Annotated in this window: 42 protein-coding genes and 2 pseudogenes (1 of these 44 cut by a window edge); 33 read left to right on the top strand and 11 right to left on the bottom strand. The window is 58.8% G+C overall.

Features of this window, described 5'->3' with window-relative positions; genetic code table 11:
* Positions 1 to 414 precede the first annotated feature (414 nt).
* Positions 415 to 813, bottom strand: a complete 399-nt coding sequence (locus tag LOY35_RS17860) for a RidA family protein (protein WP_258625280.1) — start codon at positions 811 to 813, stop codon at positions 415 to 417.
* 135 nt (positions 814 to 948) lie between these two features.
* Here LOY35_RS17860 and LOY35_RS17855 point away from each other — a divergent pair, with 135 nt between their 5' ends.
* From LOY35_RS17855 to LOY35_RS17805, 9 genes are all read left to right on the top strand, one after another.
* Positions 949 to 1,875 carry a LysR family transcriptional regulator gene (locus LOY35_RS17855; RefSeq protein ID WP_258625279.1) on the top strand — a complete coding sequence of 309 codons (927 nt, stop codon included), beginning with the start codon at positions 949 to 951 and terminating at the stop codon, positions 1,873 to 1,875.
* A gap of 56 nt (positions 1,876 to 1,931) precedes the next feature.
* Positions 1,932 to 2,672 carry a CPBP family intramembrane glutamic endopeptidase gene (locus LOY35_RS17850; protein WP_258625277.1) on the top strand — a complete coding sequence of 247 codons (741 nt, stop codon included), beginning with the start codon at positions 1,932 to 1,934 and terminating at the stop codon, positions 2,670 to 2,672.
* A 117-nt stretch (positions 2,673 to 2,789) separates the two neighbouring features.
* Positions 2,790 to 4,184, top strand: coding sequence for a TolC family outer membrane protein (locus LOY35_RS17845; RefSeq protein WP_258625276.1), 1,395 nt, complete (start codon positions 2,790 to 2,792; stop codon positions 4,182 to 4,184).
* 167 nt (positions 4,185 to 4,351) lie between these two features.
* On the top strand, positions 4,352 to 6,496 hold the full coding sequence (locus LOY35_RS17840; protein ID WP_258625274.1) for a type I secretion system permease/ATPase: 2,145 nt from the start codon (positions 4,352 to 4,354) through the stop codon (positions 6,494 to 6,496).
* 5 nt (positions 6,497 to 6,501) lie between these two features.
* Complete coding sequence (locus tag LOY35_RS17835; RefSeq protein ID WP_258625272.1) at positions 6,502 to 7,926, top strand: HlyD family type I secretion periplasmic adaptor subunit; 1,425 nt, start codon at positions 6,502 to 6,504, stop codon at positions 7,924 to 7,926.
* A gap of 8 nt (positions 7,927 to 7,934) precedes the next feature.
* On the top strand, positions 7,935 to 8,459 hold the full coding sequence (locus tag LOY35_RS17830; protein ID WP_258625270.1) for a DUF5625 family protein: 525 nt from the start codon (positions 7,935 to 7,937) through the stop codon (positions 8,457 to 8,459).
* Between the two features lie 1,151 nt (positions 8,460 to 9,610).
* Entirely contained in the window at positions 9,611 to 10,282 is a 672-nt protein-coding gene (locus tag LOY35_RS17825; RefSeq protein WP_258625267.1) for a hypothetical protein, read from the top strand.
* A gap of 12 nt (positions 10,283 to 10,294) precedes the next feature.
* The gene (locus LOY35_RS28420) at positions 10,295 to 20,734 is read left to right on the top strand and encodes a putative Ig domain-containing protein (protein ID WP_309475887.1); all 10,440 of its coding nucleotides are present in this window, start codon (positions 10,295 to 10,297) and stop codon (positions 20,732 to 20,734) included.
* Between the two features lie 158 nt (positions 20,735 to 20,892).
* On the top strand, positions 20,893 to 21,282 hold the full coding sequence (locus tag LOY35_RS17805) for a GFA family protein (protein WP_258625264.1): 390 nt from the start codon (positions 20,893 to 20,895) through the stop codon (positions 21,280 to 21,282).
* A gap of 5 nt (positions 21,283 to 21,287) precedes the next feature.
* Here LOY35_RS17805 and LOY35_RS17800 read toward each other — a convergent pair whose 3' ends face one another.
* The 6 genes from LOY35_RS17800 to LOY35_RS17775 all read right to left on the bottom strand — a co-directional run bounded on the left by LOY35_RS17800 (position 21,288) and on the right by LOY35_RS17775 (position 28,516).
* Positions 21,288 to 22,748, bottom strand: a complete 1,461-nt coding sequence (locus LOY35_RS17800) for an aldehyde dehydrogenase family protein (protein ID WP_258625262.1) — start codon at positions 22,746 to 22,748, stop codon at positions 21,288 to 21,290.
* 287 nt (positions 22,749 to 23,035) lie between these two features.
* Positions 23,036 to 23,230 carry a twin-arginine translocase TatA/TatE family subunit gene (gene tatA / locus LOY35_RS17795; RefSeq protein WP_258625261.1) on the bottom strand — a complete coding sequence of 65 codons (195 nt, stop codon included), beginning with the start codon at positions 23,228 to 23,230 and terminating at the stop codon, positions 23,036 to 23,038.
* A gap of 161 nt (positions 23,231 to 23,391) precedes the next feature.
* Positions 23,392 to 24,105, bottom strand: coding sequence for a cupin domain-containing protein (locus tag LOY35_RS17790; RefSeq protein ID WP_258625259.1), 714 nt, complete (start codon positions 24,103 to 24,105; stop codon positions 23,392 to 23,394).
* A gap of 54 nt (positions 24,106 to 24,159) precedes the next feature.
* Positions 24,160 to 25,017 (bottom strand): GNAT family N-acetyltransferase, encoded by an 858-nt coding sequence (locus tag LOY35_RS17785; protein WP_258625256.1) that lies wholly within the window; start codon positions 25,015 to 25,017, stop codon positions 24,160 to 24,162.
* A gap of 383 nt (positions 25,018 to 25,400) precedes the next feature.
* Positions 25,401 to 26,741 carry an OprD family porin gene (locus LOY35_RS17780; RefSeq protein WP_258625254.1) on the bottom strand — a complete coding sequence of 447 codons (1,341 nt, stop codon included), beginning with the start codon at positions 26,739 to 26,741 and terminating at the stop codon, positions 25,401 to 25,403.
* Positions 26,742 to 27,190: 449 nt separating this feature from the next.
* On the bottom strand, positions 27,191 to 28,516 hold the full coding sequence (locus LOY35_RS17775) for an FAD-binding oxidoreductase (protein WP_258625253.1): 1,326 nt from the start codon (positions 28,514 to 28,516) through the stop codon (positions 27,191 to 27,193).
* A gap of 514 nt (positions 28,517 to 29,030) precedes the next feature.
* Between LOY35_RS17775 and LOY35_RS17770 the strand changes: the two genes are divergently transcribed.
* From LOY35_RS17770 to LOY35_RS17685, 18 genes and pseudogenes are all read left to right on the top strand, one after another.
* Positions 29,031 to 30,020 (top strand): ornithine cyclodeaminase family protein, encoded by a 990-nt coding sequence (locus LOY35_RS17770; RefSeq protein WP_258625251.1) that lies wholly within the window; start codon positions 29,031 to 29,033, stop codon positions 30,018 to 30,020.
* Between the two features lie 36 nt (positions 30,021 to 30,056).
* Complete coding sequence (locus LOY35_RS17765) at positions 30,057 to 31,028, top strand: threonine/serine dehydratase (RefSeq protein ID WP_258625249.1); 972 nt, start codon at positions 30,057 to 30,059, stop codon at positions 31,026 to 31,028.
* Between the two features lie 283 nt (positions 31,029 to 31,311).
* Complete coding sequence (locus tag LOY35_RS17760; RefSeq protein WP_258625248.1) at positions 31,312 to 32,016, top strand: haloacid dehalogenase type II; 705 nt, start codon at positions 31,312 to 31,314, stop codon at positions 32,014 to 32,016.
* Positions 32,016 to 33,092 (top strand): phosphotransferase, encoded by a 1,077-nt coding sequence (locus LOY35_RS17755; protein WP_258625246.1) that lies wholly within the window; start codon positions 32,016 to 32,018, stop codon positions 33,090 to 33,092. Before LOY35_RS17760 ends, LOY35_RS17755 begins: the two co-directional genes overlap by 1 nt.
* Positions 33,076 to 34,428 (top strand): aspartate aminotransferase family protein, encoded by a 1,353-nt coding sequence (locus LOY35_RS17750; RefSeq protein WP_258625245.1) that lies wholly within the window; start codon positions 33,076 to 33,078, stop codon positions 34,426 to 34,428. Before LOY35_RS17755 ends, LOY35_RS17750 begins: the two co-directional genes overlap by 17 nt.
* Positions 34,429 to 34,454: 26 nt before the next feature.
* Positions 34,455 to 34,958 carry an Lrp/AsnC family transcriptional regulator gene (locus LOY35_RS17745; RefSeq protein ID WP_258625243.1) on the top strand — a complete coding sequence of 168 codons (504 nt, stop codon included), beginning with the start codon at positions 34,455 to 34,457 and terminating at the stop codon, positions 34,956 to 34,958.
* A gap of 22 nt (positions 34,959 to 34,980) precedes the next feature.
* Positions 34,981 to 35,058, top strand: a pseudogene (locus LOY35_RS17740) (haloacid dehalogenase type II); the annotation flags it as partial.
* A 371-nt stretch (positions 35,059 to 35,429) separates the two neighbouring features.
* Complete coding sequence (locus LOY35_RS17735; protein WP_258625241.1) at positions 35,430 to 36,098, top strand: haloacid dehalogenase type II; 669 nt, start codon at positions 35,430 to 35,432, stop codon at positions 36,096 to 36,098.
* Between the two features lie 31 nt (positions 36,099 to 36,129).
* Positions 36,130 to 37,404 carry an FAD-binding oxidoreductase gene (locus LOY35_RS17730; protein ID WP_258625238.1) on the top strand — a complete coding sequence of 425 codons (1,275 nt, stop codon included), beginning with the start codon at positions 36,130 to 36,132 and terminating at the stop codon, positions 37,402 to 37,404.
* 144 nt (positions 37,405 to 37,548) lie between these two features.
* Positions 37,549 to 39,204: an ABC transporter substrate-binding protein gene (locus LOY35_RS17725; RefSeq protein ID WP_258625237.1), complete on the top strand. Its 1,656-nt coding sequence runs from the start codon at positions 37,549 to 37,551 to the stop codon at positions 39,202 to 39,204.
* Between the two features lie 82 nt (positions 39,205 to 39,286).
* Entirely contained in the window at positions 39,287 to 40,240 is a 954-nt protein-coding gene (locus tag LOY35_RS17720; RefSeq protein WP_258625235.1) for an ABC transporter permease, read from the top strand.
* Positions 40,237 to 41,142: an ABC transporter permease gene (locus tag LOY35_RS17715; protein WP_258625233.1), complete on the top strand. Its 906-nt coding sequence runs from the start codon at positions 40,237 to 40,239 to the stop codon at positions 41,140 to 41,142. Before LOY35_RS17720 ends, LOY35_RS17715 begins: the two co-directional genes overlap by 4 nt.
* Position 41,143: 1 nt before the next feature.
* Entirely contained in the window at positions 41,144 to 42,976 is a 1,833-nt protein-coding gene (locus tag LOY35_RS17710; protein ID WP_258625232.1) for an ABC transporter ATP-binding protein, read from the top strand.
* Positions 42,973 to 43,101, top strand: coding sequence for a hypothetical protein (locus LOY35_RS17705; RefSeq protein WP_258625231.1), 129 nt, complete (start codon positions 42,973 to 42,975; stop codon positions 43,099 to 43,101). The genes LOY35_RS17710 and LOY35_RS17705 overlap by 4 nt, the downstream gene beginning before the upstream one ends.
* A gap of 79 nt (positions 43,102 to 43,180) precedes the next feature.
* The gene (gene argE / locus LOY35_RS17700; protein ID WP_258625230.1) at positions 43,181 to 44,338 is read left to right on the top strand and encodes an acetylornithine deacetylase; all 1,158 of its coding nucleotides are present in this window, start codon (positions 43,181 to 43,183) and stop codon (positions 44,336 to 44,338) included.
* 1,462 nt (positions 44,339 to 45,800) lie between these two features.
* Positions 45,801 to 46,586 (top strand): annotated as a pseudogene (locus LOY35_RS28630) (methyl-accepting chemotaxis protein); the annotation flags it as partial.
* Positions 46,587 to 46,788: 202 nt separating this feature from the next.
* Positions 46,789 to 48,246 (top strand): NAD-dependent succinate-semialdehyde dehydrogenase, encoded by a 1,458-nt coding sequence (locus LOY35_RS17690; protein WP_258625225.1) that lies wholly within the window; start codon positions 46,789 to 46,791, stop codon positions 48,244 to 48,246.
* A gap of 53 nt (positions 48,247 to 48,299) precedes the next feature.
* Positions 48,300 to 49,379: a tartrate dehydrogenase gene (locus LOY35_RS17685; RefSeq protein WP_258625224.1), complete on the top strand. Its 1,080-nt coding sequence runs from the start codon at positions 48,300 to 48,302 to the stop codon at positions 49,377 to 49,379.
* A 102-nt stretch (positions 49,380 to 49,481) separates the two neighbouring features.
* On the opposite strand, the gene LOY35_RS17680 is transcribed toward LOY35_RS17685, so the two are convergent.
* Positions 49,482 to 50,408 carry a glyoxylate/hydroxypyruvate reductase A gene (locus tag LOY35_RS17680; protein ID WP_258625223.1) on the bottom strand — a complete coding sequence of 309 codons (927 nt, stop codon included), beginning with the start codon at positions 50,406 to 50,408 and terminating at the stop codon, positions 49,482 to 49,484.
* A 279-nt stretch (positions 50,409 to 50,687) separates the two neighbouring features.
* Between LOY35_RS17680 and gabT the strand changes: the two genes are divergently transcribed.
* The 3 genes from gabT (at position 50,688) to LOY35_RS17665 (ending at position 53,262) form a co-directional block, all read left to right on the top strand.
* Complete coding sequence (gene gabT / locus LOY35_RS17675) at positions 50,688 to 51,983, top strand: 4-aminobutyrate--2-oxoglutarate transaminase (protein ID WP_258625222.1); 1,296 nt, start codon at positions 50,688 to 50,690, stop codon at positions 51,981 to 51,983.
* A gap of 92 nt (positions 51,984 to 52,075) precedes the next feature.
* On the top strand, positions 52,076 to 52,732 hold the full coding sequence (locus LOY35_RS17670; protein WP_258625221.1) for an HAD family hydrolase: 657 nt from the start codon (positions 52,076 to 52,078) through the stop codon (positions 52,730 to 52,732).
* A 41-nt stretch (positions 52,733 to 52,773) separates the two neighbouring features.
* Positions 52,774 to 53,262: an Lrp/AsnC family transcriptional regulator gene (locus LOY35_RS17665; RefSeq protein ID WP_144172315.1), complete on the top strand. Its 489-nt coding sequence runs from the start codon at positions 52,774 to 52,776 to the stop codon at positions 53,260 to 53,262.
* A 74-nt stretch (positions 53,263 to 53,336) separates the two neighbouring features.
* Here LOY35_RS17665 and LOY35_RS17660 read toward each other — a convergent pair whose 3' ends face one another.
* Entirely contained in the window at positions 53,337 to 54,293 is a 957-nt protein-coding gene (locus LOY35_RS17660) for an alpha/beta fold hydrolase (protein WP_258625219.1), read from the bottom strand.
* Positions 54,294 to 54,572: 279 nt separating this feature from the next.
* Here LOY35_RS17660 and LOY35_RS17655 point away from each other — a divergent pair, with 279 nt between their 5' ends.
* Positions 54,573 to 55,322, top strand: coding sequence for an ABC transporter substrate-binding protein (locus LOY35_RS17655; RefSeq protein ID WP_258625218.1), 750 nt, complete (start codon positions 54,573 to 54,575; stop codon positions 55,320 to 55,322).
* A 61-nt stretch (positions 55,323 to 55,383) separates the two neighbouring features.
* Here LOY35_RS17655 and LOY35_RS17650 read toward each other — a convergent pair whose 3' ends face one another.
* The gene (locus LOY35_RS17650) at positions 55,384 to 56,184 is read right to left on the bottom strand and encodes a hypothetical protein (RefSeq protein ID WP_258625217.1); all 801 of its coding nucleotides are present in this window, start codon (positions 56,182 to 56,184) and stop codon (positions 55,384 to 55,386) included.
* A gap of 82 nt (positions 56,185 to 56,266) precedes the next feature.
* Here LOY35_RS17650 and LOY35_RS17645 point away from each other — a divergent pair, with 82 nt between their 5' ends.
* Positions 56,267 to 56,431, top strand: coding sequence for a DUF2986 domain-containing protein (locus LOY35_RS17645; protein ID WP_258625215.1), 165 nt, complete (start codon positions 56,267 to 56,269; stop codon positions 56,429 to 56,431).
* Positions 56,432 to 56,580: 149 nt separating this feature from the next.
* Here LOY35_RS17645 and LOY35_RS17640 read toward each other — a convergent pair whose 3' ends face one another.
* A complete protein-coding gene (locus LOY35_RS17640) occupies positions 56,581 to 57,402 on the bottom strand; it encodes a helix-turn-helix domain-containing protein (protein ID WP_258625211.1) in 822 nt (273 codons plus the stop codon).
* A gap of 95 nt (positions 57,403 to 57,497) precedes the next feature.
* Here LOY35_RS17640 and LOY35_RS17635 point away from each other — a divergent pair, with 95 nt between their 5' ends.
* Positions 57,498 to 57,671, top strand: the start of a protein-coding gene (locus LOY35_RS17635) for an MFS transporter (RefSeq protein ID WP_041021329.1). 1,038 nt of this gene lie beyond the right edge of the window; the window shows 174 of its 1,212 coding nt (coding positions 1-174); the start codon lies at positions 57,498 to 57,500; the stop codon falls past the right edge of the window.

Below are 57,671 nucleotides of genomic sequence, written 5' to 3'. Positions count from 1 at the left end.
GCCGGCACGTCCAGCCCCGATGCCAACTGACCCACCGCCATCGCGAGCAGGCTCGCTCCCACGCTGGATCTTCAGCGGGCCCGATATCCGCAGCACACCCAAAACCCTGTGGGAGCGGGCTTGCCCGCGAAGGCGCCGGCACATCCAGTCTCGATGCCAACTGACCCACCGCCATCGCGAGCAGGCTCGCTCCCACACTGGATCTTCAGCGGGCCCGATATCCGCAGCACACCCAAAACCCTGTAGGAGCGAGCCTGCTCGCGAAGGCGCCGGCACATCCAGCCCCGATGCCAACTGACCCACCGCCATCGCGAGCAGGCTCGCTCCCACCATGGATCTTCAGCGGGCCCGATATCCGCAGCACACCCAAAACCCTGTGGGAGCGAGCCTGCTCGCGATGACATCATCACTGACTCACTGCCCAGCTTCAGGCAACCTGGCAATCACCTTGATCTCGAACTCAAACCCATACAGCCACGTCACTCCCACCGCCGTCAGCGTCGGGTGCGGTGCGTTGCCCCAGAATTCAGGCACCACCTTCCAGATCGTCTCGAACTTCGATTCGGGGTCGACCATGAAAACGGTGACGTCCACCACATCGTCAAAGGTGCAATCGGCAGCGGCGAGAATCGCTTCCAGGTTGGTGAATGCACGCCGGACCTGAACCTCCAGGTCGGGCTCAGGTGAACCGTCGTCGGTGCTGCCGACTTGCCCCGATACGAACAAGAAACCATTGGAACGGATTGCCGGCGAATAACGATTACGCTCGTAAAGCGCCTGGCGTCCAGGTGGGAAAACTACATCACGTGTCATGGGAACCTCCATCGGGAATCAGTGGGAAATCAGCGATGAAGTCACTCTAGGGGCTTGTGTCCGGGCGATAAACGGGCAACCTTGGCGATCACTGTTTGTGAAATCCAAACAATCTGATCGATACGCGGAGCAGCAATGGATCGTTTTGATGCGATGCAGGCATTCGCCCGGGTGGTGGAGGCGGGCAGTTTCACCAAGGCCGCCGAGACCCTGCACATGAGCAAGACCACCGTGACCCAGCTGGTGCAGCAGTTGGAGGCGCGCCTGCGGGTCAAGCTGCTCAACCGCACGACACGCAAGGTCAACGTCACCGCCCAGGGCGCCGTCTATTACCAACGGGTGTTGCGCTTGCTCGCCGACATGGACGATGCCGAAACCAGTCTGTCCGATGCCCAGGCCCTGCCCAGGGGCCGCTTGCGGGTAGACGTCCCGAGCCCGCTGGCCGCCCTGATCCTGATGCCGGCGCTGCCGACGTTCCATGCGCGATACCCGGACATCCAGATCGACATGGGCGTCAGCGATCGCATCGTGGACATCATCGATGAAAACGTCGATTGCGTGGTGCGCGGCGGTGAACTGACGGACCAGTCGCTGATCGCCCGGCGCATCGGTGACCTTGAGCTGGGCGTCTTCGCGGCGCCAAGCTACCTGGCACGCGTCGGCACCCCCGCGCATCCACGAGATCTCGAAGACTCCCTGCATCGTATCGTCGGCTTCCTCTGGGCCCGCACCGGCAAAGCCGTGCCCTATGCCATGCACAACGCCAATGAACACCTGCACATCAACGGGCGCTACGCCCTGGCCGTCGACGACGGCAACGCCTACCTCGCGGCGGGCCTGGCGGGGCTGGGGGTGCTGTGGCTACCCACGTACATGTCCAGGCCCCACGAAGCCAACGGCGAGCTGGTGCCGCTTTTCGAAACGTGGCGCATCGACCCGATGCCGCTCTACCTGGCTTACCCGCCGAACCGGCATATCAGTGCCAGGTTGAGGGTGTTCATCGAATGGATGGTGGAATTGATGGCGCAGCACGCGCCAGTCGCGGATCGTCGTGGACTGTAAACTGTGAGGACACTCCATCACCGTTGCCCACTGACTTCAATGCAAGGGAATGCCGAATGATCGCCGAAGGGTTCGCCGTACTGCTGGACTATTCACTTTATCTGTTACCGGGCCTCGTCCTCCTGGGGCTCTGGTTCGGCTTGACGCCGAAGAGCCAGACCGGATTGCGCATCGCGATTCTGATCCTGGCGTTCGTGCTGATGCGCGACGCAATGACGCCGTTGCGCATGTGGTTCCTCAACGACGACATGCAGATCGGCTTCCTGGCCAATCCGTTCGTGCTGGCTTCGCTGGGAGGGGCGTCGCTGGCGTTGGTCGCGCTGATCGCTCGTGTGTCTCCGGATTTATGGCAGCTTGTCGTGGTGTTCAAGGGCAGCCGACTGGCTGGATTGAGCCTGGGCATCGTCGCTGGGTGCTTGATCGGTTTGCCACTGCGGCTTTACCAAGATGTCGAAGTGGGCGTCATTCCAGGCTACTGGGGTTGGCTGGCGGGCATGACGGTACTGGCCTATGGCGCCAACGCGCTGGAAGAAGTGTTGTTCCGCGGCCTGCTGCAGGGCTATCTGGAGCGACATGTCAGCGCCCTGCGGGCGGCGTTGACCACTACCGTGGCATTTTCGGCATGCCACACCTTTCTGGCGCTGAGCGTCACCCAACTCGGTGGGCCCGTCCTGCTCTTCACCCTGATCGAAGGGTTAGCGTGTGGGCTCATCTGCATGCGTTATGGGGTCGTGGCGTCGACTGCCGCGCATGGGACTGCGATCTTGCTGATTGCAGTGCCGATGGTGGGGCATTGATGAGTTAAATCAAGCACTGGAACTTGACCTCTCTCACCATCTACCTTAGTTTCGGCGCCCTCATCGGAAAGGCGGGTGAATTGCTCGCAGCTTTCGCGCCATCAAAAGGATTTGTTCATGCGTCGCGCTCAAGGCGTGCTGTTGTTCGCCTGTCTGTTCCCTTCTTTTGTGTTTTGTTCGCCAATAGCTGAGCGGGCTGAGTTGATGGCCGTCTACCGTCAAGCGGTCGCTCATAACTCCGACCTGGCGGCCGCCCGTGCCGATTTTGCCGCGCAGCAGGAAATGGTGCCTCAGGCGCGGGCCAATCTGTTACCGGTAATCAGCACGGGGGCTACGTTTGAGGCTACTCGTCTTACGCGTGATGAGCCGGAGCTTGCACGTGGACGCAGTGGCACGACCTTCCAGGCCAATCTGAAGCAACCTTTATTCAACGCTGCGTTCTGGTATGAACTAAAGGCGGCTAAAGCCGGCACTGCACAAGCAGCGCTGGAACTGTCGGCAAAAGAGCAGGCACTTATCCTGAAAACGGCGGAGGCGTACTTCGAGACACTGCGCGCCACCGATGCGCTGGCAGCGTCAGAATCCGAGGAAGCGGCCCTCAAACAGCAGATGGATCAAGCGCAAGCACGCCTCAAGGGCGGTCTGTCGAGCATCACCGATGTGCTGGACGCTCAGTCCGCATACGATAACGCTCAAGCAAATCGGCAGCTCGCGGAGCGCAAGGTTGAAGACGCCTTCGAGCAACTGGTCAATCTGACTAACCAGCAGTACGCAAGTATCGAAGGCATGCAACATCAGCTGCCGGTGCTGGCGCCGATTCCAAATGATACGAAGTCGTGGGTAGAAGGTGCTGTGCAGCAGAACCTCAAGTTGTTGGCGAGCAACTATGCCGTGGAGGCGGCTGGAGAACGTTTAAGTCAGCGTCAATCCGGACATGCTCCAACCCTCGACGCCGTGGCCTCTTACCGCAAGGGCGATAACGACAGTTTCGGCTACAGCAACCCTAGCGATTTTGGTCAGGATGGATACCGCAAGTATGTCTCTCAAAGCAGCGTAGCGCTGGAATTGACCGTCCCGATTTATAGTGGCGGCCGTGTCAGTTCACAGGCACACGAGGCTTACCAGAGACTGGCTCAAAGTGAAGAGCTGAGGGAAAGTCAGCGTCGAGAGGTGGTGCTGGATACTCGCAATTATTTCCGTGCCGTCAACTCGGACATCCAGCAGATAAAGGCGCGCAGGCAAACAATCCTGTCGAGTCAACAATCGTTGAAAGCATCGAAGGTTGGCGCCGATATAGGGACACGTAACACGGTGGATGTACTTAACGCACAACGCCAACTGTTTAAAGCCGTACGTGACTATAACGACGCGCGTTATGACTACATCCTGAACAATCTGCGTTTGAAACAGGCCGCTGGCACGCTGAGCGCCAACGACCTTCAAAAGCTTGCCGAGTACCTCAAGGCGGACTACGAACCCAAGCATGATTTCCTTCCGCCCGAGCTGATGTAAGGCCCTGACGCGGGACTTCAGGGCCGCTTTCGGATGTCGACACCGCTCGAGAAATAGAATAATGTTACGCCGCCATCATTCTCGCCTGACGCCTTCGAGCCAAGCGGAACACCAGGTGCCCAAGGAAGCCAAGGGCGTGCCAATGATTTTTTCGCATGGAAGCGTTTATGCAAGAACAAGGGACTACCCCAGGGCCGTCTGCGACTGCGCTGGATACGGGACTGGCCTGCCTGGCCATGTTGGCGCGTTTTCATAACGTTGCCGTCTCCCCGGAACAGCTCGCCCACGAATACGTTGCCGAGGGGCAGCTATTCGGCAAAGCCGAGATACTCCTGGCTACTCGCCAACTGGACCTCAAAGCCAAAGCTATCCGCACAACGTTCGAACGGCTGGGGCAAACCCCTTTGCCCGCGATTGCCTGCGCTACCGACGGCGGGTTCTTTATCATCGCCCGCGTGGATCAGGAAAAAATCCTGATCCACGATCCTCGAGCTCAGCGCCCAGAGATGATCAGCGCGGAACAACTTCAGGCACGCTGGAGCGGCGAGCTGATTCTCGTACGGTCCCAAGCATCGTTGACGGCCGACCTGTCCAAGTTCGACTTCACCTGGTTTATCCCGGCCATCGTCAAATATCGCAAGTTGCTCGGTGAAGTACTGCTGGTTTCCTTTGTCCTGCAGATATTTTCCCTGCTGACTCCACTGTTCTTTCAAGTGGTCATGGACAAAGTGCTGGTACATCACGGGCTCACGACCCTGGATGTGATTGCCATAGGTCTGCTGGGCATCATGTTGTTCGAGACGGTGTTGAGTGGATTACGCAGCTATGTGTTCGCTCATACGGCCAGTCGCATCGATGTGGAACTGGGCTCCAGATTGTTCCGCCATCTGGTCACCCTCCCACTGTCATACTTCCAGGCGCGGCGTGTCGGCGACTCCGTCGCTCGGGTTCGTGAGCTTGAAAATATCCGCAGCTTCCTCACTGGCAACACCATCACTTTGCTGCTGGACGTCCTGTTCTCCGTGGTTTTCATTGCCGTAATGTTTTTCTACAGCGGCTGGCTGACCCTGGTCGTGTTGTTATCGCTGCCGTTGTACGTCGTGGTTTCGCTGTTCATCACGCCGCTGCTTCGAGCACGTTTGAACGAGAGCTTTGCCCGTGGCGCCGAGAACCAGGCCTTTCTGGTGGAGACGGTCAACGGTATCGACACGTTGAAATCCATGGCCGTCGAGCCCCAGATCACCCGCAAATGGGATAACCAGCTGGCGGCCTATGTCAGTGCGGGTTTCAAGACCCAGACCCTTTCGACTATCGCCAATGAAAGCGTCTCGCTGATCGGCAAGCTGGTGACCGTTGCAACCCTGTGGCTCGGCGCCCGGCTGGTGATCGACGGTCAACTGTCGGTGGGTCAATTGATCGCATTCAACATGCTGGCGGGCAGAGTCGCCCAGCCCATCATGCGTCTGGCTCAGCTATGGACCAACTTTCAACAGACCGGTGTGTCGGTCCAGCGCCTCGGTGACATCCTCAACACCCGGACCGAGATGTCCCAGGCCACCCGCAGTGCATTACCCGCACTCAAGGGGCGCGTGGAGTTTGATCAAGTACATTTCCGCTATCGCCCCGATGGTTCCGAAGTGTTGCGCGGTGTCAGCCTGGCGATCGGTGCCGGGGAGGTGATCGGTATCGTCGGGCGTTCCGGTTCAGGCAAAAGCACGTTGACTCGTCTCTTGCAGCGGCTCTTCGTCCCGGAGCGTGGCCGCGTACTTGTCGATGGGATGGACCTGGCGCTGGCCGATGTCTCTTCATTGCGTCGACAGATCGGCGTGGTGCTGCAGGACAACATGCTGTTCAACCGCAGCATCCGCGAAAACATTGCATTGACCGATCCGGGGGCACCTCTGGAGGCGGTTATGCACGCGGCGAAAATGGCCGGTGCGCATGATTTCATTCTTGAATTGCCCGAAGGCTACGACACGATAGTCGGTGAACATGGCGCTTCGCTCTCGGGCGGACAACGTCAACGAGTGGCGATTGCCCGAGCCCTGATCGGCAACCCGCGAATCCTGATTTTCGATGAAGCGACCAGTGCGCTGGACTACGAGTCAGAGCGGATCATCCAGCAGAACATGCAGGCTATCTGTAAGGGGCGAACGGTGATCATCATTGCTCACCGTCTCTCCGCTGTACGCGATGCCAACCGGATTGTGGTCATGGACCGCGGACAGATCGTCGAACAGGGCACTCACCACGAGCTCCTGGCCCATCAAGCGGGACACTACTCACGCCTGCACCGTTTGCAACAAGGATAGTTGCCATGAGCGAACCATCAGCGACACGTCAACTGTTGCGACGCTATCGCAGTGCCTGGCGTCAGGCGTGGCGTCAGCGCAAACAGCTGGACACCCCCATGCGTCTTGCCCACGAAGTCCAGTTCCTGCCTGCCGCGCTCGCGTTGCAGGATCAACCGACCCATCCGGCGCCGCGCTACATCCAATGGACCATCATGGGCTTTGCCGCATTGGCGCTGTTGTGGGCCTGTGTCGGTGAAGTCGAGGTGGTCGCCACGGCGCGAGGCAAGGTCGTCGCCAGCGGCAAGAGCAAGACCATACAACCGAGCGAAGTGGCGGTGGTGAAGACTATCCGGGTTTACGACGGCCAGTCGGTCAAGGCCGGAGACGTCCTTGTGGAATTGGACGCCAGTGCAACGGGGGCCGACGTCAATCGCTACCGGATCGATCTGTTGGCGGCGGAGGTCGACAGCGCCAGGGCCACCGCTTTGCTTGAGTCGATTCAAAGTGGCAAGGAGCCGGGCTCCCTCGCTAGTCACCTGCTCCAGGCGGATCCGCCACAAGTCATGGCTGCGCAGCGCTGGCTTCAAGGGCAATACCTGGAGTTGCGCAGCTCCCTGGATCAGGTCGATGCCGAAATCGAGCAACGCTTTGCGGAAATCCAGTCGGCTAAGGCGATGGTGGCATCCCTGCAACAGACGCTGCCGATCACCCGTCGCCTGGCCGATGATTATCGAGAGCTACTGGCCCAGCAATATGTCCCCCGACACGCATTCCTCGAAAAGCAGCAAGCCCTGCTGGACCAGGAACGGGACATGGCGGTGCAACAGGCCCGCGTAGTTGAACTCAATGCCAGCCGCAAGGAAGCCGAACGCCGCCGCCAAGGTATCCTCGCCCAAACCCGCCGGGCCATGCTCGATTTGCAGCAGCAATCGGAGCAGAAAGCGGCAGCCTTGACGCAAGAACTCAAAAAAGCCGAGCAACGCGACGATCTGATGAGCCTGACCGCACCGGTGGACGGCACCGTTCAGCAACTGGCGATTCATACCGTGGGTGGTGTGGTGACGGCGGCCCAGCCGCTGATGGTCATCGTGCCCAATGACCAGCCAATGGAAGTCGAAGCCATGCTGGAGAACAAGGATGTAGGGTTTGTTCGGCAAGGGCAGCTGGCTACGGTGAAAGTCGAGACGTTTACGTTTACCAAGTACGGGACGGTCGAAGGGGAAATCATCAGCGTTTCCAATGATGCGATCGAAGATGAGAAGCGTGGGTTGATCTATAGCAGCCGGGTTCGTCTGTTGAAGGACTTCATCATGGTGCGCAATGAGAAGGTGGCGTTGTCGCCGGGGATGTCGGTCACCGTCGAGGTCAAGACAGATCGGCGTAGAGTGATCGATTATTTCCTGAGTCCGTTGCAGCAGTATGCGGGTGAGAGTTTGCGGGAAAGGTAGTGTTGCAAATGGAAGAGGGATTTATTGCGAAGGGTTTTATCATCGCTAAGTATCTGCTGGCGCATATGTACTGCTCATTGGTTTGCCAGGATCCGGTAGCGGTCGTGACACCGGTTAGTATTGCTTCGCCAAATCAGCAGGTGGTGGCGAATTTTGTAGTTGAGCGGCGGGCCGGCCTTGACGTTTCGATTTTTTTTGTATGGCAATCAGGCGATTCGAAGAGGGCAGAGCAAAGAGAGCTTTGGCGCGGGCGGTACAATCAAAGGGGGATTTCTTTGCCCGTCCATATGCGTGTATTAAAGGGCAGTGAGGTGTTTTTTGATGATGTTGTTGTTACGACCGGAGTTAATGCTGGGCGATCTCTTAAATATGGTGGGCAACAAAAGGCTGTAGGAGTCAGGCCGGTTAGATCTCTCTTGTTGGATTCCGGAAGTTACTCTGTTGAGGTGAGTACTGTTAATGTTGTCGAGGCGTTCAACGGAGAGGAGTGTTATTTTGAATTTTATGCTTACGATATTCGAGAGCTTGATTGAAGTGGTTGGTTGGGGGCGAGGTTTCTGAACTATGGTTCGCGAGGCTGCGGATATCCATTGTTCGGTGATATGGTTAGAGGGAGTTGATTGTAATGTGTTGCGGATGATGTCAGCTTTGAAAAAGTTTATCTATCTTGGGTGGTTTGATCTTTTTTTGATTGCAGTTCTATATCAGCTGCTGAGGACGTCGAATGATGAGGTTTTGTGGGTAGTAACGGTTGCTGTGGCTGTTCTCAGATATTTTGTTTCGGTATGCGTTTTTCGACATTATTTTTACTTGTTTGGAAATGGGTACAAATTTCAGATGGTTTTTATTTTGTCGGCGGCATCTTATCTTTTGGTAAGCGATGCTGGTGACAGATTTGCTAGGGGCTTTTGTTGTTACTGATTGTAGCTTCGGCTTCTGAGGTTGTGCTTTCGTTTTTTTCAAGGAGCAGGTGTTAAGTGAGTGCTCAGAAGGTATTTGTATGCGGTCAGGATTTATGCCAGTGGCGGTGACAAGTGGACAGCTGCGATGACTCTCATAGAGGCTCTAGCACTTGCACAGATCAGCTGGTTGGGAGGGATACTAGCCTTTATTGGGTCGCTTATTAAAGAGTATGCTCTAAAAAGAGTGGGGTTGTGGATATCTGTCGTTTCGGTGATATCTCATGGTCTGTTTTTGATGCTTGTTTATGTTTTTGGATATGGCACCTCATAAACAGAGCTTGATTGTGGTTTTTTAATGGTTGCCAGAAGGAGTTGAGTAATGTCGTTTAGTAAAATAACGATGGATTATATAAAAGAATAGGTGGGCAGCTAAAGAAGTAGCTCGTACGCTTGGCGCTTCAGATGTCTCCGGTGAGATTGCCGGAAGGTGATTGATTATTTTCTGAGCCTGTGCAGCAGTATGCGGGTGACAGTTTGCGAGAACGCTAGGCGTTGGTGTAGTTCACAGAGATAGGCGGATTCCAATGGATGAGCTTAAGTTTTTTTCGAGGTTTAGATGCAAGTGCTGTGTACTTGGGGCTGATCTTGATCATGCTCTTGGCAATGAAGCTCAAGCTTGTCTGTGCATCGTACCTTGTTGTCGGGATGTGTAGCGGGCGAGAGTTTAGTTGGACGGTAGTATATGCTGTTCTGTTTGCTGTCTATGTCTCTTGAGGGATTAAATGAAAAAATTGGCTTTAATTGTTGGGGCGGTTTTTTTAATTGTCGCTTCTATCCTATTTTGGATTCATCAGAAAGGACAAGAAATTATCAGAGAGGGAGAGCTAGATACACGCTGGATTCGTCTTGAAATGTGGCCTGTACCGTATTTTAACCAAGTTGGCGATAGGCTTGCTCAAGAAGAAGAGAACTTCTTGCGTGTCATTAGTGACAAGTATGATAAGGAAGAGGTGTTGGGGTATTTATCTAGGAATAAGTGTAAGGATGTTTCGGATGCTTGCACAACAAACTTGCTCACATTGGTTGTTGTTCTTTTGGGTGAGCAGGAGTTTGATAGGGCGAAGGGCCTTTTAAATCAAGCGGCGCGGAATACGGAGGCTGGTAAAGTTTGTCCAATTAAACTTGAGTTGAGTATTTTAAAAAGCATTGTCGAAGTTATGAGGGGAGAGTCCATTTCTGGGGCTCGCGGTAGGGCTGAGCAAACAATAAAGGTGCTAGAAAGCTCCAGAGGAATTAATGCGAAGTTGCAGACTCCAGCATGTAATGAGTTGGTTAAGCAAAAGCCTGAGCTTTTTCATGCTTATGTCATGCAGGTTGCAGAGGTTATGTCTTTTGCTGGTGGCTCTTTGTCGGAGTCGGCTGCGTATCTTAGGAAAGTCAACAAGGTTAGATAAAAGGGAGTTTATATGTCAAGCGAATTTACTTCTGGCAAGGAACTGGCGGAGCAGTACCAAGACTTGGCTCCGTTATCTCAGTATTTAACTAAGCAAACCAGTGACCTTATTGAAAATCGAGGGGATTTAGAAGGTCCTCAATATGAGCAGCTGATGCGAGATACTCTGCAGACGGCTGCGCAGCTTGCTGGTAAATTTAGTGGGAATGGTTTCGCAGGAACTGCGGGGAAAATTATAGATAAACTTTTTGCACTCATTAATTTTGCCGAAGGACAGTTTCCTACCGAAGACGCCAGGAAGGCCCAGAATAGTGTTCTTGATAGTCTATTAGATATGTCGGACACCATGGACAGGTTTTTTGGTGGAGATGGCATCACTCCCGTTAGAGTCGATGGTCCACGCCTCGACGACCCGGCCATGAACGATGTAAACGATCTCAATGATTTACTCAAAAATTTAGGTGATTTAGCTAAAGATCTCGTTCCTCTGCCAAATATAGAAGAGACCGTTAGCGATTTTTCGTTGCGCTTTGAGAGTGCAACGGACCTGATACATAAGAAAGCAACGGATTACGATGAGCAGACAGATGAAGTTTTACAAGGACTTATCGCTAGCGGAGGAGGATGGAAACTTAGCTTTGATCCAGCTAAGTTAAACGTCAATCAGTATGTCAATGGATGGATAAATAACACCTTCACTGCCGCCGCAACTCAAATCCTCGCGGATGGCTACCGGCCGGGTAATGGTAATACGGTTAAGCAGGTTTTCGACTTCAGCCTCCGCAACGCAAGTCAGGGCCTCTCGTACGATCCCGGTAAATTTGGCGCCTTACTCAATTCAGGTAATGCCCAAGCTCGCTTGACGCTGCCAACTGATCCCTTGGTTCTTGATCTCAATGGCGATGGTGTCAGGCTGACCGACTACCTAAGTGCTCCAGTATTGTTTGATGTGGATAACGATGGCGGTAGCCTCGAGGAAACGGGCTGGGTGAGTTCGAACGACGGGATAGTCGTGTACGACCTCAATGGCAATGGCAAGATTGACCATATGGGCGAAACCCTATCCGAATACTTCGGCGGCACGACGGGCACTGCGGGTAACGCGGGCGAGAAGCGTTTCAAGAACGGCTTTGCTGCGCTGAAAAGCTTGGACAGCAATGGTGATGATGTTTTTGACGAGAAAGACGACGCTTGGTCGAGTGTTAAGGTGTGGGTAGATGCCAACGATGATGGCATGAACTGGGACGATGCCAACGGCAATGGCGCTGTCGACACGGGCGAGGCAAGTGAACTGAAGTCATTGGCGGCGCTTGGTATCACGCAGATCAGCCTGATTCATACGGAGCAGAGCGGCGAGGTGCGGGACGGCAACGAAGTATTGGCCCGAGGGACGTTCGTGCAGGACGGTTCGACCAAGGAAGCCATTGCCGCCAACTTCCTGGCCAATCCCAATGGCCATACCTTCACGGTGAGTGGCACGGGGTCTGTCGTGTCGACCCAGGGCGACGGACAAGTTGCTCCGGTCAGCGCCTATACCTCTTTATCAGAGGCGGGCGAAACCATCGATATTGCGCAAAAAGGCGTGAACAACGCTACGGGCGGCTCGGGTAACGATGTTTTGCTCGGTGATGCCGAGACCAATTGGTTGGCCGGGGGGCAGGGTAGCGACACATTCAATGCCGGCGCCGGCGACGATGTTCTGCTGATTGATGCTGACGACTCACCGCTCAATATTCATGGTGGTGCCGGGACCGATATTGTTCAGGTCATTGGCGATCGGGGCGTCAACCTCAATCTGGCCCAGGCCGAAGTAGAGATTGCCCAAGGAGGACGCGGAAATGACGTCTTCATCGGTGGTGGGGCGAGTACGTTCTATATGCGCGGGGGCGATGGCGACGACATCTTGAGGGGCGGAGCGGCCAATGATGCGTTGTCCGGCGAAAATGGTGATGACTTCATCATTGGCGGTGCTGGTAACGATGTGCTGAGAGGGCATCGTGGGAACGACCAGATACAGGGGGAATTTGGAAGTGATCTTATTGATGGTGGACTAGACGACGACAACCTGAGCGGTGGTGCTGGGGATGACGTTCTGATTGGAGGTGCTGGTGATGATATCCTCAACGGTGGAGAGGGTATCGATGTTGTCGAGCTGTCGGGTGAGTTTTCCGAATATCGCTTCACCAAGACCCAGGAGGGGGTTTGGATCAGTGATACGGTGGCGGGTCGAGACGGCACCGATTTCGTCAAGAACGTGGAAAAGGCCAACTTCAAGAGCTTGAAGTTGGTGGATATCCCCAGCAGTACCAGCGAGGGCCTGGAAAACCCATTACCTGCCAAGGACGTACTGAATAAAGATAAGGCGGGCGTTGCGTTTGGTCGCGCCAGTGCACATCTGATCGGCAAAGAGCAACTGCTGAGTAACGATATCGATTGGCAGAACGATGCATTGCACATCGCCGAACTCTTCGATGTGACAGGCGGAACGGCCATTTTGACTCAGGCGGGGGATGTACTGTTTACGCCAGACGCCGACTTTGTCGGCGTGATGAGCTTCAAATACAGCGTGGCCGATGCAAAGGGTAACGTAGCCGCTACCGTTATCGATACAGGAAGTGGCGAGAGCGCAACCATGCGCGCCGCTGTCTTTCTGAAAACCCCCGAATTACCTGATGATCCGTTGGTCACAGATCAGTGGTATCTGTCCCAGGCCAATATCCTGCCGGTCTGGAAAGACTATACCGGCAAAGGTGTCAAAATTGCTCAGATCGAGACTACCAGTTCTTTCGGTACGACCAAGGAAGTTCTCGATTACCGTCATGCCGACCTGAAGGACAACATCGACCAGAGCTGGTTGGCCAACGCAACGCCGGGACAGATGGCGGGCGAAGGCAGTGGCGGCAAGTTCAGCGATCACGCGACCCTTGTGGCAGGAGTGATGGTTGCTGCTCGCAATGGCGAGGGCAGCGTAGGTGTTGCTTATGATGCGACTATTGCAGGGTACTGGATCAATAAGGATGACCTCAGTGGTATGTCCCACATGTATGAATATGATGTGGTGAATAACAGTTGGGGTAGTAGTCATCGCTTCGATCTTAAGTTCACCCCGGCTGAGCTTGGAAAAATGCCAACAACTTACAGGCTGGCCTTGAGCGAAGGCCGCGATGGCCTAGGCACCGTGATTGTCACGGGCGGTGGTAATGACAGGGAAAAGGGCGGCAACACCAACTACTCAAACGTCTCCAACAGCCGCAGCAGCATCATTGTCGGTGCGATCAATGCCACCACTGACTTAGGCGCCCTGCAGTTTGGGGGAAAACCTTTCTCCAGCCCAGGGGCAAGTATCCTGGTCAGCGCGCCCGGCTCGAACGTAACCTCGACTTCGCGGTTGGTGCAGAACGACAACGGTTCCACGTTCGGCGGGGACACCAGCGTTTCCCAAGGCACCAGCTTCGCGGCACCTATCGTTTCCGGCATCGTGGCCCTTATGCTGGAAGCCAATCCAGAACTGGGGTATCGCGATGTCCAGCAGATCCTTGCGCTTTCTGCGCGCAAGGTGGCCGACCCCACGACTTCCTGGCAGGACAACGGCGGCCAGAACTGGAACGGCGGTGGCATGCATGTCAGCCATGACTACGGTTATGGCGAAGTCGATGCCCGCGCTGCGGTTCGCCTGGCGGAAACCTGGAGTCTCCAGCAAACCTTCCACAATGAGTTCAGCCTGATCAAACCGCTGGAGTCGGGTGTGCTCAATCGGACGATTACCGACGGGCAGAGTGGTGGAATCAGTCACTCCCTGACCATGGGCAATGCCAACATCTCCGTCGAGCATGTTGAAGTCAAAGTCAGCCTGACTCATGCGCGGCCAGGCGATCTGATTCTAAAACTGATCTCGCCCTCCGGTACCGAGTCCATTTTGATGAATCGTCCAGGCAAGGTGCCAGGCAGCGCTGCGAGTGATCGTGGCGATAGCGATTTTGATGAGGCGTCCACACTGGACTACGTGTTTGACACAGCGCTCTTGCGTGGCGAGAGCACTCAGGGGAACTGGACACTTCAGGTGATCGACACCGTCACCGGAGACACCGGGACGTTGAACAGCTGGAGTCTGAACGTTTACGGCAAGGGTGGCACGGCTGATGACCAGTATGTGTACACCAACGAGTACGCGAAGTTGGCCGCTTCGGGTGGGCGCAATGTGCTTAACGACACCGACGGAGGCGAGGATACGATCAACGCGGCGGCGATCTCCAGCGCCAGCGTCATCGACCTGTCGAGAGGCGAAGCCACGCTGGCTGGAGCTCGTCTGGCGATTTCCAACCCAGGGCAGATCGAGCATCTGATCGGCGGCGAGTTCGCCGACACGCTGACCGGTAATGCGGCGGACAACCATCTTTCCGGTGGTCGTGGTGACGATACGTTGTCGGGCGGGGCCGGCGTCGACACGCTGATCGGTGGCAAGGGCAGCGACACCTTGACCGGCGGTGCGGACACTGACTATTTCGTGATCGACAAGGCCGCGGGCGACATCGACACTCTCACTGACTTTGTGATCGGCACCGATCGAATCGTCTTGTCCGGTTTTGATGCTGAAGTCTATTCAACGATGACGATTACCCAGCAAGGCGCCGATACTCGGTTGAGTCTGGCGGATGGACAGGTTCTGCTGTTGAAGAATGTCCAGTCCCAAGGTTTAACGCTGAGCAGCTTTGTTCATATTCCGGATGGCGTGCGCATGAGCCAGTTGGAGGCTGCTTCAGGTTATGGTTTCGGACTCAACGGGGTAGCGACCGAGCGCAATTTGCCTAACCTGGACGGAGGCTTCCTGTACTGGACCAACGATGGCGGCGAACGCGTGTTCGGCGGGACCGGCGCCGATACGATCTTGGGTGGCCTGGGCGACGACGTCCTGGTAGGGGAGTCTTCGACGGCAGCGACCGTGGGCGGTAATGACTTTATCGACGGCGGTGAAGGCAACGATGTGGTGCGCGGCAGTGCCGGTGATGACGTGCTCCGTGGCGGTGCCGGGCTGGACTACCTGGGCGGGGATGCTGGTAACGATGTCCTTTACCTGGAGGGCGACCTGGCCGTCAGTGACTATGCCAGCACCACGTTGCTCTCGCCGAACATCAACCTGAGCGGGGCTGCCACACACACGGGGGCTTCCGTTGCGGGTGGTGCCGGCAATGACCGTTTTGTGCTGGTTGAAGATATTCAGGCCAGCGCTTCGCAAGGGGTGATGGCCAACCTGATCGATGACTTTGAAGTCGCCAATACCAACGAGAAGATCGACCTGTCGCAGATTCGTGCGGTGCGTGGATTCTCCGATTTGAATTTCAGCACCGTGACGGTCGACGGTGAGCAATATCTGCGTGTATGGCTCGGTGTCATGGCCAGCGGTACTCAGTACCTGACGCTCAAAGGTGTGGGTGTAGGCCAGTTGTCCGCTGCCAACTTCATTTTTGGCCAGGCGTCCGTCCAGCCCAAGGTGCTAGTGAGCGGAACTGATGCAAACGATCTGCTGGTGGGGGATGCCGGAGGCAATACCCTGGATGGTCGGGCCGGTGCCGATGTCATGGAGGGCCGATTGGGCGATGACACCTACATTGTCGATAACCTCGGCGACGTGGTGAAGGAAGTCGTGGGCGGAGGTTACGACCTGGTCAAGTCCAGCGTCAGCCATGTCCTGGCCGACGAAGTCGAGTCCTTGCAGTTGCAGGGCAGCGCCGCGATCAATGGCACCGGCAACGGGCTGTCCAACCGTCTGGTGGGCAACAGTGCAAATAATGTTCTGGATGGTGCCGGCGGCTCCGATGTGATGATCGGCGGCCTGGGTGATGATACCTATGTGGTGGATGATGGTTCCGACCGGATCGTCGAGTCCGAAGGCGAGGGTACGGATACCGTCAACTCATCGGTTTCCTTCACGTTGGCCAATCACCTGGAAAACCTGAGCCTGACGGGGCATGCGGCAATCAATGCCACGGGTAACGCGACCAACAACATCTTGCGTGGCAACACTGCGGATAACCGCCTCGACGGTGCCCAAGGTGCGGACCGAATGGTCGGTGGCATGGGGAACGACACTTACTTCGTGGATAACGTCGGTGACATCGTCGTCGAGGACGCTGACCGTGGCAACGACAAGGTCATTTCCACCATCGACTACACCCTGACAAACAACGTCGAAATGCTGACGCTGTCTGGCCCTGCCTTGAATGGAAGCGGAAATGCACTGGCTAATGAACTGATCGGCAACGAGCTCAATAACCGCTTGTACGGTGGTGCGGGCGATGACTTCTTGCAGGGAGGAAAAGGTAATGATCGCTATGTGTTCGGCGTCGGCCATGGCCAGGATCGCATCAATGAAGATCTGGACGTCGGGGGTGGCACCGACACTATTGTGTTCGAAGCCGGTATTCAGGAGAGCGACGTCGCTGTCGACCACTCTGCGCAAGGTATGGTGCTGCGCCTGAACGACGGCCAGCAGATCATTTCCGGCTGGACTGCCGCACGCGGTCACAGCGTCGAGCGCATCGAATTCGCCAATGGTACGGTCTGGAACACCGCGACAATGTCGACCCAGGCCAACCGGGCGCCAACCGTGTCGACAGCGGTCGCCGATCAGAAGGTTGCAGAGGACAGCGGTTTTGTTCTGACGCTTGCGGCCAATACATTTATCGATGCGGATACGGGCGATTCCCTCCAACTGAGCGCAACCCTGGCCGACGGTAAACCGTTGCCTGTCTGGTTGAGATTTGACGCCAAGACCCGAACTTTCAACGGCACGCCGGATAACGACGCTGTTGGTCATTTGTCGATCCGAGTCACGGCAACTGACAAAGCTGGGCTATTTGTCAGCGATAGCTTTGAGGTCCAGGTCAGCAATACCAACGACGCGCCAACTCTGGTTAAGGCTATCGCCGATCAGTCCGCGACCGAAGGGGCGCTTTTGACGTTCGTGCTGCCGGCAACGACTTTCGCTGATGTGGATGTAGCGGATGCGTTAAGTATCACGGCGCAATCGGCCAACGGTCAGGCGCTTCCCGGCTGGTTGTCTTACGACGCCATCAGCCGGACGTTCAGCGGTACTCCGGGCAACGCGAATGTCGGCAAACTGGCCATTCGCGTCCAAGCAATGGACAAAGCTGGCGCGACGGTTTCCGATACTTTCGAAATCGATGTGCAGAACGTCAACAATACGCCGACCGTCAATTTCGGTATCGCGGATCAGGTGGTGGGCGAAGATACCCGATTCAACTTCACTGTTGCGGCAAACAGTTTCAGCGATATCGATGCGGGTGATTCCCTGAGCCTGGTTGCGACCACCGTCAACGGCGGAGCGCTGCCGAGCTGGTTGAGCTTCGACGCGCTTACCCGGACGTTCTCGGGTGTGCCAACCAACAGCGACGTGGGTCTGCAAGCAATCAAGGTGACTGCTACCGACAAGGTCGGCGCCACCACGTCGGACATTTTCAATCTGACCGTTGCCAACGCGAACGATGCTCCACAACTCGTTAATGGGGTCGCTGATCTCAGTATCCAGAATGGTCAGGCGCTCAGCTACATGCTGCCGGCCAATGCGTTCACAGATATCGACGCCGGGGACCGACTGAGTTACCAGGCCACTTTGGCCAATGGGGCGGCGCTTCCTGCGTGGCTGGTATTCGATGCAGCCACTCGAACCTTCAGTGGCACTCCTACAGAGACTGGAACTGTCTCGGTCAAAGTTTCGGCGGTGGATCTGTCCGCTGCTGCTGCCAGTGATGTGTTCGATATCGTCGTCAGTGCCCAGACCGTCATCAACGGAACCCAAAGCGGTGAGACCCTCAGTGGGGATGCCTTGGGCAACATCATCAATGGGCTGGGCGGTGACGACACGATTAGTGGTCGGGACGGCAATGATGTACTGAGCGGAGGTGATGGTGTCGACTGGATCTCCGGTGGGAACGGCAACGATATCTTGGACGGTGGCACCGGTAATGACAGTCTGCGGGGCGATTCTGGGAATGACACCTATCGGTTCTACCGAGGTATGGGGCAGGACAGCGTCACCGATTTTGACTGGACGGTCGGCAACGTCGATACCATCAAGGTCGCGGCTGATATTGCCCCGGCGGACGTGATCATCAGTCGGGACCAGACTTATCTCACACTTGCGATCAAAGGGACGACCGATAAATTGTCGATCACCTTCTTCAATAGTTCGAATTACATAGTGGAGCGCGTCGAATTCGCCGACGGGACTGTCTGGGGCATCGATGCCCTCAAGGAAATGACCAAAGGCGTCGCCAGTAGTGCTGCCGATACCTTGTTCGGCGACTCTGGGGCGGATGTACTCGATGGGCTTGAGGGGGACGACAAGGTCTACGGCGAAGCAGGTGACGATAGACTGGAAGGAGGAACAGGTGACGACTCGTTGGGAGGAGACGATGGCGATGACGTCCTCAATGGTGGTGCGGGCGACGATTATCTGAACGGCGATAACGGCAATGACCGCCTCGATGGCGGTATCGGTAACGATCAGTTGTCGGGGGGGAGAGGCAATGATACCTATCTTTTCTATAGGGGAATGGGTCAGGACATTGTCCGCGAGTTCGATTTGACCTCTGGAAACAGCGATACGATCAAGGTCGCCGCCGACATCAATCCCGGTGATGTCATGGTCAAACGCGAGGGGAGCGATGTTTACCTCGCCATCAAGAACACCACTGATCGGATGACGATCTACAGTTACACCGACGCCAACTATCAGGTTGAACGCGTCGAATTTGTAGACGGCACCGTCTGGTCCGTTAATGATCTCAAGCGCTTGTCGGTAGAGGCTGCCACCAACGGCGCCGATACGCTGTACGGCGACGAAGCCAATGATCAGTTGGACGGGCTTGACGGTAATGACAAGTTATCGGGCCTGGTTGGTAATGATGTGCTCAACGGCGGAGCGGGTCAGGACACGCTTGAAGGCGGGTCAGGGCTGGATACACTGGACGGTGGGGCGGGTAATGACTCGCTGTACGGAGGCTCCGGCAACGACATCTATCTCTTTCAGCGTGGTGGTGGCCAGGATGTAATTTCCGATCGCGACTGGAGCGCGGGCAATATTGACGTGATCAAGTTAGCCCAAGGGATCAGTCCGAGCGACATCAAGGTTGCACGTGTAGGCTACAACCTGGAACTGACGATCCTCGGTACCACCGACAAGCTGACCGTCAGCGAGTGGTTCTCTTCCACTGACTCGCAGATCGAACAGGTCCAGTTCGCCGACGGTACGCACTGGGATGTCGCAACCCTGAAAGCCCTGTCTAGGGGCGTGGCGTCTGAAGGCAATGATGTCCTGCAGGGCGAAGAGTCTAGCGCCGATATCCTCAACGGATTGGGGGGGGATGACTCGCTCTATGGATTGTCAGGCAATGATGCGCTGAGCGGTGGCGCCGGCACCGACAAGCTCTTTGGTGGCGCAGGTATGGACACGCTCGATGGTGGCGCCGGCAATGACTTCCTTTATGGTGATGTTGGTAACGATACCTATCTGTTCTACCGCGGTGCCGGGCAGGATTCGATAAGTGAGTACGATTCTTCGGTGGGTAACTTGGATACGATCAAGATAGGGGCAGGCCTCAAGCCGTCCGATATCCGGCTCAGTCGTGACACCAGCAACCTTTTCTTCGGCATTGCAGGAACAACCGACAAGCTGATCGCTTCCTACTGGTTCTCCAACAGCGCGTACCGGATCGAGCAGATCCAGTTCGACGACGGAACCCTTTGGAATGCCGACACTATCAAGAGCATGACCAAGGGCACGTCAACCTCGGGTAGCGATGCGCTGTTTGGCGAGGATGTACTAGCTGACTCGTTAAGTGGCCTTGACGGCGATGACAAGCTTTACGGGCTGAGCGGTAACGATACGCTATCAGGTGATAACGGCGCCGATGAGCTGAGCGGTGGTGAAGGCTCCGACACCTTGCTGGGTGGGGCTGGTAATGATCGGTTGTATGGTGACACAGGCGCCGACACCCTGTCAGGCGGGACGGGCAATGATCAGTTGAATGGGGAGCGCGGCAATGATCTTTATCAATTCGAACGAGGAGGCGGCCAGGACGTTATCGACGATTTCGACCCGGACGCCAACACCGATGTGTTGCAGTTCGGTGCCGGTATTTCTGCCAATCAACTCTGGTTCAGCAAAAACGGCTGGGACCTGGAGGTGAGTGTCATCGGCACGGCCGATAAAGTAACGATCTCTAAATGGTCTTTCTGGGGGGCTGGCAGCTGGGAAAAAGCTCAGCATATCGAGCAGTTCCGCACAGCCGATGGCAAGGTACTGTTGGAAAACCAGGTCGATCAGCTAGTGGGTGCCATGGCTGCTTTCGCGCCGCCAGCACCGGGTGAGACTTCGTTGCCCCAGAACTACCAAGCCTCGCTGAATGCGGTGATTGCCAGCAATTGGCAATAACGATCCAAACTGCCGCGCCTTAGGGCGCGGCAGTTTCGTTGATTGTATGGTTCGAGCGCGGTGATGAAATCTATAACCAATACAGGAGTCATCACTGATGACGCCTTTCGGAGTTCGTCGTGAACATTTCGACTACACGATCATAGAGGAGACGCACCATGGACCGATTCACCGGCGGCTGCCTGTGCGGCAACGTCCGTTTCGAAGCTTCGGGGCGCCCTTATCGGGTCGGCCTCTGCCACTGTCTCGACTGTCGCAAGCACCATGGCGCGCTTTTTTACGCAGCAGCCATGTTCCCCCAGGAGGCGGTGAAGATCGAAGGCGAAACCCGCGATTACGCCGGTCGCTTCTTTTGCCCCCGCTGCGGCTCGCCGGTCTTTGCCCGCAGCGGTGACGAGATCGAAGTGAACCTGGGAAGCCTGGATGCCCCTGACCAGTTGATGCCTACCTACGAATGCTGGACCGTGCGTCGCGAGGCCTGGTTGCCGGCGTTTCCCTTGACACGATACGAGCATGATCGTGCCGGGAAAGGTCGGTCCGAGGCGTAGGGCGATCAGGCAAACCCGATGATCGCCTTGATCTCCAGATATTCCTCGAACCCGTGGACTCCATATTCACGGCCGTTTCCTGAGCGCTTGTACCCGCCGAACGGGGCCATGGGGTTCCACGCCGGATAGTTCAACAGCACTTGTCCGGAGCGGATGCGCGAGGCAACGGCGCGCGCCAGTTCCAGGTCCTGGGACTGGACGTGGGCACCAAGCCCATAGACGCTGTCGTTCGCGATCGCGACTGCTTCATCCACGGTGTCGTAAGGGATGATGCACAGCACCGGTCCGAAGATCTCTTCCTGGGCAATGTGCATGGCGCTGCTGACGTCCGAGAAAATGGTCGGTCGGGTGTAGAAACCCTTCTCGAAACCTTGCACGCGTCCTGGTCCGCCGCAAATCAGTTTTGCACCCTCGGCGATGCCCGTCTCGATCATCGTCTGCACGCGCTTGAACTGGGGTTCGTTGGCGATCGGGCCGAGTACCGTGTCTTCCGATCGAGGGTCTCCAACGATGATCGCATTGGCCGTCGCGGCGGCCAGTGCTTCGACTTCCGCCAGCCGGTTGCGGGGCACGATCATCCGGGTAGGCGCACTGCATGACTGACCGACGTTACGGAACGCCGACATCACGCCGGGTGGTACGGCCTTGGCGAAGTCAGTGTCCGGCAAGAGTATATTGGGCGATTTGCCGCCCAGTTCCTGGGTGACGCGCTTCGCCGTGGGGGCGGCTGCCTGGGCTACCAGGGCACCCGCACGGTTGGAGCCGGTGATGGAGATCATGTCGATATCGGGGTGTGCTGCCATGGCTGCGCCGACGTCGACACCGCTGCCGTTCACCAGGTTGAACACGCCTGGTGGAAGGCCGGCGTCATGCAGCAGTTGGGCGAATAGCAGGGCGCTCAGGGGCGAGAGTTCGCTGGGTTTGAGCACCACGGTGCAGCCGGCGGCAATTGCCGGGGCGACTTTGGCGGTGATCTGGTAGAGCGGCCAGTTCCATGGCGTGATAAGGGCGCAGACACCAATGGCCTCGCGTTGAATGGCGGTGCCATTTTCGACCTTCTGAAATTGATACGTGGACAGCACATCCCGGGCCACCCGAACGTGTTCGGCGGCCAGCGGCACCTGCATGGACCGCGCGAAGCCAATGGCCGCGCCCATTTCCAGCGACAATGCCTGGGCCAGCACTTCCTTGCGCTCAAGGAGCAGCTCATGAATCTTTCCCAAAATCGAAACGCGGGTTTCCACCGAGGTGGCGGACCAATCGGCAAACGCGGTGCGCGCGGCCGCCACTGCCCGGTCGACATCTTCGGTGGAACCCCGAGCGACTTCGGCGACAACTTCCTCGGTGGCCGGATTGACCACCTGCTGTGTTGCCAGGTGGGCCGGCGACGACCACATGCCGTTGATATAAAACTGCCGACACATTTGTGGGTCGACGCCGTAGCGGTTCGAAAATTGGGTAGTCATGCAATGGGCTCCCATTGAGTGGTGAAAGCGCTGCCAGCAGCAGATCGTGATGTCGTGTCTGCTCAATAAACTAACAAGGCGGCCCTGGTGAGGTATGCCGTTCTTGAGGTTGGCGAAGGAGAATCTGCTGTATATCGAGTCAACCTCACGAGAACGTAATGCAGAACGACTCGAGGCCGCGCCGCGGCAGGATCACGCGCTTGCGGCATGGGGCGATGCCAGCATCAGTCGGCATTCAGGGGACAAGGCCACCGGTGATATTTGCCGACACTGATGGCGATTGGCGTTCAGTACTTTTTGGCCTGGTCCGTAGGGTGTTCTTCAACGGCTGACTTGTTGTCATCTCCCATGGCCTTGCGGAATCCCTTGATCGTGTCGCCGATATCCGAGCCCAACCCCCTCAGGCGTTTGGTGCCGAACAGCATGATCACGATCAGCAGGATGATCAGAAATTTGCCGATACTGATGCCGCCTATTCCCATGATGTGCGCTCCGTAATGAGTGGTCGATGGATCGGGGAAGGATGAATGCTCACGCCAGCATGGACATGACGGCGTTGTACGCGCCGGGCTTTTCGCCGCGGACCGAATGTGAATGGTGCCCGCGGATCGATATCGTCCGCCGGCACCCAATATCGCTCGCGTTACTTGACGGCGTAGAACTTGCGAACGTAGACGGTGCTCTTCCAGGCGCATGGCACGCCCTTGGGCACGAATACTGTATCGCCGGTGTTGACCACCAGCTCGCTGCCGTCCGCCGCCTGCAGGGTGACGCTGCCTTCGATCAGGTGCATCAGCTCATGCAGCTTGTGGGGGCGCGACCGGCGCGTATAGGGTGTCGAGTCCCAGACGCCGATGAGCAGATTGGTCGGTTCTTCGACGAACATGCCGTGTGAGCGGCATTGCGGTGTCGAGCTGATCAGAATCTCGGCATCCGGCGGAATGGAGGGTGAGAGCGCGGCGAGCGGGTCGAGCAGCGTGAGACCTGGATTGCGCTCGCCGATGTTCTGGATATCGGCGCAGAACGCCCAAACGGCGTCCCCTTGCACCTCAACCCGTAGCGGCGAGCCGCGGCCGATCACGGCGCTGTCGCCGGGGCCCAACTCCAAGGTGCTGCCCAGGCTCTGCAGGGTGACCCGTCCGGAATGGACGACGATCATCTCGGCATAAGGATACTCATCGGTGCTGAATTGTCCGCTGGCTTCGACCACGCCGGCAGTGATATCACCCGGACTGGTATAGGCGGTTCTGCGCTGCGCACCGAAGGGATCTCCCGCGCTCAAGGGGCCAGCGGTGAATGTGGTCGGGACAGGGGTGCCGTCGGCGCGTGCCAGCAGCACTGAGGTGGGCTCTAACATCAGGAGATCTCCAGGTGGGAATGGGTCGCGGTAGGTGGGTGTACGTTGAGGCCGTCAGCCAATGGCCTGGCTGACGACGGCGAATTGCTTGACGCCGTCGGCAGACTGAGGGGGTGTCCCGCGCGCCATCTGTGCGACCTTGTCGACCTGTTTCAGACCCGCTGCGTCGAGCCAATCGGACAGGCCGTGATCGGCCGGCGTGTCGATACGGACGAACTCATCCGGCACCTGCGCCAACAGCGCGGCTATCAGGTGTTTGGCCTGCTCGGGATTCTGCGCAATGACTGGGCCGATACAGTGGCCGCGGCCGAAGGCGCGCTGGATCGCGAAGGCGCATAGTTGGCCGTCGCGCTCGATACCGACGGCATGTTCGACCGCATCGAACAGGTCGGTGAGTACGGTTTCCCGGTCCAGACCGCTGCCCGCATTGGCCAGTTCGAGTAGGCGAGCCCGATCGGCTACGGTCAAGGGCCGGCACTGCTCACCGGCTGACAGGGCAGGGGTATCGTGAGCTTGCGCCTGGCCCTGATGCTGGTGGATATGGCCGAACTCGACAAAACCCTGGCTGACATAAAGCGGGGCACCCGCCAGTGTGGCGTTGAGGATAGCGGTGCGCGGCGTGCTGGCCTCCAGGGCCAGATCCATCAGTTTGCGACCGATGCCTTGGCCTTGGTAATCATCACTGACGATAACCAGGCCGATGGTGGCGTAAGCACCCTGTGGGCAAGTGAATGCGGTACCGATCAAGCGGTCGCTGTCTTCGACGACGAAGCCCTCGGCGATACGCTGCAGCATGGCCCAGTCCTCCAGGCGGTGAGGCCACTTCAATCGGACCGACAAGGCGTGGGCTGCCGCTACATCGGCGGCGGTCATGGGACGATAACGATACGAGGGCTTCTGCGAGACGGACATGGCAGGTCTCCGTTAAGGGGGGGACAGTGGCAAGTTTTCACCGGCGATAACGGCTATATCCCACTTGCTACGAGCCCTGACAAGGGGTTGGAGTCAATTCGGCAGAATCCCCAAGTGACAGCTTTGCAGACCCTATTTATTACTTAAATGAGACTCACCATCAGCAATAAATACTTGGCTGTTTGTCGCGAGGATGAGTCGGCTTTACCCCTCACAGGGCGGCGTCGACGCACTCCGGGCGCGGCAAGATCCACCTGAGCCTTCAATAAGTTCATCTCCAAAAAAAAAGCGCCCGGATGGGCGCTCAAGGCAAAGGGAGCGTGGAAAAAGCCTTCAAGAAAACCGGTCGACTCACGAGCGGAAAAGCCGACCGGGAGAAACCGTTACAAGATGCTCAGTGGGTATTCGACGATCAGACGCACCTCATCCACATCGGTTTCATACGAGCTGGAGCGATGGGTGGCCTGGCGCAGGCGCAAGGACAGGTCCTTGGCCGAACCTGACTGGACCACGTATTTGGCTTCGATATCGCGTTCCCACTGCTTCTCGTCGTCAGCACCGGCACGGAAATAGGAACCGTTGGGATCGGCTTTGGTGAAATCGATCTGGTCGCCCTTGACGTAGCGGGTCATGAGGCTCAGGCCTGGTACACCGAAACTGGCCATGTCGATGTCGTAGCGGATCTGCATGGAGCGCTCGTTGGGGCTGTTGAAGTCGGAGTACTGCACCGAGTTCGCCAACCAGATCGAGTCGACACCGATATAGTCGAAGGTCTCGTCGCCATCGATCTTCTGATAGGCCAGGCTGAGCTTGTGCGGGCCGAAGGTATAGGCGGCCTTGGCCGACCAGCTGGTGGTGTCGATCTTGCCGGCGCGGGCTTGCCCCTCGTCACTGGTCTTGTAGGCGGTCAGGCCGAAGTTCAATGACTGTTTGTCGGCCAGCGGCAGGGTGTAGGAAGCGCTGCCGAAGTATTGGCGCCAGACCTCTTCGGCCCTGCTGGTGTAGGCCATCAGGCGGAGATTGTCGTTGACCTTGTAGGAGCCGCCGGCGAAGTCGAGGCTGTCGGCTTCGACACCTGCATAGCTGGTGACCAGCTTGTCATTGGAGTTGGTCGAATTCCTGCCGTTGTACGCGGTGAAGTGACCGGCCTCGAGGAAAAGATCATCGAACTCTTTGCTCGACAGCTGGAAGCCGGTGGCCACTTCCGGCAACAGGCGGTTGTCACCCATGGCGAATACCGGGGCGGTCGGTCGCTGTTCGCCGTACTTCAATACAGTGGAGGAGACGCGCATTTTCACTGCTCCCCCGATTTCGCCGTAGGCGTCCGGCACATTGGCATCGGAGGTTTGGTTGTTGCTGATAGGCAGCAGACCGTTGCCGGTCCGGCCGCGGCCGGTGTCCAACTTGGCCCCGCCGTAAGCGAAGGCATCGGTGCCGAAGCCAATGGTGCCTTGGGTGAAGCCTGATGCGAAGTTGAGCATGGCGCCCTGTGCCCACTCTTCACGGTAGCCATTGCGCTCACTGGCCGGCTTGGCGCCGTTGATGCCCTGACTATTGCTGCCGCCGTTGCGCATGTCGCGGTTCATGTAGAAGTTACGGTTGAGCAGGTTCAGACTGCTCTCCTCGACAAACCCCTTGGCCTCCTCCTGCTGACCGGCGACGGCCAGTTGCGAGACCGTGGCGGTGACGGCCAGGGCGAGACAGCTGTGTTTCACGACATTCATGGGTGACTCCAGTGATTTTCTTATTGGTTTTCGTTGCCCTTGCGGTGGACAACGTGTCTGCGGCAGAACCGGCTCCGGGACAATTTCGCGAGAGTGACGAGCCCTGACGGTCAGCTCATTGCATCGACAATCTGCTCTTTGCTGCCCTCGGCGCGGTGGCTGTATCGCAGCTGTCGCCAGGCCTGACAAGGGGCGGAAAGTAATTCGGCAGATTGCATAAAAGATGGCTCGACAGACCGCATCCACGGCTCAAATCGAAGGCAATGTCGGCAGCAAATGTCGGCTGGCTTTTCTGGGTTGAAGGCTTGGTTGGCGCCTCGCCGGATGGGTTTCCAAGCGTTTTCGCAAGCAGGCCATGACTGGTTTTCCGGGAAGGGGCGGGTGGTTCCAGCGGGTAAAAAAAACGGGAGCAAAGCTCCCGTCAAACAACGAAGAACGAAGAACGATGTTCAGAACTCGGAGACCTTACCCCAGACCCCTTTGTTCAGACGGGCAAGTGAGTAGTGGGTGTGGTCCACAAATGGCGTCGTACCGGTCGCGAGTTCGGCAATCAGGCGCCCGGCACCGGGACCGATGCCAAAGCCGTGACCCGAGAAGCCGGCGGCCAGAATGAACCCGGGCAGGTTCTGCGCTTCGTCGATAACCGGCACACCGTCGGGGGTGCTGTCGATATAGCCTGCCCAACCTGCCTGAATGGGTACGCTGCCCAGGGCGGGCAACAGCCGGCGTGCCCGGGCGAGGGTTTCCTTCAGGATTGCATCTGATGGGCGAGGGTCGAGGATACGGACGCGCTCCATCGGTGTAGGTCGGTCGAGCGCCCATTTGCGGCGCGTCTCGTGTCCGTACTGCCAACCTTGCAGATCACCGGGCGAGAGCATTTGCCAGCGCTTGGCGAACATCGGCAGAAAGTACGATGAGAACCGGAGTTGCTGCGGCGTCGGATCCACACAGGCCCGTCCGGAAATGGCCAGCGTGTAACCGCCATCCCCGCGCCGCGTGACGGTCACATCGCTGGTATGAAGTGTGTCGGGAAGCCCCTGGGCTCCCGGCATGACCGACATGATGCTCGATCGCACCGACGCCTGGGGAAAGCGAATGCCAAGCTGGGCACAGAAGGAAGAGGCCCAGGCGCCGCCAGCCATCACTACCTGACGGGTCTTGATCACGCCCTTTTCCGTAATGACACCCGACACCCGGCCGGCTTCGGTCTCGACGCCGCGAGCTGCGCAGAATTGGTGTATCGAACCGCCATGCTTGATCACGCCCTTGGCAATCAGCGGGGCCGCCCGTGACGGGTCAGCGATGCCGTCGGACGGCGAAAATACACCACCCAACCAGGGCTTGCCGGTTGCCGCGCCGCGTTGCGTGGCTTCGGCGCCGCTCAGCATATGAGTCGTGACCCCCTGAGTGAGCGCGAAATCGCGCCATTTTGCCCAACCGTCGAGCTCGGCCTGGCTATCCGAGAGATAGAACAATCCGCAGCGGCGAAAGCCCAGGTCCTCGTCCAGGTCAGCGGTGATCTCCTCCCAGAGCGCGAGACTTTTGGTCGATAACGGCAATTCGCGTGCGTCGCGGTTCTGCTGACGGCACCAACCCCAGTTGCGGCTGGACTGCTCGGCTCCTATGCGGCCCTTCTCGATGACAGCAACGCTCATCCCCTGACGGGCCATGAAATAGGCGGCGCAGACGCCGATAATGCCACCGCCGATGACGACGGCATCGGCGCTTTTCGGCAGCTCCGGTGTGGACGCAATGGTTATCAAGGGAGCCGGCATTCTATTCTCCTGGCCTGGAATCAATTTGTTTTATCGCTCGGTAGTGAGCCATGCAGGCAATGCTGCAACGTGGCTTCAATACCGTGACGCCAGTGCTCGCCGATGAAGTGATCGGCCCGCGCGGGAATCCGGCTGCCAATGCCGTTGCGTTGGTCTCATATTAGTCATCTCGACCCGAGAGGACTGCCGTATTGGGCGTGTGCAATCGCAGGATCGGGTATTTTCGGGCATGCGCTCGCAAGTTTCTGCTGCGCAGCCCGCAGTGATCGATGCCACAAACCCTCCCGAACGTTTCCGGGTCGAAGCGTTAGCTTTCGCCGACGGTGAAAATAAACCGGAAGTTGCGTATTCCCAGGGTATCCGGAATTTTCTGCTGAGCACTCGGCAGCATACTGCTTGCAGGCGAACGAGCAGGGCATTCTCGTGGAGCCCGCACCGAACCGGGCGACTACATTCCGTGGAATGTGCGCGTAAACCTGGCAGGTGCTCATCCAATAACAGCGAGTTGGCGTAGATGAAAACACTGCTGCTTACTAAAGAAGAAGTCGGCAAATTGATCTCCATGCAGGATGTCATCGGTGCGGTGGAGGAGGCGTACAAGGCCTTCAGCAGTGGACAGGTGGTACAACCTGACTACATAGGCATACATCTGCCGGCACCACGCGGAGAAATCGACTTCAAGGTCGGTTACTGCAAGACCAACGAAATGATCTCGATGAAAGCTTCTTCCGGAGGCTTCCTCGATAACCCGACAGCACACGGCGTGCCCAACGGCATGGGCTCCATTCTGTTGTTCGATGCCAGGAGTTGTGCGCTGATCTGCGTCATGGATGGAAGCCTGCTCACCGGTCTCAGGACGGGGGCGTCGGGGGCCGTTTCGGTAAAGGCACTGGCACGCAAGAGTGCGAAGAAAATCACCACCATAGGTACAGGGAACCAGGCTCGGATGCAGATTCGGGCCATCAGCCTGGTGATGCAGATCGAAGAGATCCACGCCTGGAGCAGAAACCCGGAAGCGCTCGCCGGATTCAAAACGGATATCGAAGGCGAGTTCGGTATTCCAGTGACCTTGGCCGGTTCCAAGAAAGAGGCGGTCGAACAGGCGGATATCCTGATCACCACCACTCGTGGCAAAGGTCCCTTGGTGGAAGCGAGCTGGGTAAAGCCCGGTACTCACATCGTAGCCATAGGGACGGACCAGCAGGGCAAGCAAGAGCTGGATCCCGAGATATTCAGGCACGCCAGGATCGTCAATGACTCGATCTCCCAATGTGTCGAAAAAGGGGAGACCTGGCATCCGCTGAACGCGAAGATCATCACCCGGGACGCTATCCATGGTGAGCTCGGCGAGATATTGCTGGGCAGAAAGCCTGGCCGGGAAAACGATGACGAAATCACCATTTTCGATTCCACGGGCATGGCAATACAGGACAACACCACCGCGGAAAAAATCTACCGCAATGCACTGGAAAACAACGTCGGGACCTTCTTTGCGTTCCTTTGATCAGTGATTTTCGACAGTACGGAGAGATGAAATTCCATGCGTGACTATCCAACCCTGCAGGATATTCGAGAAGCCCAAGCGCGGCTGAAACCCCATGTCAAACATACGCCGTTACTGCGTGCGGAAAAGATAGAGAAAGCTGTGGGTTGTCAGCTCTATCTGAAGCCCGAAACCCTGCAGATCACCGGGGCGTTCAAGATTCGCGGTGCGCTGAACAAGACGCTCTCGCTGTCCAGGGAAGAGATCGCCAACGGCATCATCGCCACGTCTTCCGGTAATCACGCCCAAGGGCTCGCCTATGCAGCCCGAATGCTGGGTGTGAAAGCGATTCTGGTGCTTCCGGTTACCACGCCAAAAATCAAGATCGACAATACAAAAGCCCTTGGCGCGGAAGTCATTCTGTTTGATGGCGACACCGCTGCCCGGTGGAAAAGGGTGTACGAAATCGCAGCGGAAAATGGCTACGCAGCCGTCCATGCCTTCGAAGACCCGCTGGTGATGGCCGGTCAGGGAACGATTGGCTGCGAAATCCTGGAGGACTTGCAGGATGTGGACACAGTCATCATTCCCATGGGGGGCGGCGGCCTGATTTCCGGTATCGCCACCGCCATCAAGGAAATCCGGCCATCGGTACGGGTTGTGGGCGCAGAACCCGCCTTGACCCCCAAGTACTATCACAGCAGGTTGAACAAGGAACGCACCACGCTTCCCTTGAAGAACACCATTGCCGATGGCTTGAGAATAAGCGTGCCGGGGCAGAATCCCTTTCCCATCATCGAGCGCTACGTGGACGAAATCGTCCTGGTCGAGGACGAACACATCATCGAAGGCATGCGTGTCTTGGCCAAGGACGCGAAACTGATTGCTGAACCAGCGGCTTCGATCGGCATCGGCGCGCTGTTGGCGGGGGTAGTCAAGGTCAGGCCGGATGAAAAGGTCTGCGTGGTGCTGACCGGCGGTAACTGGGACCTGTGCGACCTTGCCGAGATCTACAAAGCTGGCGAGTAAGCTTTCGACACGTGCGGTAGATGCTCTGCCTATGAAGCCGCAGAGGTACCGCGGACTGACGCTGACGAACGCCCCTTCTTCATGGAGGGGCGTTTTTTTTGCTGAATCAGAAAGGGTGAGCCGTTCTATCCGGGCCCGGCAACGGGTACCGCAGATCATGTCAGGCATGCTTCAGATCAAAAAGGAATCTGCCTGAGTCTCACCGCAATAGAGCATTTCCGTAGGGCTGATATTCATAGACTTGTAGTCACCAACTGTCATCCACATTCAGGAGATTGACCAAGTGACATACAAACCGAAATTCATCAGCTTCGATTGCTACGGGACGCTCATCAACTTCGAAATGGGGCCGACCGCCAGAAAACTTTTCGAAGATCGTGTTCCGTGCGATCGGATGCCGGCTTTCCTGAGCAGTTTCAGCTTCTACCGCCTGGATGAAGTACTCGGCGAGTGGAAGCCATTCTTTGACGTCGTTCAGAACGCCATTGAGCGCACCTGTAAGAAACACGGTGTCGAGTATCGCCTTGCCGATGCGCTCGCCTTGTACGAGGCCGTACCGACCTGGCAGCCCCACCCGAACGTCGTCGAGACGCTGACGGCAATCGCTGCGCATGTCCCGCTGGTGATCCTGTCGAACTCGATGGTCGATCTGATCCCGCATAGCGTCGCCCACCTCAAGGCACCTTTCCACGCGGTCTACACCGCCGAGGAGGCCCGCGCCTACAAGCCACGGGCGCAGATGTTCGAATACATGTTCGATCAACTCGGCTGCGGACCCGAGCAGATGATGCACGTCTCATCGAGTTTTCGTTACGACCTTATGACGGCTTCGGATCTGGGGTTCATGGCCAAGGCCTTTATCGACCGCGGACACGAGCCTGCGTGTGACGGCTATGGTGTTGACCGGTTGACCGATATTCGCCAACTTCCCGGCTTGCTTGGCCTGGACTGCCTGGCCCAGGCTCCCGCGATGAAACGGGGCGCGTGATGGAGGAGAATCCCCCGATCACGGCTGCTGCGTTGAGCACGGCAGTACCCAGCCTTGCCCCAGACGAGGTGGGAGCCCTGGTCCGCCGTCTCTATGGTATCAATGGCCGCGTCAAATCCCTGGTGGGCGAGCGCGACCAGAACTGCTGCATAGAGACGGACGACGGCAGGCGTTACGTCGTCAAGATCAGCAATCCATCCGAGCCGGTTTCGGTGGTTGATTTCCAGATCGCGGCGCTTGAGCACATTGCCCGCGTGGCGCCCGAGCTGGTGGTGCCCCGCGTGGTGCGCACGCTTGGCGGACAGGCGCGTGACACTGTAATGCTGACCGATGGGGTGCGGACCACCGTGCGGATGCTGACTTATCTCGACGGCGTCCAGATCCGGGATACCGTGCGAACCGCCGCGCAGCGTCGAGCGATGGCGACGTTGCTTGCCAGGCTGAATCTCGCGTTGCGGGAATTCACCCATCCTTCGGCGACGCATGATCTGCTCTGGAACGTTTGCGCAGCACACCGGCTGGCAGCCAGGCTTGGTGATATCGTGGACCCCTCGCGTCGCGCGCTCGCCGAGTCGTTCATGACGCGCTTCACCGAGTATGTCCTGCCGCATCTGGCCTCGGTGCGGTCACAGGTGATCCACAACGACTACCACCTCTACAACGTGCTGGTCGCCCCTGAGGATCACGAGCGCATGGTGGGAATCATAGATTTCGGCGACATGCTGTATGCGCCACTGGTCGGTGAAGTCGCTACGGCGGCGGCTTTCCACATGAGCGGCACAACTGATCCGTTCGAAGGGGCGGCGCAGTTCGTCGGTGCCTACCACGCGACGCTGCCGCTCAGTGAGCTGGAGCAGGAGATCGTCGCCGACCTTATGGCCACACGTCATCTCATCACCGTGTTGATTTCGGAGTGGCGGGCCAGGCGCTACCCCGAGAACCGGGCCTACATCATGCGCCACAACCCGGCAGCATGGGAGGCGTTGTCCCAGATGGCCGATCTTTCCCGCGCCGAGGCGCGCGACCGACTACTTACTGAAGTACGAAAAGGACAAACCGATGAAAAGCACCACTGACCTCAACATGGTCAACGCCTATATCCCCGGGCGCGCCAATCTGAGCCCTGTCACCGCGGCGATGATCGAGCGACGCGACGCCTTGCTCGGCCCGGCCTATCGGCTGATGTACGAACATCCGTTGCACATCGTGCGCGGCGAAGGTGTGTGGTTGATCGATCCGCAGGGCCGTCGTTATCTCGACGTATATAACAACGTCGCGTCACTCGGGCATTGTCACCCGGCGGTGACCGAGGCGATCTGCCGGCAGGTGCAGACTCTCGCGACCAACACCCGCTATCTGCATGACACCATTCTGGAACTGGCCGAACGTCTGGTCGCGACCGTACCCGAGACCCGGCTTGCTCACCTCATGCTGACCTGCACGGGCAGCGAGGCAAACGATCTGGCCTATCGTATCGCGCAGGTTCGCACCGGTGGCACGGGCGTAATCGTGACCGAAACCGCTTATCACGGTTTCACCGACGCAGTGTCGAAATTTTCGCCGTCACTCGGCGTGACAGTCGATCTCGGTGCGCACGTTCGCCTGGTTCCGGCGCCGAGCCTCTATCATGCCGAAGGCGCTGACCTCTGCGAACGCTTCACCCGCGATGTCGAGGCGGCGATCGCCGATCTGCAGCGTCACGGCATCAAGCCGGCGGCACTGATTGTCGATTCGATGTTCACCAGCGACGGCATCCTTCCTGGACCGGCGGGCTTGTTGAAGGGCGCTGTCGAGGCGATCAAGCGGGCCGGCGGCCTGTTCATCGCCGACGAGGTCCAGCCCGGCTTCGGCAGGACGGGCGAGCATATGTGGGGCTTTCAACGTTACGGCGTCAACCCTGACATCGTTACCCTGGGCAAGCCGATGGGCAATGGACAACCTATCGCAGGACTGCTGGCCACTGCTGACGCGCTGGCGGAATTTGGCAAGAACTCTCGATACTTCAATACCTTCGCCGGCAACACCGTATCGTGCGCTGCGGCGCTGGCGGTGCTGGACACGCTCGAGAAAGAAGAGCTGGTGCAGCATGCGGCCAAGGTCGGCAAGATTCTGCGCGACGGCATTGCAAATCTCGCCAACCGGCATGAGGCCATCGGTGACGTGCGCGGTGTGGGCATGTTCGTCGGCGTGGAACTGGTTTCGGATCGCGTAACGCGAGCGCCCGACCGGGAGCTCACTACGCTGGTGGTCAATCGGATGCGCGACAAGGGTGTCCTGCTCAGCGCCTGCGCGAAGGGGCACAATGTACTCAAGATTCGACCGCCGCTGGTGCTGTCTGCGGAGCAAGCCGGCATGGTGATCGAGGCGCTGGACGAAGCACTGGCCGTAGCGCAATCTGCGAGAACAAGGTAGCCGGCAAGGCACTAAAGGTAATCGACATGCGATGTTCAGCTTCCCTTGACCCGTTCGATATCAAGATTCTTGTGCATCTTCAGCGAGAGGGACGCTGTTCGAACGTCGACCTGTCGGCAGCCATTGCTCTCAGTGAGAGCCCGTGCCTGCTCCGTACCAAACGACTTCAGGAGACCGGCGTTATCCAGGGCTACCGCGCACTGGTAGCCCTGGAGAAGCTGGGCAGCCACGTCATGGTGTTCTCCGAGGTGACGATCAGCAGCCACCGGCCCAGCGACTTCCGCAGGTTTGAAGCGGGGGTCGACAAGTATCAGGAGATCATCGAGTGCTACAACGTGAGTGGCGGCTACGATTACCTGTTGAAGATCGTGGCGCCAAACATTTCCTGCTTCCAGGCGCTCATGGATCGGCTGCTGGAAGACAATATCGGGATCGAGAGATTTGCCAGTCGAATCGTCCTGAGGCAGCCGCTCGATCAGCGCGGGTATCCACTGGGCACGATCGCAACCGGAAAGCCGAGTTGGGATTGATCGATATCATCGGTTGACCGGCAGGCCGCGCCTGCAAGCCTTCGAATATATGTTCGACAACCTCGGTTGCGGTCCGGAGGACGTGTTGCACGTGTCCTCGGGCCACGCGTGACGTGGCTCGCAAGTCGCAGCCAACGGAAACGGGTGCTTTCCCCGGAAAGCGCCCGTTTTGTCTTTTCGCCGGGCGCATTTTCTGCGGGAATCGCGCCTACACTTGTTTCAGGTACTTGGAAAAATGAGCCGCAAGGGTGCGGAGGGCCTGGAAATGCCCTGCTCTGAAGCGCTCCGCAAAGTCTGCTGAGTGTGGCTGGCAAAACGGTGGTTTATATCAAGCAGGTCGCGCTTTTAACGCCATATGCTGGTTTCTCGGTGCTGTAATGAAGTTGTGGTGCTGCGACGCATCGTCGATCCGGAAAAGAAGGGCCGATACCGTCGACATCATGTTTATCAACGAACTTCAGGACTGCCCATATGAGCTTTCTGCGCCCCAAGTACATAACCTTCGACTGCTACGGCACGCTGACCAACTTTCAGATGGGCCCCCTGACGCGCGAGCTGTTCGCTGATCGCGTTGCCCCTGAGCAGATGGATCAGTTCGTCAAGGATTTCACCGCTTATCGCCTGGACCAGGTGATGGGTGACTGGCTGCCTTACGATGAAATTCTCAAGACCGCGATGTCGCGCTTGTGCAAGCGTTGGGGCATCGAGTATCGCGGCGAAGGTCAGATTTATTACGATGCGGTGCCGACCTGGGGCCCGCATCCCGACGTGACGGCCGGCCTGGCGAAGATCGCCGACAAGATTCCCCTGGTGATCCTCTCCAACGCGATGGACGAACAGATCATGTCCAACGTCGACAAACTGGGCGTGCCGTTCCACAAGGTCTTCACCGCCCAACAGGCCCAGGCTTACAAGCCGCGCCTGCAAGCCTTCGAATATATGTTCGACAACCTCGGTTGCGGTCCGGAGGACGTGTTGCACGTGTCCTCGAGCTTCCGTTACGACCTGATGTCAGCCAACGACATGAAGATCCAGAACAAGGCCTTCGTCGCCCGTGGTCACGAGCAGCCGGGCAATGCTTGCTACAACTACCGTCAGATCGCCGATATCGGCGGGCTGGCCGGTCTGGTCGGTCTCTGAGTCGTCTTCCTCAACCTATAAGGGGTTAGCCATGCGCAGTGAGTCTTATTGGCTCGATACCGCACCGGTGTTCACCGGGGCTCAGACCGGGGCGCTGCCGGCGCGGGTCGATGTTGTCGTTGTCGGTGGCGGTTTCACCGGTCTGTCGGCAGCCCGCGCGTTGGCTCTGAAAGGCGCGAGCGTTGCGGTGCTGGAGGCGGGGCGGGTGGTTGGCGAAGCCTCAGGGCGCAATGGTGGGCAATGCAATACCGGGGTGGCCCAGGACTACGGCAGCCTCGTAGCCACCCTCGGCGCCGAACAGGCTCGGGCTTATTACCGTGCCTATGAAAGCGCGGTCCAGAGCGTGGTTACGCTGGTTGAGCAGGAGCGGATTGCCTGCGACTTCAGACGCGGCGGCAAGCTCAAACTGGCGGCCAAGCCTCAGCACTATGAAGGGCTGGCGCGGACCTGCGAGCTGATTCGCCGTGAGGTGGATGCCGATGTCGAGTTGCTGAGCGCTGCCCAGGCCCGCACCGAAGTGGATTCGGCCGAGTTTCACGGCGGACTGCTGCAGCGCAACGGCGTGCAAATGCACATCGGGCGCTTCGGTGTCGGTCTGGCCGAGGCGGCGGCACGGCACGGGGCGCTGATCTACCAGCAGACCACTGTCCAGGGTTGGAAGGCAGACACCAGTGGTTATCGGGTCGATACCAGCCGCGGCAGCCTGCAGGCGGGGCAGGTTCTGTTGGCAACCGGCGCGTGCCAGCATGGCGGGTTGGGTTGGTATCGCCGCCGGATCGTGCCGGTGGGCAGTTTCATCGTAGCCACCGAAGTATTGCCCGACGCGCTGCTCGACCGCCTCCTGCCGGAGCGTCGTTCATACGTCACCAGTCGCATGATCGGCAACTACTTCCGGGTAACACCCGACAATCGCCTGCTGTTCGGTGGTCGGGCGCGCTTTGCCATGTCTGGCGGCAACTCCGATGCGAAGAGTGGCAAGGTGTTGCAGGCGGCAATGACGCGGATGTTCCCGCAATTGGCCGATGTGCGCACCGATTACTGCTGGGGTGGGTTGGTGGACATGACGGCTGACCGGCTGCCACGAGCCGGCCAGCATGGCGGCGTCTATCACTCAATGGGCTATAGCGGCCACGGGGTGCAGATGTCGGTGCACATGGGCCAGGTGATGGCCGATGTCATGGACGGCAAGGCCGATGGCAATCCCTGGGGTGAGCTGGATTGGCCGGCGATTCCGGGGCACTTCGGCAAGCCCTGGTTCCTCCCGGCAGTGGGTCTCTATTACCGGCTACAAGATTATTTGCATTGAGGTCGTTCTTTGCCTCGGGTTGTGTGTACGGACATCGTTATCCGAATAACTGAGTTTGTTGCTTCACCGTCGTTTGCGTTACCAGGTCGCTCAGGCTTGACCGTGAGCATTTGAGCCTTCTCATTATCGACAGGTAGAACCGATATGACTGACAACAAGAATAAAACCGAATCCCCACTGATCACCGGCGAACAAAGCCTGCGTGTCTTCGAGGGACTCAATCGGGGCATGTCACGCCGTGATGCGCTGCGTATGCTGGGTCTGGCAGGCGTGGCCGTCGCGGGTGCCGGCAGCCTGTTCGGCCCGGCCGGTCGGCTGTTCGCCGCGGAGGCCGGCGCGACGGTCGGTGCGACGGGTAAAGGCAGACGTGGTGGCCGCATCAAGGTTGCCAGCGCGACCAGTTCGACCGCCGATACGCTGGATCCGGCGAAGGGCGGCAATTACACCGATTACTGCCGTCACAATATGTTCTATAACGGCCTGACCACGCTGGACGAGGCTCTGGTACCGCGCATGGCGCTGGCAGAGTCGTTCGATACCAGTGACGCGACCTCCTGGACGGTCAAGCTGCGCAAGGATGTCGTTTTCCACGATGGCAAGCCGTTCACCTCGGCCGATGTTGTCTATTCGCTGAGTCGTCACAAGCTTCCCCAGGTCGGTTCCAAGGCACTGACCATTGCCCAGCAGTTGGATGAGGTGAAGGCCACCGGGCCGAATGAAGTGTTGATCCGGTTGACCAGCCCGAACGCTGACTTACCGGCCATCCTCGCTACCACGCACTTCCTCATTGTGCGTGACGGGACCACCGATTTTGCCACCGCCAACGGTACCGGGCCCTTCAAGTGCGCGGAGTTCCAGCCGGGCGTGCGTTCGATCGCTGCGCGCAACGACAGCTACTGGAAGCCGGGCCTGCCTTACCTCGACGAAATCGAGTTCTTCTCGATCCCGGATGAGGCCGCCCGTATCAGCGCACTGCTCGCCGGCGACGTGGATCTCATCAACCCGGTCAATCCGCGTTCGACTGCGCGCATCCTCGACAGTGACAAGGTAGGGCTGATGGAGACAGCTACCGGTGGTTATACCAACCTGGTGATGCGTGATGAACTGGGCCCGGTCCAGAACCCGGACTTCGTATTGGCGATGAAGTACCTGCTCGATCGCAAACAGATCAATCGAGCAGCCTTTCGTGGCTACAGCACCATCGCCAACGACCAGCCGATCGCTCCCAGCAATCGCTACTACTTCGCGGGCCTGCCACAACGCGAACACGATCCGGAGAAAGCGAAGTTCCACCTGAAGAAATCCGGTATGGCCGGGCGCTCCCTGCCTATCGTGGCTTCCGAAGCCGCCACCGGCTCGCTGGACATCGCTCAACTGATGCAGCTCTCGGCACAGCAGATCGGGCTCAAACTCGATATCAAACGGGTGCCGGCGGACGGTTACTGGTCCAATCACTGGATGAAGCATCCGCTGGGCTTCGGAAACATCGGGGCGCGCCCAACCGCTGATTTGTTGTTCAGCCTGTTCTTCCAGTCCGGCGCTGGCATGAACGAATCCGGTTGGAAGAACGAGCAGTTCGACCAGTTGCTACTTGCCGCGCGTGGGGAGACCGACGATGCCAAACGCAAGCAGATGTATGCCGATATGCAGGTGTTGGTACATGAACAATGCGGTGTCGGCATTCCGCAGTTCACCAGCAGCCTCGATGGCCACAATGCCAAGTTGAAAGGTCTGGTTCCACACCCGCTTGGCGGCTTGATGGGCTACATGTTTGCCGAGCACGTCTGGCTGGATGCCTGAGCGAACAGAGCAACGATAGCTCGATAACCAAGACGCGCCTGCGGGGTGATGCAGGCGCGGTCATCAAGTAAAGGTATTCATTATGAACAGCACTATCGCACGGCTTGTTTCCAGTCGTCTGGCTGTAGGTGTGCTTACGCTGCTTATCGTGTCGCTCGTGGTGTTTTTTCTCACCAGTCTGCTACCGGGTGACGCGGTTCAGGAACAGCTCGGCCAGGATGCTACGCCGGAAGCAGTGGCGGCCATGCGTGCGCTGCTTGGCCTGGATCAACCGGTGTACCTGCGGTACTTGCACTGGCTGGGCGGGTTGATCACCGGCAATCCCGGTGTTTCCCTGGTCAACGGCATGGCGGTCGACGAAATGATCGCCAGCCGTCTGCCCAATACCCTGCGCCTGGCCTCGGTCGCGGCGCTGGTCTCGGTGCCGCTGGCGCTGACGATAGGTATTTTGTCGGCCATGTACCGCGGCTCGATTTTCGACCGTTACAGCAACATGCTGGCAGTGTTCGCCGTATCCGTGCCGGAGTTCCTGATAGCGACCATCGCGGTGTTGATCTTCGCGGTCAAGCTTGGCTGGCTGTCGGCGCTGTCGCGTAACGTCGAGGTCGAGTCGTTCGCGGAGCTGGTGCGCGTTTATGCGATGCCGGTGCTGACGCTGTGTTGTGTATTGGTGGCTCAGATGGCGCGCATGACGCGAGCCGCGCTGATCGATCAGCTCAGCGCGCCTTATGTCGAAATGGCAGTGCTCAAGGGCGCACGCCCGATACGGGTGGTGCTTCGTCATGCGCTGCCCAATGCAATCGGGCCGATCGCCAACGCGATTGCGTTGAGCCTGTCGTACCTGCTGGGTGGTGTGGTCATCGTCGAGTCGATCTTCAACTATCCGGGTATCGCGACGCTGATGGTAAACGGCGTGGTTACCCGCGACATGCCGCTGGTACAGGCGTGTGTCATGTTGTTTTGCCTCGGGTTTCTGGTGCTGGTACTGCTGGCAGACCTGTGTGCAATTCTGTCCAACCCGAGGCTGCGCAAATGAAACTTGACACTACTCCACCGACGCCGGGTACAGAGAACGGCATTAATCAGGATGGACTCAAGCTGGCCGTTGCGCGCCACCATCGGCGCCGGCTCAAGTTGTCCTTCAGCGGCTTCATCGGCCTGCTGATCGTGAGCTTCTGGGCGCTGATGGCCATCTTCGGCCCGTTGTTGGCGCCCTACGATGTCAACGCCATGCCCAGCGACGGTTTCTTCGGGCCACTCAGCGTGCAGTTTCCACTGGGCACCGACTATCTGGGCAGGGATATTCTCAGCCGACTGTTGCACGGAGCCCCCTACACCATCGGCCTGGCGTTGGTGGCAACCGTACTTGCCTGCTCGGCGGGTGTGATATTGGGGCTGGTGGCCGCGGCCTCCGGAGGCTGGATCGATGCGCTCATAAGCCGCACCGAAGATGCGCTGATCTCCATTCCGAACAAGATTTTCGCGTTGTTGATGGTGGCCTCGTTCGGTTCCTCTGTGCCGCTGTTGTTGTGCATGGCTGCCTTTGCCTACATGCCGGGCTCCTTCCGCATAGCACGTGCGGTGGCGGTGAACGTCATGACGACGGACTTTGTCCGGGTCGCTCGCACGCGAGGCGAGGCCATGCCGTACATCATCTTCATCGAGGTGCTGCCGAACATGCTTCGTCCGGTGTTGACCGATTTTGGCCTGCGCTTCGTGTACGTGGTGCTGCTGCTGAGCGCGATGAGCTTTCTTGGGCTTGGCATACAGCCGCCGGACGCGGATTGGGGGTCGCTGGTCCGAGAAAACATCCAGGGCCTGGAAGAGGGCGCTCCGGCCGTACTGGTACCGGCGCTTGCCATCGCCAGTCTGACCATCGGGGTCAACTTGCTCATCGACAGCTTCGGCGGGCGATCCAAGCACGGGACGGAGAAGTGAAATGAACGAAATCGTCAGAGTAAGTGGCTTGCGCGTGGCCGCGCGAAATGAAGAGGGTATCGACGTACCGATCGTACACGGCGCCGATTTCAGCCTGAACAAAGGCGAAGTACTGGCACTGATCGGCGAGTCCGGTTCCGGCAAGAGCACCATCGCGTTGTCACTGATGGGCTACGCCCGCAGTGGTTGCCGCATCGTAGGCGGCTCGGTATGTATCGACGGTGTCGACGTGCTCAAACTGTCGAATGCCGAGCTGGCAAAGCTGCGCGGACGCACGGTGGCTTATATTGCGCAGAGCGCGGCTGCGGCATTCAATCCGTCCAAGAGCATCATGGAGCAAGTGATCGAAAGTGCGCTGATCCACGGCACGCTGTCGCGGCAGCAGGCACAGGTCAAGGCCGTCGGGTTGTTTCGGGCGCTGGCGTTGCCGGACCCCGAAGGCATCGGCGCGCGCTATCCGCACCAGGTCTCGGGCGGGCAGTTGCAACGACTGATGGCGGCCATGGCGTTGATCACCGATCCGGCACTGGTGATCCTCGACGAGCCGACCACGGCGCTGGATGTCACGACCCAGATCGAAGTGCTGCGGGCCTTTAAACGGGTGGTTCGTGAACTCGGCACAACGGCCGTCTATGTCTCGCATGACCTGGCGGTGGTGGCGCAGATGGCCGACCGTATCGTCGTGCTGCGCGACGGCCAGATCCAGGAAAACAGCAGTACAGAGCAAATTCTGATAGAACCGGAACATCCCTATACCCGTAGCCTGCTGTCGGCCATGAAGCCGTCTGCGAGCCTGGACGCGCCTGATCAGGACACGGCTTCCTCGGGTAATGATCTGCTGCTCGACATCCGTGGTCTGGAGATATGCTATGGCCCCAAGAAGGTGCTGCAGGATGTCGATCTCCAGGTGCGCAGGGGCGCGGCAGTCGGTGTGATCGGCGAGTCGGGGTCCGGAAAAACCACGCTGGCCCAGGCTATCGCCGGCCTGGCGGAACCTTCGGCCGGGCGGATCCTGCTGGACGGGCAACCGCTCAGCAAGACGCTGGCCGGTCGTACCCGCGAGCAGTTTCGACGTGTTCAGTTCGTCTTTCAGAATGCCGATACGGCGTTGAACCCGCGACACACCATCGAAGATATCCTGGGTCGTCCGTTGCGTTTCTATCACGGCATGAAGGGCGCACAGCGCCAGCGCCGGGTGGCCGAGTTGCTGGCACTGGTGCAGCTACCGGCAAGCATCGCGCAACGCCGGCCCGGCGAGTTGTCCGGCGGGCAGAAGCAGCGGGTCAACCTGGCCCGGGCACTGGCGGCAGAGCCGGACCTGATCCTGTGTGACGAAGTGACCTCGGCACTGGATACCGTGGTAGGCGCGGCGATTCTCGAACTGCTGCGTGACCTGCGTCGGGAGCTGGGGGTTTCCTACCTCTTCATCAGCCACGACATCTCTACCGTCCGCGCGCTGTGTGACGACATCGTGGTGATGTACAGCGGCCACAAGGTCGAGGCGGGTGATTGCGAGTCGTTCGTCCAGGTGCCATTCCACCCCTATACCGACCTGTTGATCAATTCGGTGCCGGAGCTGCGCCAGGGGTGGCTGGAGAGCTGCGGTGCCTCTTGCGGTGACCTGCCGCCGATCAGTGCGGTGGATACCACTGCGCACCTGTGTCCGTTCCTCAACCGGTGTCCGGTGCGCATCGACGGCCTGTGCAATCGCAGCGCGCCGCCACGACGAAGCATCGTCGGTGGTAGCGAGATTCTGTGCCATCACGAAAGTGCCGAGCTGCTCAAGGCACAGCAGGGATCGGACAGCGTGAAACTGGTAGGTACCTACGCATGAGCAAACGTTTTGCAGGTTTGGTCGAGCAGGCTGAGGCGACGGTGGTAACCGATAGCGAGGCCATCGAGATATTGCAGGGCGACACCTTGAAGGGCGCGCGGCTGGCCCGGGTATCGGTGATGTGATGGGCGGGCCAGGCATCGATATCGCCCCTTTCGACATCAACCGCTTTGCCGGCACGGCTGAGCAATGGAGCATGGCGTCATGAGACCTCGGGCACTGGAAATCTTCAAGCGACTGATCGCTTTCGACACGGTCTCTTCGGAGTCCAACCTGGCATTGATCGACTATGTGCGCGAGCTGCTGTCGAGCAAGGGCATCGAGTCGTTGATCGTCAAGGACGAGAGCGGGCACAAGGCCAATCTGTTCGCCAGTACCGGTCCGCGCGATCAGCCCGGCATCCTGCTGTCCGGGCACACCGATGTGGTGCCGGCCGCCGGCCAGGCCTGGAGCGTGCCGGCGTTCCAGGCGACGCTCAAGGATGAGCGGATTTATGGCCGGGGCAGCTGCGACATGAAGGGTTTCATTGCCCTGGCGATCGACGCCATGCTCGAGGCCGCTGACTGCTCGTTGAGTCGCCCGTTGCAACTGGCCCTGTCCCATGACGAGGAAATCGGCTGCGTTGGCGTACGCCGCTTGCTCGACGTCCTGCACCTGGCGCCGTTGCGGCCGATGCTGTGCATCGTCGGTGAGCCGACCAACATGCAGTTCGTTCTCGGGCACAAGGGCAAGGGGTCTTATCGTGCTCTGTGTCGGGGGCAGGAAGCTCATTCATCCCTGGCCCCGCGGTCGGTCAACGCCATTCATGTGGCCTGCGACTTTATCGCCACGCTGCGCGAGGGCCAACGGCGCTTGCAACAGCAGGGCGCGCACGACGCGGATTACGACGTACCCTACAGCACCGTGCACGTCGGGCAGATTACCGGCGGCAAGGCCCTGAACATAGTCCCGAACCTGTGCAGCCTGGATTTTGAGGTGCGCAATTTGCCGGCCGACGACCTCGATCAGTTTCTCGAGCAGATGCGCGAACAGGCCGAACAGATCGTGCGTGAGGCCAAGCGCTTGTCCGGCGCGGCCGATATCGAGATCGAGACGCTGAACGTCTACCCAGGGCTGGATACCCATCCCAGCGTCGAAGCCGTGCGCTTTCTGAAGAACTTCGCTCCAGCGGATACCGGCAGTGCAAAAGTTTCCTTCGGCACTGAAGGCGGTTTATTCAGTCAGCGCCTGGATGTACCGGTGGTGGTCTGCGGGCCGGGCTCCATCGAACAGGCGCACAAGCCCGATGAATTCGTCGAGCTGAGCCAGATGCGGGCCGGGGAGCGCTTTCTCGATGGGCTGCTGGGCTCCTTGAAGCTGTAACGCCGGTGTTTCTCATGTGACCCTTGCCGAGTCCGGGAAGGGTCACTGCGCGTTCTTGCCGTTCACCCGATCCCCTTTGATGGTCGGCGGATTTCTCGCTCGAGGAAAGCGCGCGCGTGCCTGCCAAGGGCCAATACCTCAACCGAGTAACCAACAAAAAAGCGGGACTCTGACGAGTCTCCGATAACACTCTGGGAGTCCGTCCATGAAAGTTCTCGAACGCCTTTCCTTCTCCACCAAGTTCGCCTTGCTCGGTCTGCTGGTCCTTGCCCTGATTGCCGTGCCGAGCACCTTGTATGTGCTCGGCGCGCTGCAAACGGGTCGTCAGGCCGATCGGGAAGTACAGGGCCTGCCGTCGGTCCAGGCGCTGCTGCATCTGGTCGCGCTGACCCAGCAGCATCGCGACCTGGCTACCACCGTGCTCGGCGGCGATGGCACTCTGCAACAGGCTCGCCTGGCCAAGCAGGCTGAGGTGCAGCGTGCCTTCGAGGCAAGCGAGCTGACGCTGCAGGCGGCCGGGCTCGATCCGGATCTGTTGGCTGCCTGGCGCAAGGTACGCGAACAATGGCAGGCGCTGTCCGTGCAGATCGACCAGGGCACCGTCAAAGCCAGGCAGAGCCTGCAACTGCATTCGCAACTGATCGCCGCCATCCTGTTGATCGAAGATGCCTTGCTCGATCATTTCGAGCTGGCGCTGGACCCGGTCCTGGAAACCTATTCGCTGATGTACGCCGCGCTGATCGAGATGCCGCAAACCGCCGAGCTGTTTGGTCAATTGCGCGGCTACGGCAGCCTGTATCTGGTGCAGGGGCGAATCATGCCAGAGCAACAAGGTGCCTTGGTGGGCCTGACCTCCCAGGCGTTGGCCAGCCTTGACAGGATGACTCGGGCCTTCGCCAAGGCAGCCGCTACCGAACAGGCGTTCGCCGCCGTGCTGGAAACACCTCTGGCGGCGTTGCGCCCGCAGATCGAGCAGGCGCTGGCGTTGACCGACACGCAACTGGTCGCGGCCCTCGAGATGGATCTTTCCTCCGGTGGTGGCTACGGCGTCAAGTTGAGCTACCCGGTCGCGGATTACCTGGCCGCGTATGACCGACCGATTGGCGCTCTGCAGGCCCTTGGCGATTCCGCATTGATGATGCTCGACGAGTCGCTGACGGCGCGGCGCGACCGCTATCGGCAGAACACCCTGCTGATGTCCGTCGGTCTGCTGGCGTTGCTGCTGATGGGTGGCGCCCTGGCCACCGTGATCGTACTGCGCCTGCTCAAACAGCTGGCTATCGCCATGGCGGCAGCCGAGCGGATCGCCAAGGGCGACCTGACCCAGACGCTTGATACCACCGGTATGGATGAGGCGGCACGGCTGCTTCAGGCATTACAGTGCATGCAAACGGACCTGCGTGACACCGTCAGCCAGGTGGTGAGTTCCGCCGAACAGTTGGGCTCGACCTCCGAGGCACTGAGTGTTGTGACCGAAGATGCCAGTCGAGGGCTGCAAAGGCAGAGCGAAGAGCTCGACCAGGCCGTGACCGCCGTTACCGAGTTGACCTGTGCCATCGAAGAGGTGGCGCGTAATGCCGCCTCCGCTTCGCAGGTGTCCCAGGCTGCCGATCACTGCGCGCGCCAAGGCGAAGACAGCGTCGCCCGAACGGTCGACGCCATCGAGTCGTTGACCGGCGATATGGCGCATACCGCAGATGCGCTGCAAAACCTGGCGGGCCAGATAGGTAATATCGGCTCGGTACTGGATGTGATTCGCAGCATCGCCGAGCAGACCAACCTGCTGGCCCTGAATGCCGCGATCGAGGCGGCTCGGGCGGGCGAGAGCGGTCGTGGCTTCGCCGTGGTGGCGGACGAGGTACGGGCCCTGGCGCAAAGAACCCAGGACTCGACCCGACAGATCGAGACCATCATCGGCTCGGTACAGCAAGGCAGCCGCAGCGCTCTCAGCGCCATGCACAGCAGCAATGAAAAGACCCGCGATACCTTGGGGCTCGCACGCGGAGCGGGCACTGCGCTGAATGCCATCGTCGAGGCTATCGGACAGATCAACGAGCGCAGTTTGAGTATTGCCAGCGCCACCGAAGAGCAATCCCAGGTCGCCCGTGAGGTCGATAGCAATTTGTTGAATATCCGCGATGTCTGCGCACGGACCTCGGCCGGCGCCAGGCAGACCCGCGAGTCCAGTCAGGAGCTTGCCGACCTGGCCAACGGCCTGAGTGGGCGGGTCAGGCATTTCAGCGTCTGACCCGGGGCCCGGGCGTATCGCTGCATGCCTGGTCCGCCACGATCCGGCAGGCCGGCCCTTCACATCATCAGCGGAATTTCCCCGGTATAGCCTGCTGTCATCGACAGATATTCAGCAGCCAACGCTGCTGCGACGGCGCTTTCAGCATCCTTGCCTGTGGCGCCTGAATAGACTGAAGGCTGTCTCGGAACAGGACTCGATCATGCTCAAGAATCGCTTGCAAGACCCCAGCCTGCTGGTAGAACACGCTTACATTGACGGTCACTGGGTGGGCGCCGATAACGCCGCCACCCTGGATGTCATCAATCCCGCCACGGGTGAGTGCCTGGCCCGGGTTCCGGCCCTGCAAGGCGTGGAAACCCGTCGTGCTATCGAGGCCGCCGACCGCGCCTGGCCGGCCTGGCGAGCGCGGCCCGCGGCGGAGCGCGCGGCGCTGCTGGAGCGCTGGTATCAAGCCATGCTCGATAACCTCGACGACCTGGCCTTGATCATGACTTGCGAACAAGGCAAGCCCCTCAACGAAGCCAAGGGCGAGATCCGTTATGGCGCCAGTTTCGTCAAGTGGTTCGCCGAGGAAGCTCGACGGGTCTACGGCGAAACCATCCCGGCCCCCAGCGGTGACCGTCGTCTGATTACTCTGAAGCAACCTGTCGGGGTTTGCGCCGCGATCACCCCCTGGAACTTCCCCAACGCGATGATCACCCGCAAGTGCGCGCCAGCCCTGGCGGCCGGTTGCCCGGTCATCGTCAAGCCTTCGGACCTGACGCCGCTTTCCGCCTTGGCGCTGGCGGTGCTGGCCGAGCGGGTCGGGATACCGGCCGGGGTGTTCAACGTCGTGACCGGCATGCCGGCGGGTATTGGCGAAGAGCTGACCAGTAACCCGACGGTGCGCAAGATTTCCTTCACCGGTTCGACCGCCGTGGGCAGCTTGCTGATGCGCCAGAGCGCTGAGCAGATCAAGCGTTTGAGCCTTGAACTGGGCGGCAATGCTCCCTTCGTTGTGTTTGATGATGCGGATCTGGAGCAGGCGGTGGCCGGCATCATGCAGAGCAAGTTCCGCAATGCCGGGCAGACGTGTGTCTGTGCCAACCGCATTCTGGTGCAGGACGGGATCTACGAACGCTTTGCTCAGCGCCTGGTGGAGGAGGTGGGCAAGCTCAAGGTCGGCAATGGCCTGGAGGCCGACGTGAGCATTGGCCCGCTGATCAACGCGGCGGCGGTCAGCAAGGTCGCCCGGCACATTGACGATGCCCTGGGCAACGGCGCTCGTCTGCTCTGTGGCGGCATCCCTGCGGGTGATAGCCAGTTCGTTCAGCCGACGGTGCTGGCCGAGGCTCATGCCGGGATGTTGCTGGCCCAGGAAGAAACCTTCGGTCCGGTTGCACCGTTGATGCGCTTCAGCACTGAGGAAGAGGCCCTGGCCCTGGCCAATGCCACGCCCTATGGCCTGGGTGCCTATTTCTTCACCCAGGACCTGCGTCGCTCGTGGCGTTTCGGCGAGGCGCTGGAGTTCGGCATGATCGGCCTCAATACCGGGTTGATTTCCATGGAAGTAGCCCCCTTTGGTGGCGTCAAGCAGTCCGGTCTGGGCCGCGAGGGTTCCAAGTACGGCCTGGACGAGTACCTGGAAGTCAAGGCTTTCCATATCGGTGGGCTGTAGAGCAACGGTTGTTTGCACAGGCTTGATTGACGCAAATCCGCGAAGGTAACGACATGAGCAAGACATTCAAGATTGCCGCGATTGCTGGCGATGGTATCGGCAAGGAAGTATTGCCCGAGGGGCTGCGGGTATTGGAACAGGCTGCACGCAAGTGGGATCTGGACCTGAGCATCGAAGTGCTCGACTGGGCCCACTGCGATTATTACCTGGAACATGGGCAAATGATGCCCGCCGACTGGTTTGAGCAGTTGAAAGGCTTCGACGCCATCTACTTCGGCGCCGTGGGCTGGCCGGACAAAGTGCCGGACCATATTTCCCTGTGGGGTTCGTTGCTCAAGTTCCGCCGCGACTTCGACCAGTACGTGAACATTCGCCCTGTGCGACTGTTTCCCGGCGTGCCGTGTCCCTTGGCCGGACGTGAAGCGGGGGACATCGATTTCGTCGTCATCCGTGAAAACACCGAGGGCGAATATTCCTCCATCGGCGGCAAGATGTTCGAAGGCACCGAGCATGAGTTCGTGCTCCAGGAGTCGGTGTTCACACGGCGTGGTGTCGACCGGATTCTCAAGTTCGCTTTCGATCTGGCCCAGACCCGGCCACGCAAGCGCCTGACGTCGGCGACCAAATCCAACGGAATCTCCATCAGCATGCCGTATTGGGATGAGCGCACGGCGCTGATGGGCGAGCAGTATCCCGAGGTGAAATGGGACAAGCAGCACATCGATATCCTGTGTGCGCGTTTCGTCTTGCAGCCTGACCGCTTTGATGTGGTGGTGGCGTCGAACCTGTTTGGTGACATCCTTTCCGACCTGGGCCCTGCCTGTGCCGGCACCATCGGTATCGCCCCCTCCGCGAACCTCGATCCCGAGCGGCGTTTCCCTTCGTTGTTCGAGCCGGTGCACGGCTCGGCCCCGGACATCTACGGGCGCAACATCGCCAACCCAATCGCCATGATCTGGTCCGGCGCACTGATGCTGGATTTCCTCGGCAACGGTGACGAGCGCTACCGTGCCGCTCACGACGGCATCCTCAAGGCCATCGAGCAGGTGATCGCCGAGGGGCCGATCACCCCCGACCTGGGCGGGCAGGGTTCGACCCAGGATGTCGGCAAGGCGATTGCCGAGGCACTCTAGGTCAGGTTCCAAAGCATCACGCTTCACCCTTTGCCCGCTCACACTGCGGGCTTTTTTTTTCAGCTACAGCCAGGTCGATCCTCAACGGAGCGACATCAGAGGTTAATAGCCCTGCTTGCGGTCAATCTGACCGAGCATGGAATCGCCACGCTGGTGCCGACGGATATTCTCCAGCAGCACGCCAAACGCACTTTCCGGCTGAGTCATCGCGGCGATATGCGGGGTCAGTAAAATCTGAGGGTGTTGCCAGAACGGATGCTCGGGCTGCGCCGGTTCTTCGTGTAGCACGTCCAGCACTGCTGCACTGAGCTGGCCGCTGGCCAGAGCTTCCAGCAGATCCTCTTCCACCAGGTGCCCACCTCGCCCCATATTGACCAGCGCGGCACCTTTGGGCAGGTGTTGGAACAGTTGGTGGTCGAGAATCCCTTCGGTCTGCTCGGTCAGCGGCAGGACGCAGAGCAGGATGTCGCACTGACCAAGAAATGCCGGCAGTTGCTCGGTGCCGGCGAAGCAGTCGACCCCGGGTATGCAATGTCGGCTGCGGGCCCAGCCAGACAAGGCGAAGCCATAGGGTTGCAAGGTGGCGAGTATCTGTTGGGCTTGCAAGCCCAGGCCCATGACCCCGACCCGGCGTTTTGTCGCAGGCAGCAGTCGGTGCGCTTGCCAGTGCTTTTCGGCCTGTTGCTGACGATAGCGCAGCATATCCCGGTGCAGGCTGAGCACCGCGAAACTGGCGTATTCGCACATGCCCTGGGTAATGCCCGGGTCGAGCAAACGCACCACCGGCAGATTTTCCGGCAAGCGGCCAAGGTCGAGTTGATCGACGCCGGCCGACAGGGCGAACAACACTTGCAGGTTTGGTAGCAGTGTTTCGAGATCGTCCGGTGCCTGCCAGGCGGCCAGGTAGCGAATATCCCGTGGATCGCCGATATCCGGCCAGGTGCGCCATTCGATATCCGGAGCGTGCTCGGCGAACAATGCTTGCCATTGTTCGCCGCGCACCGGGTCAGCTTTGTAGAGCAGGGTCATGGACATTTCCTCTCATGAGCGGAAAAGCAAGCATGCCCGAATGGTGGAGCAGGATCTGTCGAAACGCTTGGTGCAAACGAGGGCGCAGGGTTGTATGGCGGCACAATCTGGCAGATTCCATGGGCTGCCGGCGCCTGACGGATTCTGCCGTTTTCCGGGGTTAAAACAGTCGATCCGTATTTCTCAGCGGCCAAGTTCGGCTTAGAGCATCGCGTCGAAAGCTTAACCTAAGGCACATCGCAGCCTCCTCCTGGTTGCCTGGCTCACTATGGAGATGCCATGAACAGCAAATGCGAAGAAACCCCTTATCTGCTCGAACAGCGTGACCGGTTTGTGCCGCGCGGCTTGGTCACTGCTCACCCGCTGGTAATCGATCGAGCCCAAGGGGCAGAAGTGTGGGACGTAGGTGGCAAGCGTTATCTGGACTTCGTTGGCGGTATCGGCGTGATGAACATCGGCCACAATCATCCGAAAGTGCTTGCGGCGGTACAGGCGCAGATGCAGAAGGTGACCCATGCCTGCTTCCAGGTGGTTGCCTACCAGCCTTACCTCGACCTGGTGCAGCGCTTGTGCGGGTTGGTCGCTGGTTCCAGTGGCATTGCGCATAAGGCCGCGCTGTTCACCTCGGGTGCTGAGGCGGTTGAGAACGCCGTGAAGATCGCCCGCGCCCATACCAAGCGTCCAGCGGTTATTTCTTTCCGTGGCGGTTTCCATGGTCGAACCTTGCTCGGTACGACCCTGACGGGCATGAGCCAGCCCTATAAGCAAAACTTCGGCATGGCGCCGGAAGTCTTCCATACTCCTTATCCGAATGCTTATCGCGGCTTCACCAGCGAGATGGCACTGCAGGCGCTGAACGAGCTGTTCGCCACTCAGGTCTCTCCGGATCGCGTCGCTGCGATCATCATTGAACCGGTTCAGGGCGACGGCGGATTCCTTAGCGCACCGGTCGAATTTCTCCGGGCGCTGCGGGCACTCACCGAACAACACGGCATCGTGCTGATTGCCGATGAAGTGCAGACCGGCTTCGGCCGTACCGGCACATGGTTCGGTTTCCAGCACGCCGGTATTCAGCCGGACCTGGTCACCGTCGCCAAGAGCCTGGCCGCCGGCATGCCGATCTCGGGCGTGGTGGGTCGTGCAGAAATCATGGATGCACCAGCCCCCGGCGGTCTGGGCGGTACCTATGGCGGCAACGCGCTGGCTTGCGCGGCGGCGTTGGCGGTGATCGATACCTACGAGCAGGAACAACTGCTGGCGCGCGGCGTGAAGCTGGGCGAGCGTTTGCGTCAGGGCCTGTTGCGTTTGCAGTCACGCTTTCCTCAGATCGGTGACGTACGCGGTACCGGTTTTATGCTGGCGATCGAACTGATCAAGAACGATGCGGCCCGCAGTCCGGATCCGGAGTTGAATCAGCAAGTGATTGATGAGGCGCGCAACGGCGGTCTGCTGGTGATCAAGTGTGGCGTGTACCGCAACGTATTGCGTTTCCTCGCGCCTCTGGTCGCTGAAGAGGCACAAGTCGACGAAGCGTTGGATATTCTCGAAAAGGCGTTGTCACGGGTTCTGAGCTGACGCCTGGTCTCGGTCGGCATTGAAGTAAGTGCCGACCGAACATCCCGACGCGTATCTATTTTTGAAATGCCATCATAGGAGGCATTCAGGCCATGGAACTGACGGACTATCGTGCACTGCTGATTGATTGCGATGAGGTCCTGTTCGATCGGGACTCTGGCATCTGGGCGGCGTTGCAACCGCTGCTCGAGGGTTTTCCAGATACACTGAGTAGAGAGCAGGTACTGGCTGAATATGAGCAGGTGATGCGCGGGCTCTATCCTCGCTTCTCCGAGCTGGGGTTCAGCGGCCTGTTGTGTTTCGCACATCGCCAGTTGGCGGAGCGCCTGGGACTCAAGGCCAGTTGGGAGGAGGGCATGAGGTTCGCCCGTTCGGTTTGCGACTGGTCACTGTACGAGGACGCACCTGGCGCGATGCTGTATCTGCGCAAGTTTTACCGGCTATTGGTTTATGGAGACCGTGACAGCGCAGATCGCGAGGCTTTCTGTGAGCGTTTGGGAATCGCGTCGGAGGATTTCCTGTCGCCAACCGACAATCCGTTGGAAGATCGCGCCTGGCTATTGACTAACGACCTGGAACCTAAGGATATTCTGATGGTGCGTGGTTCGTCTGTCGATGGATCCTTGCCAGGCGGCTTGTGCCTGATCCAGCGTGGTTGCAGCGAACCTCGTTTATCTGGTCCGGCGGACTTCTACATCAACAGCATGGCTGACCTGGTGACACAGCATCAACAATCTCTGAGGCGCTGATACTGACAGAATGATTGCATAGAACAATCACGAGGTAAGCGATGGAAGGTTTAGTCAAGCTTGATCGAATTGATATCAACATCTTGGTTGAGCTGCAAAAAGATGGCCGCATTACCAATGTCAGCCTCGCCGATGCGGTAGGTCTGTCGGCAAGCCCATGTCTGCAGCGGGTCAAGCGGCTCGAGGCGGCCGGGTATATTTCCGGATACAACGCGCACCTCAATCTGGCCAAGATCACTGAGTCGGTCACCGTGTTCACGGAGATCACGCTACACGACCATAAGCGCGAAGACTTCGCCAAGTTCGAGTCCAATATCCGCCTGGTCGATGAGGTGCTCGAATGCCATTTGATCAGTGGAGGCTATGATTACCTTGCACGTTTCATGACCCGCAGCATTCCGCATTATCAGGAAGTGATGGAAGGGCTGCTGGATAAGAACATCGGTATTGCCAAGTATTTCAGCTACATCGTTATCAAATCGCCGGTGCTGAAGGATGGCGTACCGCTGCGCAAGCTGCTGCATCGCTGATCACCTATCCCACACGCCCCGGCAACGCAAAAAGCCCTTCATGAGAAGGGCCCTGCGTGGCGAGCGCGCCGGTCTTATTCCTTGAGAAAGGTCAACAGGTCCTGGTTCAGACGATCCTTGTGCGTCTCGGGCAACCCGTGCGGCGCGCCAGGGTAGACGATGAGCCGGGCGCCCTTGATCAATGCCGCCGAAGCCCGACCGGCAGCGTCAATCGGCACGATCTGGTCGGCGTCGCCATGGATCACCAGGGTCGGCACGTCGAACTTCTTCAGATCATCGCGGAAATCGGTGGCCGAGAACGCCGCGATCGAGTCATAGGTATTCTTGGCGCCACCTTGCATGCCCTGGGCCTGGAACGATTGAATCAGACCCTGGGACGGTTTGGCGCCCTTGCGGTTGTAGCCGTAGAAGGGGCCGGAGGCGATGTCCAGGTAAAGCTGTGAGCGGTTCTCCAGGGATGCCTTGCGCAGGCCGTCGAACACCGCGAGCGGCAGGCCGCCGGGGTTGGTGTCGGTCTTGAGCATCAGTGGCGGGACAGAGGACACCAGCACCGCTTTCTTGACTCGGGCAGTCCCGTGGCGACCGATATAGCGAGCCACTTCACCACCCCCTGTCGAGAAGCCCACCAGGGTCACATCCTTCAGGTCCAGCGCTTCAATGACCGCCGCCAGGTCGTCGGCATAGTGATCCATGTCGTTGCCTTCCCACGGCTGGCTGGAGCGACCGTGGCCGCGACGATCATGGGCGACAACCCGATAACCCTTCGACGCGAGGAACATCATCTGCGATTCCCAACTGTCGGAGTCCAGCGGCCAGCCGTGGCTGAAGGTGACGACCTGACCATTACGCGGGCCCCAGTCCTTGTAATACAGCTGAACGCCGTCCTTGGTGGTGATGTAGCTGGCGGACTGGACGACGCTGCCGACGGCAGAGGTGGTGGCAGTGGCGCTGGTCTGTGCCGGCGCCGCTTGGGCGCCGACGGTCGCGAGTGCCAGGGTAGCGATGGCCAGGGTGCGGTGGAATGTGTTCATTGGGTTCTCTCCCTAGGGCTGTTGATTATCGCGACCGCTGTCGATCGCGTTGATGGGCAGATTAGAGAGATAGGGCAATGACGAGAACGGCGGTGGTATCGATAGCGACTATAGGAATAACAGATACTTGCGAGGCTTTTGCTATGGAAGCTTGCTCACGATGAGGGTCTTGAAGGTGAATCGCCTGCGCATCCAACACACCGGTATTTGGGGGCTATGCTTACCTTGTCCTTCCAGTCAGCCCGCCCATGAGAAGCCAACAGTCCTCCAGGAGATCGCGTGAAACCTTCGACACCCGCCACGGCGCTGCTCTTTCTATTGCTCGGCACGGGGGGTGTCAGGGCCGAGGAGTATCAGGTGGTCACCGAGGAGTGGGCCCCGTACAACTATCAGGAGAACCGCCAGCTCACCGGCATGACCACGGAAATCGTTCGGGCGATCATGGCGCTGACCGGGGATGAGTTCAAGGTGCTGCTGCAGCCCAGTATGCGAGCCACCCAGGTGTTGAGGACCCGACCCAGGACAATCATGTACTCGCTGTTCCGCACGCCGGAGCGTGAGCCGTTGTACAAGTGGGTTGGGCCCATTGTGGAGGAGGCCATTTATCCCTACCAACTGGCGAGTACGCCGCCGGTGAATTCCCTGGAACAACTGCTGGGGGCCCCTCAGATCACCACGCGGCACGCCGGGCTGGTGCCTGAGAAACTGCAATCGCTGGGCTTCAAGAACCTCGACAAAAGTGCCACCGAGAGCAAGTTGCTCTACCGCATGTTATTGGCGGGGCGCACCAATATCATTGTGGGGGACACCGATGCGGGGGTGGCGTATTACAGCCGCCAGTTGAACATCGCCCCCGGCACGCTACGCAAGATACCCATCGAGTTGTACCGATCATCGCTGTACATCGCTTTCAGCCTCGACAGTGAAGACAAACGGGTCGCCGCGTGGGCCCGCGCCTTGGAGCAGCTACGCCAATCTGGCGAGTTGAAGCGTATCCAGTATCGGTACGAGCAGCCCCCTGCGCAATGAACGGTTAACCGAAAGAAGGCTCCTGTATCGATCACAGATTTTCATGTCGTCGACTCGAGGCTCAGAATTTGTAGACGATACCCAGCCTACCCATGATTTCCAGCGCATTGACCAGGCCCAGCCCGTTCATGGGCAAGCAGGCAAATGTCTGGTGTTCATCGAAGTGGGTGCCGATGGCCAGCAGTTTCAGGTCATGGGGATCCAGCTGTGCGTTGAAGTACTGGAGCAGCGCCCGTTCCCAATCGTCGGCGCCGTTGACGGTATCGATGGCTTGACGGTCGGGCGTGGCGATCTCGATGTTCAACTGCCGTAGCGGGGCAAGGCTATTGACGGCGCAGACCCCATGGGACGACCACTCTTTCCATTCGAACCCGGTCAATTGATTGGTCTGGACAAGGGCTGCTTCGACTTGAGTCCATGCCCAATCCCACTGTGCCGCTGGGGGCGCAATGCCTTGGATGAGCGCTTGCGCACGATCCTCGTCGAAGAGGCAATCGAACAGATCGGCCAAGGTATCGACCTGATTGAGCTGTGGCCCCGGTCCTTGGGTGTCCAGGTCCCGGCTCAAACGCTGCCACAGATTGCCCAGCTCCTCCCAGTCTTCCTCATCCATGTCATCTGCGATCACCTTTGCCTTATCGCCGCGCTGGTAGTTGTCCAGTCGTGTCTTGAGGACACGTATCGCGCCCTCGGCGAGATCGACTTCATAGCTGCGGTAATCCAGATAGTTGGTCTGGAAAACGATGCGATCGGGGAAGATTTCCTGGACGAGGTCTTCTTCAGCGTCGAAATATGCCGCACCTTCAAGCGAGCCATGGGCGGTGATGATGCGTTGGAGCGACAGGGCGTCGACTGGGTTCATGTGGGTTCGATCGTAGGGGCTGGTGGCTTTCACGGGTTGAGGTCTGTCATTATTCTGGAAGCCAGGATTTGAGCAGAAGCGTATGAATCGTCAGAAAAAAATCAAGCAGCTACTAAAGGCCCACGCTAAAAAGGCCAGTGCCAAGTTGGCGCCGAAAAACAAACCCAAGTACATCAGTAAAGCGGACCGATTGAAACTGTCTGTTGAATCCAGCGAAGAATTAATCACTCCTCCTGAAACTGAGTAGTGTCAGTCGCCGGGATGTTGGATGTGCTGCCGTCATCGCGAGCAGGCTCGCTCCCACATTTTTCCGGGTGATCACAAGATCCTGTGGGAGCGAGCCTGCTCGCGATAGCGGCCGGTCAGCCGCCGCCGGTGCATCTGGAAACGCTCCCTTCATATAAAAAACTTGCTCGGCGTCTTGCCAAACTGCTTCCTGAACATGTTCGTGAACGCGCTCGGGCTGTCGTACCCCAGCGCCAGCGCAACATCGATGATCTTTTCTCCCACCGCCATTCGCTCCACCGCTTGCAGCAGGCGTACCTGCTGTCTCCACTGCCCGAAGGTAATCCCGGTTTCCTTGCGGAACAGCCGCTGGATCGTCTTTCCATCAAGGCCGAGACGGGCGCTCCAATCCGACAGTGTCGAGCCATCGGCAGGATCGCCTTGTAGCGTGACGCAGATCTTCTTGATCCGCGGATCCGTGGGTTGCGGAAGGTGCAGCGGCAGGGTGGGGAGCAGGGCGAGCTCATCGAGAATCAACTCCATCACCCTGGCTGCGCGGGTGTTCGGGGCGTGGGGGAGCGGCAGGTGCACGGCGACCTTGATCAGTTCACTCAACAGGGCGGAAATGCTGACGGCCTTCGTTTCGGTCGGAAGGTCTGCCACTGCATCAGGCCGGACGAATACGCTGCGCATTTTGACGTGCCCCACGCACCGCACCGAATGTACCTGCCCGCAGGGCATCCACAGCCCCCGATTCGACGGGACCGTCCACTGGCTTGACGCCGTGTGTACAACCATCACGCCTTCGACGGCGTAGATCAACTGGTGCTTTTCATGGGCGTGCGGTGGGATGAACCAATCCGCAGGGTAATCGGTTGCCCGCCCGATCATGGTCCAGGCGCCTTCATCGATCTCGAGCAACGCTTCATTTAGAGGTTTGATCATGATGTCCTTTTTGCGACGGTTGATTCCCTTGTCCAGTGAGACAGACATTTCCATGGATTCTAGGATGACGACCAGCCTGTCAGGAAGTGCTGCCACCTTCTGCCCAGGTTTTTTTTCAGACCTATCGCCTGGAAGCTTTTGTCATGTCCACCACTGCCACAGCCTCGACCACTGCCTCAGTCGTCAACCAAACGAGCCCGCTCGTCATGCGGATCATTGGCGCCTGCGCACTCGCGCATTTGATCAATGACCTCATTCAGGCCGTACTGCCTTCCATCTACCCGATGCTGAAGGCCAACTATGGGCTGAGTTTTGCT

The organism is Pseudomonas sp. B21-028, assembly GCF_024749045.1.
Taxonomy (GTDB): domain Bacteria; phylum Pseudomonadota; class Gammaproteobacteria; order Pseudomonadales; family Pseudomonadaceae; genus Aquipseudomonas.
This window is presented reverse-complemented; position numbering and strand designations above follow the sequence as displayed.

Bases quoted from the DNA above. Each gene is read 5' to 3' on its own strand.
- LOY35_RS17860 (WP_258625280.1), bottom strand. From the start codon at position 813: ATGACACGTGATGTAGTTTTCCCACCTGGACGCCAGGCGCTTTACGAG.
- LOY35_RS17855 (WP_258625279.1), top strand. From the start codon at position 949: ATGGATCGTTTTGATGCGATGCAGGCATTCGCCCGGGTGGTGGAGGCG.
- LOY35_RS17850 (WP_258625277.1), top strand. From the start codon at position 1,932: ATGATCGCCGAAGGGTTCGCCGTACTGCTGGACTATTCACTTTATCTG.
- LOY35_RS17845 (WP_258625276.1), top strand. From the start codon at position 2,790: ATGCGTCGCGCTCAAGGCGTGCTGTTGTTCGCCTGTCTGTTCCCTTCT.
- LOY35_RS17840 (WP_258625274.1), top strand. From the start codon at position 4,352: ATGCAAGAACAAGGGACTACCCCAGGGCCGTCTGCGACTGCGCTGGAT.
- LOY35_RS17835 (WP_258625272.1), top strand. From the start codon at position 6,502: ATGAGCGAACCATCAGCGACACGTCAACTGTTGCGACGCTATCGCAGT.
- LOY35_RS17830 (WP_258625270.1), top strand. From the start codon at position 7,935: ATGGAAGAGGGATTTATTGCGAAGGGTTTTATCATCGCTAAGTATCTG.
- LOY35_RS17825 (WP_258625267.1), top strand. From the start codon at position 9,611: ATGAAAAAATTGGCTTTAATTGTTGGGGCGGTTTTTTTAATTGTCGCT.
- LOY35_RS28420 (WP_309475887.1), top strand. From the start codon at position 10,295: ATGTCAAGCGAATTTACTTCTGGCAAGGAACTGGCGGAGCAGTACCAA.
- LOY35_RS17805 (WP_258625264.1), top strand. From the start codon at position 20,893: ATGGACCGATTCACCGGCGGCTGCCTGTGCGGCAACGTCCGTTTCGAA.
- LOY35_RS17800 (WP_258625262.1), bottom strand. From the start codon at position 22,748: ATGACTACCCAATTTTCGAACCGCTACGGCGTCGACCCACAAATGTGT.
- tatA (WP_258625261.1), bottom strand. From the start codon at position 23,230: ATGGGAATAGGCGGCATCAGTATCGGCAAATTTCTGATCATCCTGCTG.
- LOY35_RS17790 (WP_258625259.1), bottom strand. From the start codon at position 24,105: ATGTTAGAGCCCACCTCAGTGCTGCTGGCACGCGCCGACGGCACCCCT.
- LOY35_RS17785 (WP_258625256.1), bottom strand. From the start codon at position 25,017: ATGTCCGTCTCGCAGAAGCCCTCGTATCGTTATCGTCCCATGACCGCC.
- LOY35_RS17780 (WP_258625254.1), bottom strand. From the start codon at position 26,741: ATGAATGTCGTGAAACACAGCTGTCTCGCCCTGGCCGTCACCGCCACG.
- LOY35_RS17775 (WP_258625253.1), bottom strand. From the start codon at position 28,516: ATGCCGGCTCCCTTGATAACCATTGCGTCCACACCGGAGCTGCCGAAA.
- LOY35_RS17770 (WP_258625251.1), top strand. From the start codon at position 29,031: ATGAAAACACTGCTGCTTACTAAAGAAGAAGTCGGCAAATTGATCTCC.
- LOY35_RS17765 (WP_258625249.1), top strand. From the start codon at position 30,057: ATGCGTGACTATCCAACCCTGCAGGATATTCGAGAAGCCCAAGCGCGG.
- LOY35_RS17755 (WP_258625246.1), top strand. From the start codon at position 32,016: ATGGAGGAGAATCCCCCGATCACGGCTGCTGCGTTGAGCACGGCAGTA.
- LOY35_RS17750 (WP_258625245.1), top strand. From the start codon at position 33,076: ATGAAAAGCACCACTGACCTCAACATGGTCAACGCCTATATCCCCGGG.
- LOY35_RS17745 (WP_258625243.1), top strand. From the start codon at position 34,455: ATGCGATGTTCAGCTTCCCTTGACCCGTTCGATATCAAGATTCTTGTG.
- LOY35_RS17735 (WP_258625241.1), top strand. From the start codon at position 35,430: ATGAGCTTTCTGCGCCCCAAGTACATAACCTTCGACTGCTACGGCACG.
- LOY35_RS17730 (WP_258625238.1), top strand. From the start codon at position 36,130: ATGCGCAGTGAGTCTTATTGGCTCGATACCGCACCGGTGTTCACCGGG.
- LOY35_RS17725 (WP_258625237.1), top strand. From the start codon at position 37,549: ATGACTGACAACAAGAATAAAACCGAATCCCCACTGATCACCGGCGAA.
- LOY35_RS17720 (WP_258625235.1), top strand. From the start codon at position 39,287: ATGAACAGCACTATCGCACGGCTTGTTTCCAGTCGTCTGGCTGTAGGT.
- LOY35_RS17715 (WP_258625233.1), top strand. From the start codon at position 40,237: ATGAAACTTGACACTACTCCACCGACGCCGGGTACAGAGAACGGCATT.
- LOY35_RS17710 (WP_258625232.1), top strand. From the start codon at position 41,144: ATGAACGAAATCGTCAGAGTAAGTGGCTTGCGCGTGGCCGCGCGAAAT.
- LOY35_RS17705 (WP_258625231.1), top strand. From the start codon at position 42,973: ATGAGCAAACGTTTTGCAGGTTTGGTCGAGCAGGCTGAGGCGACGGTG.
- argE (WP_258625230.1), top strand. From the start codon at position 43,181: ATGAGACCTCGGGCACTGGAAATCTTCAAGCGACTGATCGCTTTCGAC.
- LOY35_RS17690 (WP_258625225.1), top strand. From the start codon at position 46,789: ATGCTCAAGAATCGCTTGCAAGACCCCAGCCTGCTGGTAGAACACGCT.
- LOY35_RS17685 (WP_258625224.1), top strand. From the start codon at position 48,300: ATGAGCAAGACATTCAAGATTGCCGCGATTGCTGGCGATGGTATCGGC.
- LOY35_RS17680 (WP_258625223.1), bottom strand. From the start codon at position 50,408: ATGACCCTGCTCTACAAAGCTGACCCGGTGCGCGGCGAACAATGGCAA.
- gabT (WP_258625222.1), top strand. From the start codon at position 50,688: ATGAACAGCAAATGCGAAGAAACCCCTTATCTGCTCGAACAGCGTGAC.
- LOY35_RS17670 (WP_258625221.1), top strand. From the start codon at position 52,076: ATGGAACTGACGGACTATCGTGCACTGCTGATTGATTGCGATGAGGTC.
- LOY35_RS17665 (WP_144172315.1), top strand. From the start codon at position 52,774: ATGGAAGGTTTAGTCAAGCTTGATCGAATTGATATCAACATCTTGGTT.
- LOY35_RS17660 (WP_258625219.1), bottom strand. From the start codon at position 54,293: ATGAACACATTCCACCGCACCCTGGCCATCGCTACCCTGGCACTCGCG.
- LOY35_RS17650 (WP_258625217.1), bottom strand. From the start codon at position 56,184: ATGAACCCAGTCGACGCCCTGTCGCTCCAACGCATCATCACCGCCCAT.
- LOY35_RS17645 (WP_258625215.1), top strand. From the start codon at position 56,267: ATGAATCGTCAGAAAAAAATCAAGCAGCTACTAAAGGCCCACGCTAAA.
- LOY35_RS17640 (WP_258625211.1), bottom strand. From the start codon at position 57,402: ATGTCTGTCTCACTGGACAAGGGAATCAACCGTCGCAAAAAGGACATC.